Consider the following 56,154-nt stretch of genomic DNA (forward strand, 5'->3'; position numbering starts at 1 on the left):
TCCTTGACATTCTGCCCGATGCGCAACGGCGCCACGGATTGCAGGTTCGGATGGCCTTCAAGGAAGATGATGCGGGCCACGAGCCGGTCGGCATGGTGCATCTCCTCGATCGATTCCGCGCGTTCCTTCTTTGCCAGCTTGGCGTACCCCCAGTCCTCCAGCAGACGGAAATGCACCCAATACTGGTTGACGGCGCCGAGCTCCAGAAAAAGAGCCTCGTTAAGCCGCTCGATGATCTGCTTTTCGCCTTTCATGGGTTCTGCTCCCGTATTGGACGCGCAGGCCTCTGACGCGATCCAGGTGTGAAACGATATCCACGTCGCTCGCCTCCGAGCGGGCGTGGTAATTTTCGGTGACCCGAATGATCGTTTCGACCACATTTGGGAAACAGCCGCAACAGCGACCGCGCTTTTGCATGGCGTGATAAACCTTCGCCGGCACGATCAGTTGCCAGGGGTCCTGGTCCAGCAGCCCGATGATCGTCTGCTCGATTTCCCTCTCGGTGATGATGTTGCAATGGCAGATCAGCATTACATGGCTCGGATGGCTGACGGCGCCTCCCGCGCCGTGTGGCTTGATTTCTTACCGGAGCCTATTCCGAAGCCGATTGTCCGGCTCCGGATCAGGCCCCAGGCCTTCGACGTTACTTGAACACCTTGTCCGGCGCGTCGAGGCTGTCGGAGCCTTCGAAGGCGATGGCGTTGAGCTTCAGGGTGCCGACGGCGCGTTCGATCGACTTGGTCTGGTCGATCAGCGCGTCGATCGCCGCCTGCACGGTGGCGTTGCCTTCCGTGTTGCCCTCGGCGATCTGCTGGTCATAGGCCTCGCCGGCCAGTGCCCGCGCCTTGATCGCCTCCATCTTGGCAACCGTGACATCGAGCTTGCCCGACAGTTCCTTGTCGATCGCCGGATCGGCGGCCTTCACCAGATCGGCCACCGAAGGCCCCGAGACGACGCTGCCGTCGAGTCTGGTGTAGCTGGCATGATAGGCGGCGCGAATACCGATGGCGTCGTAGAGATGGGAATTGAAGGTGTTGTCGGAGAAGCAGTCATGCTCCTCTTCCGGATCGTGCAGCAGCAGGCCGAGCTTCATGCGTTCGCCGGCGAGTTCGCCATAGGACAACGAGCCCATGCCGGTGAAGATGATCGAAATAGCGGTGTTCGGCTCGCCGTCGACGAGGTTCTTGCGCGCGGCGCCATCTTCCTTCCAGTTGCCGACCATCTCCTGAAGGTCGGAAACCAGAAGGTCGCTGGCTGACTTCAGATACTGAGCGCGGCGGTCGCAATTGCCGCCGGTGCAGTTCTTGAGGTCGTAGTCGGTATAGGGGCGCTCGCCGGCGCCTGGGCCGGTGCCATGCAGGTCCTGGCCCCACAGCAGGAACTCGATGGCGTGATAGCCGGTGGCGACATTGGCCTCGATGCCGCCGGCTTCCTGCAGCGTGCCGGAGAGGAATTCCGGCGTCAGGCTGGTGGCATCGACCTTCTTGCCGTTGATCTCGATGTCCTTGTTGGCGATCACATTGGCCGTATAGAGCGAATTCGCATCCGATTCGGTGCCATAGCTCTTGGCGACGTAGTCGATCAGCCCTTCGTCGAGCGGCCAGGAGTTCACCTTGCCTTCCCAATCGTCGACGATCTTGTTGCCGAAACGGTAGACTTCGGTCTGCTGGTAGGGGACACGCGATGCCCTCCAGGCGTCGCGGGCGGCGTTGAGGGTTTCCGCCGACGGGTTGGCGAGCAGGGCGTCGACCGCCTTGTCGAGCGCCTGCGCCGTGGTCAGCGAATCCTCATATTTGGCGAGCCCGATATCGGCATAGGTCTTGATGACCGCTTTTGCATCGGTTTCCGCCTTGGCCGGCAGCACGAACACCGCCGCCGTCAGCAGGGCCGTGGCACCGATCGCGGCGAGCCTGCCGCCATACCGTGCCGTTATCATCGCTCTCATGACTGTCATCTCCTCAGGAATTCACTGAAATAGGGGCGCGGCAACGAGCGGCCTGCACCAAGTCAGGCAGGCAACGCCATCCGGCAAAAAAATGGCCACGACAAGACGTGGTCTGCGGAAGAAAGACACCGAAATGCCTCCAATCGAAAGGGTTCAAGGCCCAGACATCAAAGGGATGCGCCAACGCGCGAGCCTCCATAAAGCTTCGACACCGCCGGAAGTCAATGGAGATCGGCAAGAAAAATCAATTGAAACAACAGTTTAGAATTATTCTAAACTGCGACTGTCAACTTTATGCATCGGCCTGCACCGGACTTGCCACTGAACTGTGCGATTGACAGCCGCCATTCCGGGTGCGACCCGCAAAAGCTCTCTCGCGGCGGCGCCAGACAATTGCAACTTGGCGAGACGTCCTAGAATCGAGTCGGGATTAGAATGCCATGAAGAACGGTGTGGTCATTGTCGGCGCGGGTCATGCGGGCGTGCAAGCGGCCGCAAGCTTGCGCGAGGAGGGCTATGACGGACCGGTGATCCTCATCAGTGACGAGAACGAACTGCCCTACCACAAGCCGCCGCTGTCGAAGACCTTCATCAAGGATGCCGAGGCCAAACCGCAACCGCTGCGCGGTGAAGCCTTCTACACTGGCAACGTCATCGACTACCGGCCGGGCGTGAAGATCGAGCGTATCGATGCCGGCCGTCGCAGCCTGGACATCGCCGGTGGCGGCGCTCTTGCCTTCGATCACCTGATTCTGGCGACCGGCTCGCGCCCACGCACCCTGCCGCTGCCCGGCTCGGATCTGTCCGGCGTGCTGTCGCTGCGTTCGCTGGCCGACGCGCGGCTGATCCGCGAGTTGAGCACACAGAGCGACGATGTCGTCATCCTCGGCGGCGGCTTCATCGGGCTGGAAATTGCCGCGACGCTGCGGGCGGCCGGCCGCACGGTAACGGTGGTCGAAGCGCTCGACCGGCTGCTGGGCCGCGCCGTGGCGCCTGTCATGGCGAGCCATGTCCGCCAAAGGCTGGAAGCTATCGGTGTGCGCATCCTTACCGGCACCAGCATTGCCCGGCTCGAAGGCGAAAACGGCCATGTCGTGGTCGCGATCACCTCCGCCGGCGAAAGGCTGCCGGCGCGCATGGTCATCGTCGGCATCGGCGCCGTGCCGAATGTCGAACTGGCGCAGGAAGCAGACCTGGCTGTCGCCAACGGCATCCGCGTCGATCACCAGATGCGTAGCTCGGTGCCTGAGATTCTCGCCATTGGCGACGCCGCTTCCTACCGGCATTGGTTCACCGGCGGCGACGTGCGGCTGGAATCGGTGCAGAACGCCACCGACCAGGCGCGGCTCGCCGCACGCACCATTACCGGCCATGCCGACGCCTATTCGGCGGTGCCGTGGTTCTGGTCCGACATCGGCGACATGAAGCTGCAGATGGTCGGCCTGACCGCCGGCGGCGACAGCCATGTCGTACTGGGCGACCTGCCCGACAACAAATTCTCGATCTATCACTATGCCGGAGACCGGCTGCTCGGCATCGAATCCGTCAACCGCCCAGGCGACCACATGCTTGGTCGCAAGATGCTCGGCGCAGGCTTCTCGCCATCGCCGCAGACGATTTCGACTGGTCCCGAAGGCCTGAAAGCGGCGCTGGCCGCTTTCCTTGAGAACGTGCCCGCCAGAGCGGCTGGGTAACGCTGCGCCCTCCAGGCCGGCGCCCCGCCGATCAGGCGGCGCAGACTTCGCGGATCGAGCTTTCCAGAATGTCGAGCGCCTCGTTCATGACGCCGTCCTGGATGGTGATTGGCGCGAGGAAGCGGATGACGTTGCCATAGACGCCGCAGGTCAAGAGGATCAGGCCCTTGTCGAGTGCCTTCAGCCTGATCGCATTGGCGATCTCGGCCGACGGCAGGCCTTTCTTGACGTCGTTGAACTCGACGGCGTTCATGAAACCGAGGCCTCTGATATCGACGATCTCGGGCACGTCGTCACGGATCGACTGCAGCCGCTGCTTCAGCCTTGCACCCAGCGTGTTGGCGCGGTCGCACAGCTTCTCCTCTTCGATCACATCGAGCACGGCATGCGCGGCGGCGACACCGATCGGGCTGCCGCCATAGGTGCCGCCGAGGCCGCCGGGGCCCGGCGCATCCATGATCTCGGCACGGCCGGTGACCGCGGCCAGCGGGAAGCCGCCGGCCAGGCTTTTCGCCATGGTGGTGATGTCGGCCGCCACCTCATGGTGATCCATGGCAAACATCTTGCCGGTGCGGGCAAAGCCGGTCTGCACTTCGTCGGCAATCAAAAGCATGCCGTGCTGGTCACAGAGCTTGCGCAGCGCGGTCAGGAACTCACGCGGCGCGTCGTAGAAGCCACCCTCGCCCTGCACCGGCTCGATAATGATGGCGGCAACCCGGGCCGGGTCGACATCGGCCTTGAACAGCCGGTCGAGTGCGGCCAGCGAATCGGCGACCGACACACCGTGCAGCGGCACCGGGAACGGCGCATGGTAGACGTCGCCCGGCATGGCGCCGAAGCCGACCTTGTAGGGCACGACCTTGCCGGTCAGCGCCATGCCCATGAAGGTGCGGCCGTGGAAGCCGCCGGCGAAGGCGATGACCGCCGGGCGGCCGGTGGCGTTGCGGGCGATCTTGATGGCGTTCTCGACCGCCTCGGCGCCGGTGGTGACGAAGATCGTCTTCTTCTCGAATTTGCCGGGCAGCATGCCGTTCAGCCGTTCGGCCAGCCGCACATAGCTCTCATAGGGCACCACCTGGTGGCAGGTGTGGGTGAAGCGGTCGAGCTGCGCCTTGACCGCTTCGATCACCTTCGGATGGCGATGACCGGTGTTGACGACGGCGATGCCCGACGAGAAGTCGATGTAGCGGCGGCCTTCGACATCCCAGATCTCCGAGTTTTCAGCCCGGTCCGCGTAGATTTGCGTGGTCATGCCGACGCCGCGCGAGATCGACTGGTTCTTGCGCTCGGAAATGGCTGAATTCTTCATGGGATTCCTCATCGGGCCGGCGCCCGTTCTTGTTTGATGTCGCTGACACGTCTTCTGACCTTATTTCACGTTTTCCTCAAGTCGGCACCGTCAACTGGCGATTGGGCTTGTCGCCCGGAGCCGCCTTAACCAGTCGACCGGTACGCGTACGAGAGAGGTTCCCTTTTCATCGGGATCGATTATCTTTGGACGGCCCACGAGGCTCCGCAGGGGGAGCGTCCTACGCAGGCAGGGGAAGCCATGAGCAGGAACGCGAAATCGTCCGCCTTGCAACCATTGCTCCCCAGCCATTTGCCGTACCGAAACGCCTCGATCCTTGCCTGGGCGATGGCGAGTCTGCTGCTTGCCGGCTGCCAGAAGCAGGAGGCAGCTGAACAGAGGCTGCCGGTGATGGTGCGCACCGAGACAGTCGCGATCGCAGACTTTTCGCCAAGGACCTCGCTGACCGGCGTGATCGCGGCGCGCACGCTGAACAATCTGTCGTTCCGGGTCGGTGGCCGCGTCGCCGAGCGCCTGGTCGATGTCGGCCAGCATGTCGATCAAGGTGCCGTGCTCGCCCGCATCGATCCGCAGGAGCAGGAATCCGATTTGCGCTCGGCACAGGCCGATCTTGACGCCGCGCAGGCACAGCTGACCCAGTCCGCCGCGGCCTTCGAGCGGCAGAAGACGCTGCTTGCCCAGGGTTTTACCACCAGGCGCGACTATGACGCCGCCGACCAGGCGCTGAAGGTGGCGCAAGGTAGTGTCGATGCCGCGCAGAGCGCACTAACCAACGCCCAGCAGAACCTGTCCTTCACCGAGCTCAAGGCGGGTGCCGCCGGCGTCATCACCGCCCGCCAGGTCGAAACTGGACAGGTGGTGCAGGCGGCGCAGACCGTCTTCACCGTCGCCGAGGACGGCGATCGAGACGCGGTGTTCAATGTCCAGGAAACATTGGTCGCCAAAACGGCGCCATCGCCGACGGTGACGATCACGCTGTTGTCGGACCCGCAGGTGAAGGCCGTGGGCAAGGTGCGCGAAGTATCGCCAGCGGTGGATCCGGCTTCGGGCTCGATCCGGGTCAAGGTCGCCATTCCCGACACGCCCGCCGGCATGCCACTGGGAGCGGCTGTCATCGGCTCGGTCAGCGCCAGGCCGGCGAAGGCTATCCTGTTGCCCTGGCAGGCGCTCACCTCCACTGCCGGCAAACCGGCTGTCTGGATCGTCGACCCCTCGACCAAGGCGGTTGCGACGGCGCCGATCGAGGTGCTGGCATTCGAATCGGGCACGGTCGTCATCGCCAGCGGCCTGAACGAAGGCCAAAGCGTCGTTACGGCAGGCGGGCAGTTGCTCAGTCCCGGGCAAACGGTCGAGATATCGGGAGCGGGCCAATGAGAAGGCTGCCGCACCTTGTGCTTGGCCTGTTTGCACTTGGCACGCTCGTGTCCTGCTCGAAGTCCGAGGAAAAGCCGCCCGAGATCATCCGGCCGGTGCTGTCGGTGGTCATCGAGCCGCGCACCACCCAGACCTTCGGCTTTGCCGGCTCGGTCGAGCCGCAGGTCAGTGCCGACCTCGCCTTCCGCCTGCTTGGCCGGGTTGTGTCGCGCGACGTCAATGTCGGCGACATCGTCAGCAAGGGCACGACGATCGCCGCGCTCGACCCGACCGCACTGGAGCTGGCCGTCCAGGCCGCCAAGGCAGAACTCTCCAATGCCGAGGCGCAATTCGCCAACGCCGCAGCCAGCGAAGAACGCCAGCGCCAACTGCTTGCCGCCGCCAACACCACGCAGGCGGTCTTCGATGCCGCGCAGCAGGCGAGGAAAGCGGCGGAGGCCGGCGTCGAACGGGCCAAGGCCTCGCTTGCCAAATCGCAGGAGCAGCTTGGCTACGCCCGGCTGTTCTCGGATTTCGACGGCGTCGTCACCGCCACCGGCGCCGAGGTCGGCCAGACGATCTCGCCTGGCCAGACGGTCGTCACGGTGGCGCGCTCGGACCTGCGCGAGGCGGTGGTCGACATTCCCGACCAGTTGATCGGTGACCTCACGGCCGGCACGCCATTCCAGGTCATCCTGCAATCGCTGCCGACGATCCAGACCGAGGCCAAGCTGCGCGAGATCGCGCCGCAGGCCGAAGGCTCGACCCGCACGCGGCGCGTGCGGCTGACGCTCACCGATCCGCCGCAAGCCTTCCGACTCGGCTCGACAGTGACGGCGACCCGCGTGACCAAGGTTGCGCCGACGATAGAATTGCCCCTGTCGGCACTGCTTGAAAAGGACGGCGTCGACAAGGTGTGGATCGTCGATCCGCAGACATCGAGCGTTAACGCCAAAGATATCAAGGTCGCCGCCAAGGGCGCCGCTACCTTCACCGTCGCCGGAGGGCTGGAAGCCGGTATGCGCGTCGTCACCGCCGGCGTCCACAGCCTGAGCGAAGGCCAAAAGGTCAAAGTGCCGGAGGGCGGCGTCTGATGAAGGGCTTCAATCTCTCCGACTGGGCGCTCAGCCACCGCTCCATGGTCTGGTACTTCATGCTGGTCTTCGTGGTGGCCGGCATCTTCTCCTACCTCAATCTCGGTCGTGAGGAAGACCCCAACTTCACCATCAAGACGATGATCATCCAGGCAAATTGGCCGGGCGCGTCGGTCAAGGAGACCGGGCAGCAGGTGACCGACCGCATAGAGAAGAAGCTCGAGGAACTCGACAGCCTCGACTTCACCAGATCCGTCACCACCGCCGGCCAGACCGTCATCTTCGTCAACCTGAAGGACACCACCAAGGCGCGCGATGTCGTGCCGAACTGGATTCAGGTGCGCAACATGGTCAACGACATCCGGACGCAGTTTCCGCAAGGCGTGCAGGGACCGTTCTTCAACGACCGCTTCGGCGATGTCTTCGGCAACATCTATGCCTTCACGTCGGACGGGCTGACGCCGCGCCAGCTGCGCGACTATGTCGAGGACGTCCGCACCAAAATCCTGACCGTGCCGAATGCTGGCAAGGTCGATCTCGTCGGCGCGCAGGACGAGGCGATCTATCTCGAATTCTCGACCCGCCAGATCGCCGCCCTTGGCCTCAACCAGCAAGCGATCGTTGCCAGCCTGCAAGCGCAAAACGCGATCACGCCGTCCGGTGTCATCGAGTCCGGGCCGGAGCGCATCAGCGTGCGCGTCGGTGGCCAGTTCACTTCCGAAGAGAGTCTGCGTGCCATCAATCTGCGCGTCAACGACCGCTTCTTCCGGCTGAGCGACGTGGCGACGATCACGCGCGGCTATGTCGATCCGCCGACCGCGCTGTTCCGCTTCAATGGCCAGGATGCCATCGCGCTCGCCATCGGCATGAAGCCCAACGCCAATCTGCTGCAGTTCGGCGAGGCGCTGCACACGGAGATGAACAAGGTGCTGGCCGACCTGCCGGTAGGCGTCGGTGTGCATCTGGTCGCGGACCAGCCCGTCATCGTCGAGGAGGCCGTCTCGGGCTTCACGCGCGCGCTGTTCGAGGCGGTCGCCATCGTGCTCGCGGTGTCCTTCATCAGCCTAGGCATGCGCGCCGGCTTCGTCGTGGCGCTGTCGATCCCGCTGGTGCTGGCCATCACCTTCACGGTCATGGCCTATCTCGGCATCTCGCTGCAGCGCATCTCGCTGGGGGCGCTGATCATTGCGCTCGGTCTCCTGGTCGACGACGCGATGATCGCGGTCGAGATGATGGTGGCGCGGCTTGAGGTCGGCGACAATCTGCGCAAAGCAGCGACTTACGTCTACACATCGACTGCCTTCCCAATGCTGACCGGCACGCTGGTGACGGTCGCCGGCTTTATCCCGATCGGCCTCAACAACAGCGCCGCCGGCGAATACACCTTCACACTGTTCGTCGTCATCGCCGTATCGCTTCTGGTATCATGGATCGTGGCAGTGCTGTTTGCGCCGCTACTCGGCGTCACAATTCTTCCGGCGACGATGAAGACAAAGCACCACGACCAGCCGGGCCGCTTCACGTCACTGTTCCGGCGCGTGCTACTCGGCTCTGTGCGGCATCACTGGCTGACCATCATCGCCACCGTGCTGTTGTTTGCCGGCTCGATAGCCGGCTTCGGCCTCGTCCAGCAGCAGTTCTTTCCGCCTTCTGACCGGCCGGAGCTGATCGTCGACTGGAACCTGCCGCAAAACTCATCGATCACCGAGACGCGGGACCAGATCGAGCGTTTCGAAGGGCGCGCGCTGGCCAGCAACCCCGACATCGACCATTTCAGCTCCTATATCGGCCAGGGCGCGGTGCGTTTCCTGCTCGCCTTCGACGTGCAACCGGCCAATCCGTATTTCGGCCAGACGGTCATCGTCACCAAGAGCATCGAGGCGCGCAACCGGCTGAAGCCGCAACTGGAGAAGCTGCTGCGCGAGGAGTTCGTCGGTACCGATGCCTTCGTCAAGCCGCTCGAGCTCGGGCCACCGGTCGGCCGCCCGGTGCAGTACCGCGTCGGCGGACCCGACATCCAGACGGTGCGCGGCCTGGCGCAGCAATTCGCCGGCCTCATCTCGACCAATCCGAAGCTTGCCGCGCCAACCTTCGACTGGAACGAGCCGCAGCGTGTGCTGAGGGTCGACGTGCTGCAGGACAAGGCGCGCCAGCTCGGCATCACCTCCTCCGATATCGCCAGCGCGCTGAACAGCACGGTCGGCGGCGCCACCATCACCCAGGTGCGCGACGCCACCTATCTGATCAACGTCGTGGCGCGCTCACGCGATGCCGAACGCGGCTCGATCAGGACACTGCAGAACATGCAGCTGCCGACCAGCACCGGCGAGGCGATCCCGCTCGCGGCGGTGGCCAACTTCCGCTACGAGCTGGAGCAGCCGACGGTGTGGCGGCGTAACCGCATTCCGACGATCACCGTGCGCGCCGGATTGGTCGGCGACACGCTGCCAGCGACCGTGGTCAATGAACTGAAGCCAGCCGTCGATGCCTTCATCGCCAAAATGCCGCCGGGCTATTCGGTTGAGACCGCAGGCTCGGTCGAGGAAAGCGCTAAAAGCCAGGGACCGATCGCCGCCGTCGTGCCGCTGATGCTGTTCGTCATGGCGACCATCCTGATGGTGCAGCTGCAGAGCTTCCAGCGCCTGTTCCTGGTCGTTGCTGTGGCGCCGCTCGGCCTGATCGGCGTGGTGGCCGCACTGGTGCCTAGCGGCGCGCCGCTCGGCTTCGTCGCCATCCTCGGTGTGCTGGCGCTGATCGGCATCCTGATCCGCAACTCGGTCATCCTGATCGTGCAGATCGAGGACCTCGTCACCGAAGGCAAGGACCGCTGGGCGGCGGTGATCGAGGCGACCGAGCACCGCATGCGGCCGATTGCGCTGACGGCAGCAGCCGCGAGCCTCGCGCTGATCCCGATCGCGCGGGAGGTGTTCTGGGGACCGATGGCCTATGCCATGATGGGCGGCATCATCGCCGGCACCGCAATCACACTGCTGTTCCTGCCGGCGCTTTATGTGGCGTGGTTTCGGATCAAGGAGCCGAAGCAGAGGCAGGAAAGCGAAGGCGCGCACGGGGAAACAGTGGCGGAAGGTGGGGCAGCCTGAGACGGAAATCTCGAGTTACGCCGCGATCCGTCACACCCCCTCTGGCCTGCCGGCCATCTCCCCCGCAAGGGGGGATGGGCAGCTTCGGCACCCCGCTTACCCCCGCAATTGCGGCGATTGGCGAAGGCGGCTGAGCGCTCAATCTCCCCCTTGCGGGGGAGATGTCCGGCAGGACAGAGGGGGGTGGGAAGGAACGCAAAGTAAGCGATAGAAATTACGCCCTTACAAACCCATCGCTCGCCCTGAGCAGATTGCGCGTATAATCCTTCGTCACGCGGCGCTCGACAAGGTCGGCCGCCGCAAGATTCTCCACCGCCTCGCCGCTTTGCATCACCATCAGCCGCTCGCACATGTGGGTGATGATGGCGAGGTCGTGGCTGACCATCAGGAAGGTCAGCTTGCGCCGTCGGCGGACCTCTTCCAAAAGGTTGAGCACTTCCGCCTGCACCGAGGCGTCGAGCGCCGAGGTCGGCTCGTCGAGCAGCAGGATCGACGGTTCGAGGATCAGGGCGCGCGCGATCGCCACGCGCTGGCGCTGGCCGCCCGACAATTGATGCGAGTAGCGGAAGCGAAAGCCGTTGCCGAGGCCAACCTCGTCGAGCGCCCGCTGGATGCGCTTTTCGCCGTCGGCAAAGCCATGAATGGCAAGCGGCTCCTGCAAGAGACGGTCGACGGTCTGGCGCGGGTGCAGCGAGCCGTACGGATCCTGGAAGACCATCTGCACCTCACGGTAAAAGGCCTTGTCACGGCGTGCGCCAAGCTTCTTGCCATTGACGGTGATGCTGCCCGAAGCGACCGGCGCAAGGCCGGCGATGGCTCGCAGCAGCGTCGATTTGCCGGAGCCGGATTCGCCGACCAGACCGAAGGATTCGCCCGGCTGCACGTCGAGGCTGACGCCCTTCAGCGCGCGAAAGCGGTCGAAGATCACTTCCAGCCTGTCGACGGCAATCGCTGCTGTCATGCCGCCCACTCCGGCTTGCGGTCGAGCACCGGCAGCGGGTGACGGTGGGCGCCGATCTTGGGCATGCAGTTGAGCAGGCCGCGCGTATAGGGATGCTGGGCACGGCCGAGTTCGGACGCCTTGAGCTGCTCGACCACCTTGCCGGCATACATGACGATGACACGGTCGCAGAAGGACGAAACCAGACGCAGATCGTGCGAGATGAAGATCAGCCCCATGCCGCGCTCGCTGACCAGCCGGTCGAGAATGCCGAGCACGTCGAGCTGCACGGTGACGTCGAGCGCCGAGGTCGGCTCGTCGGCGATCATCATTTCCGGTCCGGCGATCAGCATCATGGCGATCATGGCACGCTGGCCCATGCCGCCGGACACTTCATGCGGGTGCAGGTCGAAGACACGGCCCGGGTCGCGTATCTGCACCGCCTCCAGCATTGCCAGCGCGCGGTCGCGCGCCTCGGCCTTGCCGACCTTTTCATGCGTGCGCAGCGTCTCGACGATCTGGCGGCCGATGCTCATAACCGGGTCGAGCGAATATTTCGGGTCCTGCAGGATCATGGCGATGCGTTTTCCGCGCAGCGCGCGGCGTTCGCGTGGCGAGACGCTGAGCAGGTCGATGCCGTCGAAGGCAAGCTTGTTCGCCGATATCCGAGCCTGCGGCGGCGTCAGCCCCATGATGGCGCGGCCGGTCTGCGATTTGCCCGAACCGGATTCACCGACAATGCCAAGCCGTTCGCGGCCGAGCGAAAAAGACACGCCGCGCACCGCCTCGATCAGCCCAGTGCGGGTCGGGAAGGTGACGCGCAGGTCCTCGACGTCGAGAAGCGTGCTCATTGGTCACCGCTCCTGGGATCAAGCGCGTCGCGAAGGCCGTCGCCGAGCAGGTTGAAGCCAAGGCTGACGATCAGGATGGCGAAGCCCGGCGCACCGGCCACCCACCATTGATCGAGCACGAAGCGGCGTCCGGACGCGATCATCGTGCCCCATTCCGGCAGCGGCGGCTGCGCGCCGAGGCCGAGGAAGCCGAGACCGGCGGCAGTCAGGATGATGCCGGCCATATCGAGCGTCACCCTGACGATCAGCGAGGAGATGCAGAGCGGCATGATGTGGCGCAGCACGATGCGGAAGGGCGAAGCGCCCATCAGTTGCACCGCCTTGATGTAATCGGAATTGCGCACGGTCAGAGTTTCGGCACGCGCGATACGCGCATAGGGCGGCCACGAGGTGATGGCGATCGCCAGCACCGCATTCTCGATGCCGGGGCCCAAGGCCGCGACAAAGGCCAGCGCCAGGATCAGCTTAGGGAAAGCGAGGAAGATGTCGGTGATGCGCATCAGGATCGCATCGGTCCAGCCGCCGGCATAGCCGGCGACGGTGCCGACCAGCAGGCCGATCGGTGCGGCGATGATGGCAACCAGGATGACCACGTAGAGCGTCCAGCGCGAGCCGTAGAGAATGCGCGAGAGGATATCGCGGCCAAGGTCATCGGTGCCGAACCAGTGCTCGGCGCTCGGCGCCAGCAGGCGCGAGCCCTTGAGGTCGCCGAATGTCGGCGAATAGGGCGCCAGCACGCCGGCAAGGGCGGCAACGACCAGCAGGGCAATGATGATCAGCAGGCCGAGAAACGCCAGCCGGTTGGCGGAAAAACGCCGCCACGCCACATAGGCGCGGCCAAGCCTCGCCTGCATGCGCGACGCTGGCCGCTCGCTGAGCAGCCAGTCGCGACGGCTCTGGATGGCGTCGGCGCTCATGCAGACTTCGTCCTCGGATCGAGCACCCGGTAGAGAAGGTCGGAGAGAAGGTTGATGGCGATGAACACCGAGCCGATGACGATGGTGCCGCCGAGCACGGCGTTCATGTCGGCATTCTGCAGCGAGTTGGTGATGTAGAGGCCGATGCCCGGCCAGGAAAACACGGTCTCGGTCAGCACCGAGCCTTCGAGCAGCCCGGCGTAGGAAAGCGCAATCACCGTCACCATCGGCACCGCGGCGTTGCGCAGGGCGTGGCCCCAGATGATGCGGGTTTCCGACAGGCCCTTGGCGCGCGCCGCGACGATGTATTCCTGCGCCAGCTCGTTGAGCATGAACGAGCGCGTCATGCGGCTGATATAGGCGAGCGAAAAATAGCCGAGCAGCGAGGCCGGCAAGATGATGTGGCGGAAGGCATCATAGAAAACATCCCACTGCCCCTGCCACAGGGAATCCAGCAGATAGAAGCCGGTGATCGGCGTGAAAGTGTATTCGTAGACGACGTCGAGCCGTGCCGGGAAGGCGACCCATTGCAGCTTGGCGTAGAACAGCACCAGCGCCAGCAGCCCGAGCCAGAAGATCGGCACGGAATAACCGATCAGGCCGATGATGCGCACGATCTGGTCGATGAGACTGCCGCGCCTGACCGCGGCCAGCACGCCGAGCGGCACGCCGAACAGCGCACCGATCAGTGTTCCCAGCGTCGCCAGTTCCGTCGTTGCCGGAAGGGCGCGGCGAATATCGGTCATGACAGGATTGGTGGTCAGCACGGAGGTGCCGAAATCACCGTGCAGTGCACTTTTCACATAGATGTAGAACTGCTCGACCAGTGGCAGGTCGAGGCCCATCTCGCGGCGCGTGCGTTCGACGACATCGGCCGGCGCCCGATCGCCGAGCACCGCCAGCACGGGGTCGATCGGGATGACACGGCCGATGAAGAAGGTGACCGCGAGCAGACCAAGATAGGTCGTGATCGCGATGACCAGGAAACGGCCGAGCGATGATGCAAGGGCGGCGGCGCGGGCGCTGCCGCGCCCGCCCTCGTTTTCAATCGCGCTCATGCTGCGCGTCCGTCGGCGTTATTCCTTGGAAACCGGCCCGACGAAGTTGCTGTCGAAGCTCGGGCCGAGTGCAAAGCCCTTGAGGTTCTTGCGCAGGCCGGCCACTTCCAGCTGCTGGTGGATGATGACGAAGGGGCTGGTGTCGAGGATCTTCTTCTCGAGATCCTTGTACATATCGGCGCGCTTGCCTGCATCCTTCTCGAGCAGAGCCGCTTCCGTCTCCTTGGTCAGGTCCGGAATGTCCCAGGAGTTGCGCCAGGCAAGCGTATGGGACTTGCCGGCGTCCGAATTGTCGGGATTCGAGGCGAAGGTCTGGGCATTGGAGTTCGGATCGAAGTAATCCTGGCCCCACTGGCCGATATAGATGTCGTGATTGCGGGCGCGGTATTTGGTCAGCGTCTGTTTGCCATCGCCGGGGATGATCTCCAGTTTGATGCCGGCCTGACCGAGCGTCTGCTGGATCGATTCGGCCATGCCTGTCTCCGGCTGTTTGCTGCGCACGTCCATGGTTACGCTGAAGCCGTCCGGCATACCGGCCTTGGCCAACAGTTCCTTGGCCTTGGCGACGTCGAGCTTGAAGGGATTCTCGTCGAGTTCACCGAGCACGCCCTTCGGCAGGAAGGTCTGGTGGATCTCGCCGATGCCCTTGAGGATGGTCGAGCCCAAGGCATCATAGTCGACCAGGTATTTGAAGGCCTGGCGCACTTCGGGCTTGGCGAGGTTCGGGTTCTTCTGGTTGAGGCTGATGTAATAGACCGTACCCTTCGGCGCGCTGGTGGTGGTCAAATCGGCATTCTTGGCGATGGCGTCGAGGTCGTTCGGCTCGAGATTGCGGGCAACGTCGATGTCGCCGGCTTCAAGCGCCAGGCGCTGTGCCGAGCTTTCCTTCATGTTGCGATAGATGATGCGGGCCAGCTTAGCCTTTTCGCCGTAGTAATTGTCGTTGCGCTCCATGACGACGGCTTCGTTGGCGCGCCATTCGCGCAGCTTGTAGACGCCGGAGCCGGCATAGCCGGTCTTCAGCCAGGCATTGCCGAAGTCGTTGTCCCATTTGTAGTCGGCGCTGGGTGTGACTGCAGCGACATGTTCCTTGACCAGCTTGGCGTCGACCACCGAAGCGACGGTTGCCGACAGACAGTTCAAGACGAAGCTCGGCGCATAGCCCTTGTCGACGGTGAACTGGAAGGTGGTGTCGTCGACGGCCCTGGCCTTTTCGGTGACGTTGTCGCCGCTGATGCCGAACTGGCCGATGATGAAGGCCGGGCTCTTGTCCAGCTTGACGGCGCGTTCGAAGGAATAGGCGACGTCGGCCGCGGTGATCGGATTGCCCGAGGCAAATTTCAGGCCGGGCTTGAGCTTGAAGGTATAGGTGAAGCCATCATCGGAGACGGTCCAGCTTTCGGCGAGGTCGCCCTTGACCTTGGAGGTGTCGCTGAGGTCGAGACGGACAAGCAGATCGTAGGTGTTGCCGGTGACCTCGGCGGTCGACAGTTCGAACGCCTCGCCCGGATCCATGGAGATGATGTCGTCGATTGCGAAACCTTCGACCAGCGTGTCGGCGGGGGTGACCGCGCCCGCTGGCGCGCCAGCCAGAAGCAGCGCGGACATGGCGGCACCCGCGAGCAAGGTGCGCGAGCGTAGAGCAAACTTTTCCATCATCATAGTGACTGTTCCCTGTTTTGTTGACCTGAGTTCCCGGCTCAGAATTGCACTATTCTTTTCGGGGCCGACAATGGCCCTCTGCCCACTTACCGTCGTGGTTTTTGTCCAGTTGGTCAACACCATATCCGGCGGCTTTCAAGCCGGCAACGAGCATTTGCAAGACAGCTTATTGGACCAGAATGGGCTGGGGCTAGTCGACGCACGCGCCGGCTAATTGATGCCGCCAATCGGGAAAAATCTGCCAATATCGGAGCTACTTCAGCACTGCGACCAGCCCGGCATCAGGAAAGCAGGTAGCGGCCTGACCATTCTTGGCCTGCCATTTGCCGATCGAGCGGCGGGTCTTGAAGCCGGGCAGGCCGTCGGCGCTGCCGACATCATAGCCCTTGGCCTCCAGCGCCCGCTGCAAAGCGGCGATGTCCGACCGGTAAAGCCCGCCGACCGCGCCCCAACTGCCGGCAAAATTGCTGTCGCCATAGGCGATGCGATCGGCGCCATGGCCGATGAACAGCGCGTAGAGGTCACTGGTGTTGTATTCTTTCAGCACGTAGAAATTGGGTGTGGCGATGAAGGCGGGCCCGCTGCGCCCGGCCGGCATCAAGAGGAAGCCTTCGGCTTTCAGCTCGCTCGCCGGAAACGGCTTTCCGCCAACGCGCTTGATGCCCATTGCCGTCCACTCAGAAATCTTCTTGCCCTGGTCCGGGCCTTCGAGCGAACAGGAGACCGTCTCCGGCACGGTCACCTCGAAACCCCAGCCTCGGCCCCTCACCCAGCCATAGTGGACGAGATAGTTGGCGATCGAGGCCAGCACGTCCGGCGTCGAGTTCCAGATGTCGACGCGGCCGTCGCCGTCGAAATCGACGGCATGTTTCAGGAACGAGGTCGGCATGAATTGCGGCTGGCCGAGCGCACCGGCCCAGGATGATTTCATTGCGCCGACCGGGGCCAGCCCGCGCTCGACGATTTCCAGCGCGGCCAAAAGCTCCGTGCGGAAGAAGTCCTTCTTGGTCGACATGAACGCCTTGGTGCCCAGCACCTCGAAGGCATCGTAGGGCATTTTTGCCGCGCCAAAGCCGGTCTCGCGGCCCCAGATCGCCAGCAGCACTTCGCCCGGCACGCCATAGCGCTTTTCGATGGCGGCAATAGTCCTGGCATTGGCCACCTCGCGCGCCCGGCCGCCGGCCGTCACGGCACCAATCGTCTTCTCGGCGAAATAGGCGCCGGGCGAGCCGAATTCGGCCTGGTGCTGTTTTTGCGGCGTGGTCGCCTTCTCGCCCGGCTTCACCAGGTCAGGCAGCTTCAGATTGGGCTTGATGCCATCGAAAGCGGCATCGAATGTTTTCTTGGAAATGCCTTTCACCTTGGCTTCGGGCCACAGGTCGTTTTGCAGCCAGGAGCGGAATTGGTCGTCGATCTTTGCGGCTGAGGCGGAGGCTGAAGCGCCCAAGGCCATAAGGATTGCGAGGAAAATCGCAATGGCCAGTTCATAGAGGGGGGAGCGAAGGAATGCAGTCATCTCAGGAGCAATCCTTCTCCGCCAATTGCGTCAAAACGCCGTCCGCGAGCGCAGTGCGGCGGCCAGCGTGCCTTCATCGAGATAGTCGAGCTCGCCACCGACCGGCACGCCATGCGCAAGGCGTGTCACCTTGATGTCGAAGCCGGATAGCTGATCGGTGAGGTAATGGGCGGTGGTCTGGCCCTCGACCGTCGCGTTGACGGCGAGGATGATCTCCCTGACCTCGCCGCCGGCGACGCGGTCGATCAGCGAGCGGATGTTGAGCTGGTCGGGACCTATGCCGTCGAGCGGTGACAGCGTGCCGCCGAGCACGTGATAGCGCACATTCATCGCCGCCGCCCGCTCCAGCGCCCACAGGTCGGAGACGTCCTCGACGACGATGATGGTGCCGGCGTCACGGCGCGGATCGGTGCAGATCATGCAAGGGTCCGCCGTATCGACATTGCCGCAGGTCGAGCAGATGCGCACCTTGTCGGCCGCCTCGGCCATGGCGGCCGCGAGCGGCGACAACAGCTGCTCCTTCTTCTTGATCAGATGCAGTGCGGCGCGCCTTGCCGAACGGGGACCCAGCCCCGGCACCTTGGCCAGGAGCTGGATCAGGCGTTCGATCTCGGGACCGGCGATTCGCTTGGACATCGCTCTGATCTAGGATTTTTCAGAGCGCTTTGGAACATCCCGCGTCCGCATGACCCGCCACATTGTCATGGCGGACCCATGGAATACAGATCAGTTGGTTTCGAGCGGCCGGCTCTGGCTGGCGATCATCGCGCCGATGGCATCGGTGTTCTCAGGCGTCGACTGGAACCCCATCGCCGCCTCTTGCGGCGCGTTCGGAACCGAGGAGATGACCGGCTTGGCCAGAGTTCCGCCAAAACGGGCGGCATCCGGTTCTTCCATCGGCTCCTGCATCGCCACCACCGTCGGCTCCGCCGAGGCGCGTATGGATTTCGCGGTCGGCACCGCCGCGGCGGTCACATAGGTTTGTTGGACAGGCGCGGACCGAGCGGTTGCCGGCTTGGCCGGACGCACTGGCTCGGCGGAAGCGACAAGCGTCACCGGTGCGGCTGGCGTCACCGGTGCGGCTGGCTTCTCGGGCGCCGCCGAGGCAATGGCGACCTGCGGCTCGTCCGGCAGCGGCTGCCAGTTGCGGCCACGCTTCTCGTAGAAGGCGTTGCCGCCGGCAACCATGGTGTAATGCATGTTCTTGTAGGGGAAACGCAGCCCGGCGGTGTGGAAATACATCGTGTTCTTCAGCTTGGCCTTGCGCTCGCCCTTGAGCACGGCGTCGGCGGCCGCTTCGACATCGGGCATCGCCCGCGAATTCATCCGCCGGGTCATGACGCCGGGCGCGAACTGCCCAGGCTCGCCCACCACCTCGCAGATGGTGCTGCCGTGGTTGCCGGAGCGCAGTCGGTTCATCACCACCGTGCCGACCGCGATCATGCCGTCACGACTCGACCGGTTGGACTCGAAGAACATCGCCCGTTCCAGGCATTCCTTGTCCTTTGGCGTGTGGCTGTAAGACCGGGAGCTCAGGAAACTCGGCGTGATGGCGTCGGTCAGGCTGGCGACGGACATGCCGTGCGAAGTGGTCTGGCTGCAGGCAGCCAAAAACAAGGGTGAAATGACGGCGCCGAGCAACAGCGGCGTCTTCCATCGCGTGACAATCAACAGGTAACCCTCATTTCGATGCCCGCCCCCAGGCTGCGGCAAGAATGAGACACTTTCAGGCAAAATGATGGCTAAAACGTTATTGGTAAGGCGCTGTTGCCAAATTGGCACAGTTGCGTGGCTTATTCAGGCTATCGCCCGGCCGCCATCGCGGCCGGCTGGCCAGGTTCAACCTCTTCGACTTTCTCCGAAAACAGGCCGCGCCTGAGGAACAGCGCCAGCGCGTCCCTGGCCGTCGGCGCGATCTTTCCCGGCCAGTCGCTTTCGATGAATTCGGCCTTGGTGAAGTCCGGATTTGTCTCGCAGGCCGCCTCCAGAAATTCGGCGATCTCCAGCACGATCACGCGCTCGTCCTTCGACAGCGCCGACGTGCCGGCCTCGATCGACGGGCGATGCACGTAATCCTCGAACAGGTCGAAGTAGCCCTTGATGCCGACAAGATCGACGCCGGCATCGCAATCGGCCAGAATTTCCAGGATCTCGTAGATCCTGCTGCGGACACGCTGCTCGATCAGTCTTTCGGAGGGCTCTTCGATCATGGGCGTAGTGCCATCGAATGCTAGAAGGGCAGTTTCATTCCTGGCGGGATCGGCAGGCCGGCGGTCAGCGCCTTGGTCTTTTCCTGCATGATCTGCTCGACCTTGGTCTTGGCGTCATTGTGCGCGGCCAGCACCAGGTCCTCCAGGATCTCGACATCCTCTTCCTTGAACAGGGACGGATCGATCTTCAGCGACTTCATCTCGAATTTTCCAGTCAGCGTCACGTTGACCAGGCCGCCGCCGGCCTGGCCGGACGCTTCCAGCGTGGCGATCTCGTCCTGCATCGCCTGGAATTTGGCCTGCATTTCCTTCGCCTTGCCCATCAAGCCGAGAAGATCTTTCATGGTCGGGTCCTTTGCGGATTCGTGCTGTGGTCAGGTTTCGTCGTCGTCCGCCGGCGGCTCGACCGGCACTTCGGCCTCGGTCGAATCGGCTTCCGGCACGTCGGGAATGCGCACGTCAATGATCTTGGCGCCGGGGAAACGCGCCAGAATGGCGGCTACGGTGGGATCGCTCTTGGCATCGAGGAAGGCGGTCTCGCGCTTGGTCGATTCCATTTCGGCGAGCGTCTGGCCACCCTCTTCCTTCGACAGCGAGACCAGCCAGCTGCGGCCGGTCCAGGCGCGCAGTTTCGTCGTCAGGTCGTTGAGCAGCATCTTGGGCGCATCGGCGGTCAGACCGACGTCGATGCGGCCGGGCTCGATGCGCACAAGACGGATACAGCTCTTGACCAGCACCTTGAAGGCGATGTCACGCTGGGCGTCGGCAAGGGCAACGATGTCGGCGAGCGATTTCAGCGGTACTTGCTGCGTCTCCGCCACCGGTTGCGGGGGCGCGACGAAAGCAGCGGGCGCAGGCGTAGCCTCGACCAGCCGCATGGTCTGTGCGCCGCCTGGTCCGGATGGCATGCGGGTCTGTGCAACCGCGCTGGTGCCGCCACCATTGCCGGAACCCGTGGGCGCGCCGTTGGGGCGCGACGCGCTATTTTGAACCGGCGCTGTACCCTCAAGCGATCTCAACGCCTCGTCCAGCGTCGGCAGGTCGGCGGCGTGCGCCAGCCGGATCAGCACCATCTCGGCGGCGCTCACCGGCCGGTTGGAGGACTGCACCTCGGGGATGCCCTTAAGCAGCATCTGCCATGTCCGCGACAGCACCCTGACCGACAGCGTCCTGGCGAAATCCGCGCCGCGTTGCCGCTCGTCCTGCGACAGCGCAGCGTCGTCGACAGCCGACGGCACGAAGCGCAGCCGGGTGACGAGGTGGTTGAACTCGGCAAGATCGGTCAGCACGGCAGCCGGATCCGCGCCAGTGTCGTACTGGGCGCGGAATTCCCCAAGAGCGGCGGCCACATCGCCCTTCATCACATGTTCGAACAGGTCGACGATGCGGGCGCGGTCGGCCAGCCCCAGCATCGCCCGCACCGCGTCGGCGCTCACGGAGCCCGCGCCATGGGCGATCGCCTGGTCGAGGATGGAGAGCGAATCACGGGCCGAGCCTTCGGCGGCGCGGGCGATCATCGCCAGCGCGTCGTCGTCGACCGAAATGCCTTCCTTGGCCGAGATCGAGGAGAGATGCGCGACCAGCGCGCTGGCGTCGATGCGCCTGAGGTCGAAGCGCTGGCAGCGCGACAGGACGGTGATCGGAACCTTGCGGATTTCGGTTGTGGCGAAGATGAACTTGACGTGCGGCGGCGGCTCTTCCAGCGTCTTCAGCAGGCCGTTGAAGGCCTGTGTGGAAAGCATGTGCACTTCGTCGATGATATAGACCTTGTAGCGGGCCGAGACCGGTGCGTAGCGCACGCGCTCGATGATATCCCTGATGTCGTCGATGCCGGTGTGCGAGGCGGCATCCATCTCGATGACGTCGACGTGACGGCCTTCCATGATCGCCTGGCAATGCTCGCCGAGCACGGCAAGGTCGACCGACGGCTGATCAACGGTCGGGGTTTTATAGTTCAGGGCCCGCGCGAGTATGCGCGCCGTCGTGGTCTTGCCGACGCCGCGCACGCCGGTCAGCATCCAGGCCTGGGCAATGCGGCCGGTGGCAAAGGCGTTGGTGAGGGTGCGCACCATCGGCTCCTGGCCGACCAACTCGGAGAAGTTCGAAGGACGGTACTTGCGGGCCAGCACGCGATAGGCGGCGGCCTTTTCCGTTCCCGAATTTCCGGCTTCGCTCATTCGCCCGTAAAGCTCCAAAGGGCCGCGCCCGAAGGCGGCCTATTTCTGCGCATAGTCTCGCCCGCGCAGCAATGCGTCGTCAATGTCGCGAGAGGAGCCGATGAGGTGGGAGGCTGGAACAATGACCCGTTCCGGGCTCGTTAGGGCTGCTTCCTTCCGGACCTGACCCGGTTGGCGAGTGGATCGTCCACCACCAACCTCCCACCGTCCATATCGGCAATTCGGCGATGAAATGCAAGTGCGCAGGCGAATCGGCATCACGAACCGTGGCGGATCAATGATTCGCTTGCAGCGCTGTTGCTGCCGCTTTAGCGTTCATGAGTTTGAGGAAACCAAGAAAAGCAAGGGAAACGCCGATGCTGCCGGGCCTGAAGGCCGGATTCACGCTGGACGCCCGGCTGGAGGCGGACAGCGAGCAATTGATGTGGCTTGGGCTGTGCGAATTGCGGGTGATGAACGACCGGCGCTGGCCATGGCTGCTGCTGGTGCCGCAGCGGCCGGGCGCGGAGGAAATCCACGACATGACGCCGCTCGACCAGGCAATGCTGACCTTCGAGACCAATATGGTGGCGCAGGCGCTGAAGAAAGCGACCGGTTGCGCCAAGATCAACACCGGTGCCCTCGGCAACATCGTGCGCCAATTGCACATCCATGTCATCGCGCGTTCGGAGGGCGATCCAGGCTGGCCGGGCCCGGTGTGGGGACATGGCCTGCGTGAGCCCTATCAGCGTTCCGACCTGCGCCGGTTTGCCGAAACGATAAGGGCGGCGCTATAAGCCTTCCCCGTGTCCATCCCAAAGCATCAGAGTCCGCATGAGCTTCCGCCTGTTTGACGCGCCGCTGCGCGAGCCGAGCCAGTTCGTCGGCTTTGCCGGCAACACCATCGACCGGCAATCCGAAAACCGCGCCGACGATTCCGTCGACAAGGCGCTGGCCGATCCGACGACGCGGCTGCTGTTGATGAATGGCGGCCGGCTCTATCTGAAGCTCGGCGATGGTGGCGGTCTCGACCCCTGGTTCGGCGCCGCCGAGAGCGAGCCCTTCAAGGTTTCCTTCGCGCATGGCGTCCTGCTCGGCTTTTCCGAACAAGGACCCGTGCTGGCGATACCAGCCGGCGTCGACGCCGAACATTTGCCCGAGACCATCAAGGCGATCGACTACCGCTCGGTCTACATGCAAGGGCTGATCGATGAGGTGGCCGCCGGCGCGATGGCGCAAGGTGCTGCCCTGCTCGCCTGGCATGCAAGCCATCGTTTCTGCAGCAAATGCGGCGCCGAATCACAGATGCGGGCCGGCGGCTACAAGCGGCATTGCCCAAATTGCGGCACCGAGCATTTTCCGCGCACCGACCCGGTGGCGATCATGCTGACGGCGACGCGGGACAAATGCCTGCTCGGGCGCGGCCGGCATTTCGGGCCGGGTATGTACTCGGCCCTTGCCGGTTTCATCGAGCCGGGCGAGACGATCGAAGCCGCGGTGCGCCGCGAGACGCTGGAGGAGGCCGGCATCAGGCTTGGCCGCGTCGTCTACCACGCCAGCCAGCCCTGGCCGTTTCCCTATTCGCTGATGATCGGCTGCTTCGGCGAGCCGCTCAACGACGACATCCAGGCCGACCTCAACGAGCTTGAAGACTGCCGCTGGTTTGCCCGTGACGAGGTTCGTTTGATGCTGACCCGGGAACATCCCGGCAATCTGGTCACGCCACCGAAAGGCGCCATTGCACATCACCTCATCCGCGCCTGGGTCGACAGCGAATGATGGCAGCCAACACTGAAAGACATTGCAGGAGCAGAAAATGATCCGTCATACCGTCGTGTTCACGCTGAAGCATTCGCCACATTCGCTGGAGGAAAAGAGGTTCCTGGTCGACGCCAAGAAAATCCTGTCGGCGATCAGGGGTGTCACACATTTCGAACAGCTGCGGCAGATCAGCCCCAAGAACGATTATCGCTTCGGCTTCTCGATGGAGTTCGCCGACCAGGCCGCCTACAACAGATACAACGACCATCCCGACCACGTCGCCTTCGTGCGCGACCGCTGGGTGCCGGAAGTCGAGGGGTTCATGGAGATCGACTACGTGCCGCTGGGCGCGGTGATTTAGGGTGTGTTGAGATTCAGGTAATGCCGGCCTGCAAACGGCGGGTTCCTGCGCTTCCGGTGCTCACGTACGAAAAGTACGCTCCGCTCCGGTTCTCAGATCCCACCGTTTTCGGCTCGGCCTGACCTGAATCTCAACACACCCTAGTCAGCCACCTTCCACTGCTCGCGCGACTCGCTGGCCGGATAGACACCCAGGATTCGCACTTCGCGGGAGAAGAAACGAAGCTCGTCCAGTGCCAGCTTGACCAGCGGATCGTCGGGATGGCCCTCGATGTCGGCATAAAACAGCGTCGCCGTGAAGGCGCCGAGCTGGTAGCTCTCCAGCTTGGTCATGTTGATGCCGTTGGTGGCGAAGCCGCCCATGGCCTTGTAAAGCGCGGCCGGCACGTTGCGGACGCGGAAGATGAAGGTCGTCATCATCTTGGTGTCGGCTGACGGGCGTTCGGCCCATTGCTTGTTCTTGGTCAGAACGACAAAGCGGGTGACGTTGGAATCGGTGTCCTCGACATTTTCCTCGATGATGTCGAGCCCATAGAGCGTCGCGGCCAGCGCCGGTGCCAGCGCCGCCATTGTGCGATCCTTGATCTCGGAGACCAGCTTGGCCGCACCCGCCGTATCGCCAGCGACCACCGCCTTCCAGCCGTTCTTGCGGATGTATTTGCGGCACTGGCCAAGCGCGTGGATGTGGCTGTGCACGGTCTTGATCTCGTCGCGCTTGACGCCGGGCAGCACCATCAGCTGGAAGTGGATCGGCAGGAAATATTCGCCGACGATGTGCAGCTTCGATTCCGGCAACAAATGATGGATGTCTGCGACGCGCCCGGCGATGGTGTTCTCGATCGGGATCATGGCGAGATCGGCCTTGCCCGTCTCGACCGCGTTGAACGCATCCTCGAAGGTCGGGCACGGCAACGGCTCCATCGAGGGATAGACGTTGCGGCTGGCGGTGTCGGAATTGGCGCCCGGCTCGCCCTGGAAGGATATTCTGTTGGTCTTTTCAGGCATGCCCAAGTCTCGATTCAAAGTGTCTCTGTTCGAAGGGATTCTTCAGTGTGAAAGGATGGTTCTGGCGCGTTCGAGGTCTTCGGGCGTGTCGACGCCAAGCGGCAGCGAGCGCACGATCTCGGCGTCGATGCGCATGCCGGCTTCCAGCGCCCGCAGCTGTTCCAGCCTTTCGCGCCGTTCGAGCGGCGACGGCTTCAGCGCGACGAAGCGCTCGAGTGCGGCGCGGCGATAGGCATAGAGGCCGACATGGTGATAAAGCGCGCCCTCGCCCCACGGCGCGGTGGCGCGGGTGAAATAGAGCGCCCTCAGCCTGGTGCCGGAGAGCGGCGAACCGACGATCTTGACGACGTTGGGATTGGTCTTTTCCTCGTCGCGGACGATCTCGACGCCGAGCGTGGCGATATCCACCGCACTGTCCTCGAACGGCCTGAGCGACGCGGCGATGATTTCCGGGTCGATTGTCGGCAAATCGCCTTGCACATTGACGATCGTTTCGACCTTGCGCCTGGGATCAAGCGCAACCAAAGCCTCGTGGATGCGATCGGAGCCGGATTCGTGGTCCACGCGCGTCATCACGGCCTCGAACCCATACGCGCGCACCGCTTCCGCCACGCTTTGCGTGTCGGTCGCCACCACCACCCGGCCGAGGCCGGCCTCGGCGGCGCGGCGGGCGACATGGACGATCATCGGCGCGCCGGCGATGTCGGCCAGCGGCTTGCCCGGCAGGCGGGTCGAGGCCATGCGGGCCGGGATCAGGATCAGCGTGGACATGCGCGTTGCAAGGCGTCTCAAAAGGGGAAGGGAAAAGTGGCAAAAGGTCTCACTGGAAGCGCCCTTATAGGTGTTGCAACGCCCGAGCAAAAGACCTAGTTTCCGCCCGATTTGACCGCCTTCGCAGGGTGGTCACGATACCGACGGACGGAGTGGACGGTTCGGTCCGCCGGAAAAGGGAGCAAGGGGCGTATGGATTCCAACGAAGTCAACAAGCTGCTCGCCGGATTGCTGGGAACCGTTTTCGTGGTCTTCTCGGTCGGTCTTGTGTCCGATGCGCTGTTTGCCTCGCCGGCCCCGGAAAAACCCGGTTTCGCCATCGAAGCCACCGAGCCCGCCGAAGGCGGCCCGGCCGCTCCGGCTGCCGCAGCCAAGCCGATCGCCGACCTGCTGGCAACCGCCAATGTCGAAGCGGGCGCTGCCGTGTTCAAGAAATGCCAGGCCTGCCATTCCGGCGAAAAGGGCGGCCCCAACAAGGTCGGCCCCGATCTGTGGGACCTGATCGACCGCCCGGTCGCAGAGCATGAAGGCTTTGCCTATTCGGCCGGCATGAAGGAATTCTCCAAGGGCGGCACCGAGAAGTGGACCTACGACAACATCAACCACTTCATCACCTCGCCGAAGAAATTCGTGAAGGGCACGGCCATGGGCTTCGCCGGCCTGCCCAAGGACGAGGACCGCGCCAACGTCATCGCCTATCTGCGCACGCTGTCTGACAATCCCAAGCCGCTGCCGGCGCCAGGGGCTGCCGCCGATGCGACCGCACCGGCCAAGCCTGCCGATGCAGCTGCCCCGGCGAAGCCGGCTGAGGCTGCTGCTCCCGCCAAGCCGGCGGCACCCGCGGCTCCGGCTGCGCCAGCTCCGGCCGCACCAGCACCGGCGCCTGCCCAATAAACAAATTGTCACCTCGACGATCTTGAAAAAGCCGGGTTCAGCCCGGCTTTTTTGTTAGGAAAGGCGCATATGCAGCGACAAAGCCGCGCATTGCGGTTTTCACCGCCGCCAAATGATCTAGATTGCCTTGCTGGATTGATCTGGGACACGCAGCGCGAAGAGGATAGTGCATGACGGTTGGCCGAATGCTTCTCAAGTTGTTGCTGGCGGCGGCCCTGCTGGCGGCGGGATTGCAAGCGACCCAGGCCGACGAATGGCGTACCACCTCATCGCTGATCGGCGAGTCCAAATACGGCTACAATTTTCAGCACTATGACTACGTCAACCCGAACGCGCCCAAGGGCGGCACGCTGAATTCGGTGGTGCTCGGCACTTATGACAGCTTCAACCCCTATATCGTCCAGGGATCGCCGGCCGCCGGCCTGCTCGGCTTCGGCGGCGGCCTGCTCTACGACACACTGATGGAGCAGGCGACCGACGAAGGCAGCACCAGCCATCCGCTGATCGCCGACGCCTACAAATATCCGACCGACTACTCCTCGGCGACCTACCGGCTCGACCCGCGTGCCAAATGGCACGACGGCCAGCCGATTACTGTCGATGACGTCATCTGGTCGTTCCAGGTGCTGAAGGCCAACAGCCCGATGTACAGCCGCTATTTCGAGAACGTCACCGATGCCGTGGCGATTTCGGACCGCGAGGTCGAGTTCCATTTCAACCAGAAGGGCAACCGGGAACTGCCGAAGATCATCGGCGACCTTGCCGTACTGCCGAAACACTGGTGGGAAGGCACCGATGCGAACGGCAACAAGCGCGACGTGACCAAGCCGACGCTGGAAATTCCGCTCGGTTCGGCCGCCTACAAGATCGCCAGTTTCAAGCCGGGCTCGGAAATCATCTGGCAGCGCGTGCCGGATTACTGGGCGGCCAAGCTGCCGGTGAAGATCGGCCGCGAGAATTTCGACACGCAGCGCTTCACCTATATTCTGGACGACAATGCTGCCTGGCTCGCCTTTACCAAGGGCGGATTGGATGACGTGAAGCCGGAAAACAGTTCGAGGCGCTGGAAAACGGCCTATGATTTTCCGGCAGTCAAAACCGGCGACGTTATCAAGCAGGAATTCAAGACCACCTCGCCTGAGCCGATGCAGGCTTTCATGCTCAACCAGAGGCGTCCGCTGTTCCAGGATCGCCTTGTTCGCGAGGCACTGACCTACCCGTTCGACTTCGAGACCATGAACCGAACCCTGTTCTTCGGTTTCAACACCCGCACATCAAGCTATTTCCAGGGCACCGAACTGGCGTCGAGCGGATTGCCGCAAGGCAAGGAACTGGAGATACTGGAAAAGTATCGCGACAAGCTGCCGCCCGAACTGTTCACCCAGGAATTCAAGCTGCCGGTTTACGATTCCCCGCAAGCAGAACGGAAGTACCTGAAGCAGGCCGTCGATCTCTTCGCCAAGGCAGGCTGGGTGATCAAGGGCGGCAAGATGGTCAATGCCAAGACCGGCGAGCCGTTCAAGTTCGAGATCCTTGGCTGGAACGACACCGACCAGGTGATCTCCAGCCCCTATATCGCCAATCTGCGCAAGATCGGCGTCGATGCGACTCTGCGCCTGATCGACCAGACCCAGTACGTGAATCGCGTCAACAATTTCGATTTCGACGTCATAATATCGCAGCTTGGTCAGTCTGAATCACCGGGAAATGAGCAACGGGATTTTTGGAGTTCGAAGGCCGCCGATCGGCCCGGCTCGCGCAATTACGCCGGCATCAAGAATCCGGTCGTCGACGATCTGGTCGACCGCATCATCTTCGCTACCGACCGCGATGATCTGGTTGCCGCCACCCATGCGCTCGACCGGGTGCTGTTGTGGAACTACTACGTCGTGCCACAGTATTATCGAGCCGTGGTCTGGTTGGCTTACTGGAACAAATTCGGCATTCCCGAGAAGCAGCCAGCCTATGTCGGCGCCGACCAGAATTCCTGGTGGATCGACCCCGACAAGGAAAAAGCGCTGGCCGCCAAATACAGGGGCAGCAATTGATGGCGGTTCTGCCCCGCCGCGATTTCCTTGCTTTGGGCAGTGCTGCCGCGGCCGCCGCCTTGCTGCCCGGCAAGGCTTTCGCCACCATCCCGACTGGCGTAAAACTGCACGGCCTGTCGGCCTTCGGCGACCTGAAATACAAGCCGGACTTCGCGCATTTCGACTATGTCAATCCGGACGCTCCCAAGGGCGGCCAGATGAATTTCGCACCGCCGAACGCCACCCTCAATCAGAGCTTCCTGACTTTCAACACCTTGAATTCCCTGGTGTTGAAAGGAGATTCGCCGCCGCGCACGGAACTCTGTTTCGACGCCCTGATGGCAAGCGCACTCGATGAGCCGGATGCGGTCTATGGCCTGCTTGCCGAGTCCGTTACCTTATCGCAAGACCGCAATGGCTTCCGCTTCAGCCTTCGACCGCAGGCACGGTTCAATGACGGCTCGCCGCTGACCGCTGAAGACGTTGCCTTCGCCTTGAAACTCTACAAAGACCAGGGCCATCCGAACCTTTCCAAGGCGTTGCGCTACATGACGGAAGCGGTCGCGACCGATCCCGTCACCCTCGATCTCACCTTCAACGGCGAACAGTCCGCGCAAAACATCCTTGCGATCGTATCCATGCCGATCGTGTCCAAGGCCTTTTACACGGCCAATGATTTCGATGCCTCGACGATGACGCCGCCGCTCGGCTCGGGACCGTACAAAGTCGGGCGAGTGGTAGCCGGACAGACCGTGGAATATGAACGCGTCGCCGACTATTGGGGCCGCGATCTCGCCGTGAACCGCGGCCTTTACAATTTCGACCGCATCCGTATCGACTTCTATCTTGATCGGCAGGCCGCATTTGAAGCCTTCAAGAAAGGTGACACGCATTTTCGCGAGGAATTTACCGCGCGGGTATGGGCGACCGGTTACGACTTTCCGGCGCTGAAGGACGGCAAGGTCGTCAAACGGGAATTTCCTGGCGAGAAGACGCCAGACATGCAGGGTGTCGCGCTGAATCAGCGTCGTCCGCAATTCCGCGACGAGCGGGTGCGTCGGGCGATCGCCAGATGCTTCGATTTCGAATGGATGAAGCGGGCGCTGTTTTACGGCTCTTACGAGCGCTCGCAATCGAACTTCGAACGGTCGGACTATAAGGCCGAAGGTCTACCCTCATCTGGGGAATTGGCCCTGCTGGAGCCGTTCCGGGCCGAGTTGCCGCCGGAGGTCTTTGGCGAAGCCGTGGCGCAGCCTCTGTCCGACGGTTCGGGCCATGACCGCAAGCTGCTGGGCGAGGCTTCGAGATTGCTCGCGCAAGCCGGCTGGAAGCGCGCCGGCAGTTTCGTCGTCAACGACAAGGGTGAGCGGCTGCAGGTCGAAATGCTGGCAGAGGATGACGGCATCGTTCGCATCTTCACCCCATGGTCCGAGAATATGAAGGCGATCGGGATCGACGCCTCGATCCGGCAAGTCGATTCGGCACAGTATGAACAGCGGCACAGCGATTTCGACTTCGATCTTACCGTGCTGCATTGGTCGATCGGGGCGACGCCAACTGTTGACGGCCTGGAGATGCTCTATGATTCCCGAATGGCGAAAACGCCTGGGCAGCGCAATTATCCCGGGACGGAGAGCAAAGCCATCGACGCGCTGATCGTGGCAGCCGGCAAGGCGCAAAGCCGAAGCGAACTCGTCACCGCGCTCAGAGCGCTCGACCGGGTCTTGCGTGCGCGGCTAGACTGGATTCCAACATACTATCTGGCGAATCACCGCGTCGCCTATTGGGACATGTTCGGCTTTCTCGAGCAGAAGCCCGATTTCGGCTTTCCGGTCGAGACGCTGTGGTGGTTCGATAAGGGCAAGGCGGCAAAAATTGGCAAAGGCTGAGATGTTCGCTCAAGCAGGGCAAAAGACCTGATGGGCGCCTATATCCTGCGCCGCATCCTGTTGATGATCCCGACCCTGTTCGGCATCATGGCGATATCCTTCGCCGTAATCCAGTTCGCCCCCGGCGGGCCGGTCGAACAGGTCATCGCCAGGCTGACCAACCAGGGCGGCAGCGATCGCCTCGGCGGCGGCGGCGGTGGCGACGCGGTTGGTGGCAACCTCGATGTTGCCGGCGATGTCAGCTCGAAATATCGCGGCGCGCAGGGCCTCGATCCGGAATTCATCAAGAAGCTGGAGAAGCAGTTCGGCTTCGACAAGCCGCCGCTCGAGCGGTTCGGCATGATGCTGTGGAACTATGCCCGCTTCGATTTCGGCGACAGCTATTTCCGCGATATTTCGGTGCTCGACCTGATCCTGGAAAAAATGCCGGTGTCGATCTCGATCGGGCTGTGGATCACGCTTCTGTCCTATCTGATCTCGATCCCGCTCGGCATCCGCAAGGCGGTCAAGGACGGCACGCCTTTCGACGTCTGGACGAGCGGCGTCGTCATTGTCGGCTATGCCATTCCAGGCTTCCTGTTCGGCATCATGCTGATGGTGCTGTTTGCCGGCGGATCGTTCTGGGACTGGTTTCCGCTGCGCGGCCTCACCTCCGACAATTGGGACCAGCTGTCCTGGTCGGGCAAGATCATCGACTATTTCTGGCACATGACCCTGCCGCTGACCGCTCTGGTGCTGTCGGCCTTCGCCACCACGACGCTGTTGACCAAGAACTCGTTCCTGGAGGAGATCCGCAAGCAGTATGTGGTGACGGCGCGCGCCAAGGGCCTGTCAGAACGGCAGGTGCTCTACGGCCACGTCTTCCGCAACGCCATGCTGATCGTGATCGCCGGTTTTCCGGGCGCCTTCATCTCGGCCTTCTTCACCGGCTCGCTGCTGATCGAGAACATCTTTTCGCTCGATGGCCTCGGCCTGCTCGGCTTCAGGTCGGTGGTCGAGCGCGACTATCCGGTGGTGTTCGCCAATCTCTACATCTTCTCGCTGCTCGGGCTGTTCATCGGATTGCTGTCCGACCTGCTCTATACCTGGGTCGATCCGCGCATCGATTTCGAGCGGAGAGACGTTTGATGTCGGAGGCCACCGCGACCACGCAGGCGGTACCGGAGCGGATCGCGCGGCCGTGGCTGTCGCCGCTCAACAAGCGCCGCCTGCAGAATTTCAAAGCCAACCGGCGCGGCTTCTGGTCGCTGTGGATCTTCCTCGTCCTGTTCGTGCTGTCGCTGTTTGCCGAGTTCATCGCCAACGACAAGCCGATCATCGCCTCGTACAAGGGCGAGATCCTGTTTCCGGTGCTGGTCGCCTACCCCGAGGAAAAGTTTGGCGGCTTCTACGCCGTTACCGACTATCGCGACCCGGTCATCCAGGACGAGATCAACGCCAATGGCTGGATGATCTGGCCGCCGGTGCGCTACTCCTATCAGACCGTCAACAACGCCATCCCGGAAGCCGCTCCGGCCAAGCCGTCCTGGGAGTATGACGCCAAGGCGCGCTGCAGCCAGTATCCGCAAGGGGCGGCCGACCCGGCCTGCATCGTCGGCAACTGGAACTGGCTCGGCACAGACGACCAGGCGCGCGACGTGCTGGCGCGCGTCATCTACGGCTTCCGCATTTCGGTGCTGTTCGGCCTGATCCTGACCGCCGGCTCGGCACTGATCGGCGTCGCGGCCGGCGCCGTGCAAGGCTATTTCGGTGGCTGGACCGATCTCCTGTTCCAACGCTTCATCGAAATCTGGTCGGCGATCCCGGTGCTTTATCTGCTGCTCATCGTCGCCGCCATCCTGCCGCCGGGCTTTTTCATCCTGCTTGGGCTGATGCTTTTGTTCTCCTGGGTGGCGCTGGTCGGCGTGGTGCGGGCCGAGTTCCTGCGCGCCCGCAACTTCGAATATGTCAACGCGGCCCGAGCGCTGGGCGTGCCCAACCGCACCATCATGTTCCGGCACCTGTTGCCCAACGCCATGGTGGCGACGTTGACCTTCCTGCCCTTCCTGCTCAGCGGCTCGATCTCGACGCTGACCTCGCTCGACTATCTCGGCTTCGGCCTGCCGCCCGGCTCCGCCTCGCTCGGCGAACTGTTGAAGCAGGCGCAGCGCAATCTCAACGCGCCGTGGCTCGGCATTTCCGGCTTCATCGTCATCTCGCTGATGCTGTCGCTGCTGGTCTTCGTCGGCGAGGCGACGCGCGACGCCTTCGATCCGCGCAAGACATTCAGATGAGCGGCGCCCCCCTGCTCAGCGTACAAGACCTCAGCGTCGCCTTTGCGCAGGGCGGACAGCAGTCGCTGGCCGTCGACCACATCTCGTTCGATATCGCCAAGGGCGAGACGGTGGCGCTGGTCGGCGAATCCGGCTCCGGCAAATCGGTGTCGGCGCTGTCGGTGCTGAAGCTGCTGCCCTATCCCAGCGCCAGCCACCCCTCGGGAAAGATCCTGTTCCAGGGCGCCGACCTGCTTGCCATGAGCGAGAAGCAGTTGCGGCAGGTGCGCGGCAACAAGATCACCATGATCTTCCAGGAGCCGATGACCTCGCTCAATCCGCTGCACACGATCGAGCAGCAGATCGTCGAGATCCTGAAGCTGCATCAGGGCATGGCCGACCGCCCGGCCAAGGAGCGCACGTTGGCCTTGCTCAACGAGGTTGGCATCCGCGACCCGCAAAAGCGCCTCGATGCCTATCCGCACCAGCTGTCAGGCGGCCAGCGCCAGCGCGTGATGATCGCCATGGCGCTGGCCAACGAACCCGAACTGCTGATCGCCGACGAGCCGACGACGGCGCTCGACGTCACCGTGCAGGCGCAGATCCTTGAGCTGCTGGCGGAGTTGAAGAGCCGCAAGGGCATGTCGATGCTGTTCATCACCCATGATCTCGGCATCGTGCGCAAGATCGCCGACCGGGTCTGCGTGATGACCAAGGGCAAGATCGTCGAGACCGGCCCGACCAAGGACATCTTCGCCAACCCGCAGCACGCCTATACGCGCCATCTGCTGGCCGCCGAGCCGAAAGGCAAGCCGCCGGCCGCCAACGCGGCAGCCAAGCCTGTCATGACCGGCAAGGACATCAAGGTGTGGTTTCCGATCAAGCAGGGCTTCTTTCGCCGCACCATCGACAATGTGAAAGCGGTCGATGGCATCGATGTCACCGTGCGCGCCGGCCAGACGCTCGGCGTGGTCGGCGAATCCGGCTCGGGCAAGACGACGCTTGGCCTGGCGCTGGCGCGGATGATCTCGTCGACCGGGGCCATCCAGTTCAACGGGCGCGATATCAACCAGCTCTCCTTCAACGCCATGCGGCCGTTGCGGCGCGAATTGCAGATCGTCTTCCAGGACCCGTTCGGCTCGCTCAGCCCGCGCATGTCGATCGCCGAGATCATCGAGGAAGGCCTGAAGATCCACGAGCCGAAGCTGTCGCCCGACCAGCGCGACGCACGCGTCGCCGACGTGCTGAAGGAAGTGGGGCTAGACCCTGCGACACGCAACCGCTACCCGCACGAGTTTTCCGGCGGCCAGCGCCAGCGTGTCGCCATTGCGCGCGCCATGGTGCTCAACCCGCGTTTTGTCATGCTCGACGAGCCCACATCGGCGCTCGACATGAGCGTGCAGGCGCAGGTCGTCGACCTTTTGCGCAGCCTGCAGGCCAAGCACGACCTTGCCTATCTGTTCATCAGCCACGACCTCAAGGTCATCCGGGCGCTGGCCAACGACGTCATCGTCATGCGCAACGGCAGGATCGTCGAAGCCGGGCCTTCCGAGCAGATTTTTGAAAATCCGCAAACGGACTATACTCGGGCGCTGATCTCGGCCGCCTTCAAGATCGAGACGGCGCCGGTCGGCATCGTCAGCGAGTGATTTGCGTAAAAAGGGACTAGAAGACCACGATGGAAAAGGGCCGCATCCTGCTTGCCGTCACCGGCTTTCATCCGCAGCGCTGGCGCGACCTTTTGTCGGCCGAGCGCGAGGTGGTGCTGGAACCGGACGGCGCCAGCGACCCGTCGATCACCTATGCGGTGGTGTGGAAGCAGAAGCCGAACATTCTGGCGTCGCTGCCCAATCTGCGCGCCATTTTCTCGATCGGCGCCGGCGTTGACCATATCTTCGCCGATCCCGGCCTGCCCGATGTGCCTATCGTCAAGGTCGTCGCCGACAACCTCACCCAGTACATGACCGAATATGTCGTCTGGCGGGTGCTCGACCATCACCGCCAGGGCCTGCTCTACCGGTCGCAGCAGCCGAAGAAGATCTGGCACGAACCACAGCAACGGCCAGCCAGTGATATTTCGGTCGGCATTATGGGGCTCGGCAATCTCGGCCGCGCTGCGGCCTCGGTGCTTTTGTCGCTCGGCTTTGCTGTCAATGGCTGGTCACGCAGCGAGCGGCCGATGAAAGGCGTGGCGACCTACTCCGGCGAGGCCGGACTGATCCCCTTCCTCAAAGCGACCGATATTCTGGTGGTGCTTTTGCCGCTGACGCCAGAGACGCATGGCATCATCAATTACGGCGTGCTGAAGGAGCTGAGGAAGCGCAACGGTCTCGGCGGCTCGGTGCTGATCAATGCCGGACGTGGCCGCCTGCAGAAGGACGCCGACATCGTGCGGGCACTGGATGACGGCACGCTGAAGGAGGCGAGCCTCGACGTGTTCGAAGTCGAACCGCTGCCGAAGACCAGTCCGCTGTGGGGGCATCCAAAAGTGTTCGTGACGCCGCACGCGGCGGCGACCTCCGACCCCGTCCACCTGGTGCCGATCATGCTGCGCCAGATGGACGCTTTCGAGCGCGGCGAAAAGCTCGACAATCTGGTGGACCGCAAGGCCGGATATTAGAGCGGTTCATCGTTTCACGGAAACCCAGAACCGCTCTATCTCTTTGTTTCGGCGCAATTCCCTAAGGGAAAGCGCTATGCGCTTTTCCCGGGAAAACCGCTTCACACTTTTCCTGGAATTGCTCCAGCGCGCCCCGCGTCCTTCTGGATTGAAGCCGATGCACCTTGATCGCCTCCAGACTTAACCAGGTAGCGCCAATTTCTTCTTCTGCTCGTCTGGCTTGCCGCAGTCGCGGCGATCAATCGACCGGTTCATGGCATCCATCTCGCCGGTCGCCTTGTCGGTGTCTTGCTTGGCCTTGGAGCGCATATCCGGCATGAACGGGCCAAAGCCCATCGCCGGATTGGAGAAGGCCGGCTTGGCCTTCGTCGACAAATTATATTGCTGTGCCAGCCGGTTGCGCTGCGCCAGCAGCTGGCCGCAGGGCACGCTGTCATACTGCAGGGAGGACTGGATGTCGGCGTCCTGCCTCTCGGCCATCGAACTGCCCGCGCAGCCGGCGGTCACCAGGCAAGATGCCAAGACAATCATGTTCCAGCGCATCGACTATGCTCCTCCTGATATCCCGCCTTGATGCGACCAGATCGCAAATATCAGTCGCGCATGCAAATCAGACTTTTTCGCAGCACAGATTATCTGCAGGCGCGACCAGAGGAGATTGCAGCCTCAGCCCGGTAGCTTGCCTGCCACAACGACCAACCCGTTGACGGGTTCCCGGCGATCCTGCCGGATCACGGTTGTTTCCAGCGACAGGATCGAAAACCCGTTGGCAGCCAGGATTTCACGCACATAATGTTCCGAATGCGCGTAACGGCGCGATGGCTGCAACACAAAATCGCCATTGCCGGCCAGGCTCTCGACGGAAAAGGCGAACAGGCCATCCCCGGCAAGCAAGCCCGCAACCGTCTTCACCATGCCGTCGAGCGCGCCGACGTAGATGAAGACATCGGCGACCGTCACCAGATCGGCTTTCGGGCCGGCATAGGAAAAATCCCGCAGATCGGCCTTGCCGAGGAAATCGTAGGCGCCTTTGGCCCGCGCCTGCTTCAGCATCCTGGCCGAAATGTCATATCCCTCCAGCCGATCGGCAATCCGCCGCAGCCTCTGCCCCATCAGCCCGGTGCCGCAGCCGAGATCAAGCGCCAGCGGGAAGCGGCCCGGCCTTGCCGCCCGAATGGCCTGATCGAGCAACTCGGGCAGCCGGTACCCCAGCCTGTCGACCAGTGATTCGTCGAAGCTGTCGGCATAGTGGTCGAACAGTGTCTCGACGAAGGCGCTGGGCAGCGCGTCGGGTTCTGGCGCCTTGCCGATCAATTGCAGGTTCAGTGCGGCACCTTGACGATCCGTCGGATCGAGTTGCAGCGACATGGTCCATGCCTGTGCAGCCAGGTCCGGTGCACCCGCCGCCTGCTGCATTTCGCCGAGGCGAAACCAGCCCATCGCCCATTGCGGCGTCAATTCCAGCGCACCGAGCAGCAATTCCGCCGCCGCCGCATGGTCGCCATCCGCATGAAGCATCTCGGCATAGTCGGCACGGCGATCGGCGTTCAAGTCGCCGGACGAGGCCTGAAGCAGTTTCATGGCGATGGGTCCTGTCGGCGGGGGCCGGCGGTGCTGTATGCGGGAGTCAGCAGTCACTTACAACAGACTTCCCGCGCCGGAATTATATCCTATCTTGGGGATCATGCGCGCCTCAGACCTGCTCCATCCCCGGCCCGAGGGCCTTTATTGCCCGCCAGGCGATTTCTTCATCGACCCGGTGCGGCCGGTGAACCGGGCGCTGATCACACATGGCCATTCCGATCATGCGCGTTCCGGCCACCGCTCGGTGCTGGCGACACAGCAGACACTCGACATCATGGGCCTGCGCTATGGCGAGAATTTTGCCGACACGACGCAAGCAGCACAGCTCGGCGAGACGATTGTCCTCGACGGCGTCAGCATCAGCTTCCATCCAGCCGGCCATGTGCTGGGCTCGGCGCAGATCGCCGTCGAGCACCAGGGCACGCGCATTGTCGCCTCCGGCGACTACAAGCGGCAGAAAGACGCGACCTGCGCGCCATTCGAGCCGATCCAGTGCGATGTGTTCATCACCGAAGCGACTTTCGGCCTGCCGGTGTTTCGCCATCCACCCGACACGGAAGAGATCGCCCGCTTGCTGAAATCGGCGGCGCAGTTTCCCGAACGCTCGCATCTGGTCGGCGCCTATGCGCTCGGCAAGGCGCAGCGGGTGATGCGGCTGTTACGCGACGCCGGCTACGACAGGCCGATCTACATCCATGGCGCGCTGGCGAGGCTCAGCGAATATTACCAGAGCCAGGGCATCGACCTCGGGACGCTCGAACCGGCAACGGTGGAGGGCGGCAAGCAAGATTTCGCGGGCGCCATCGTGGTCGGCCCGCCTTCGGCCTTCGCCGACCGCTGGGCGCGGCGCTTTCCCGATCCGATCTCGTGCTTTGCCTCGGGCTGGATGCGCATTCGCCAACGCGCCAAGCAAGGCGGCGTCGAACTGCCGCTGATCATCTCGGACCACGCCGACTGGGACGAACTGACCGCCACCATCAAGGAGACCGGAGCCGAGGAAATCTGGGTGACGCATGGCCGCGAGGAAGCGCTGGTGCGCTGGTGCGAGCTCGAAGGCATCGCGGCGCGGCCGCTGCATCTGGTGGGGTATGAGGACGAGGGCGATTGATGGCATGAACCGCTTCGCCGAACTTCTCGACCGCCTGGTGCTGACGCCGTCGCGCAACGGCAAGCTGACCTTGCTGACCGACTATTTCCGCAGCGTGGGGGATCCCGACCGTGGCCTGGCGCTGGCTGCCATCACCGGCGATCTCAACATAGCCGCGGTCAAGCCGGCGATGCTGCGCACCCTGGTCACCGAGCGCATGGACCCGGTGCTGTTCGGCTATTCCTACGACTATGTCGGCGATCTCGCCGAAACAGTGTCGCTGGTCTGGCCGCAAACGCCCGGAAACATCCCGAACCGTGAGCCGACGCTTGGCGAGGTCGTCGCCAAGCTGCAGGCGGCAAGCCGCTCCGACGGGCCGAAGGTGCTGGCGTGGCTGCTCGACAGCGCCGGCATCTCGGCGCGCTTTGCCATCATCAAGCTGGTCACCGGCGGCCTGCGCATCGGCGTGTCGGCGCGGCTGGCCAAACAGGCGCTGGCGGATTTCGGCAAGGTCGATGTCACCGAGATCGAGGAGCTTTGGCATGGGCTGTCGCCGCCTTACACGGCGCTGTTCGCCTGGCTGGAAGGCAAGGCCGAAAAGCCTAAGAATACAGCGATGGCCTTGTTTCGCCCGGTCATGCTGTCGAACCCGGTCGGCGACGGCGATCTCGAAAAGCTCGACCCCGCGGACTATGCAGCCGAGTGGAAATGGGACGGCATCCGTGTCCAGGCGGTCGCCGAAGGCGGTATCCGCCGGCTCTATTCGCGCACCGGCGACGATGTCTCCGGCGCCTTTCCTGACCTCGCCGGTGCCATGGATTTTTCCGCAACGCTGGATGGCGAACTGCTGGTCGGTGATCCCCGGCAGGCGACGGGCACCTTCTCGGACCTGCAGCAAAGGCTGAACCGCAAGACGGTGACGCCGAAGCTGCAGCAGCAATATCCAGCCTTCATGCGCTGCTACGACGTGCTGCAGATCGGCGACGAGGATTTGCGCGCGCTGCCGTTTCGCGAGCGGCGCGGCCGTCTGGAAACCCTTGTCGGAACGCTCGACCCGAGCCGTTTCGATCTTTCGCCATTCGTCGACTTCGCCGACTGGCAGGCGCTGGAGGAACTGCGCCGGGCGCCGCCACATCCGATCATCGAGGGTGTCATGCTGAAGCGCTGGGATTCACCCTATGTCGCCGGCCGGCCGAAAGGCCCTTGGTTCAAATGGAAGCGCGATCCGCACACGGTGGATGCCGTGCTGATGTATGCCCAACGCGGCCATGGCAAGCGCTCGAGCTTCTACTCGGACTATACGTTCGGCGTCTGGTCCGGCGGGGAAGGCGAAGAGGAACTGGTGCCGGTCGGCAAGGCCTATTTCGGCTTCACCGACGAAGAGCTGAAGCAGATCGACAAATATGTCCGCGACAACACGGTCGAGCGTTTCGGACCGGTGCGCTCGGTGCGGGCCGATCGCGACAACGGCCTGGTGCTGGAAGTCGCCTTCGAAGGGCTCAACCGCTCGACCCGGCACAAATCCGGCGTCGCCATGCGCTTTCCCCGCGTTTCACGGCTGCGCTGGGACAAGCCGGCCAACGAGGCCGACCGCATCGAGACGCTGCAGGCGCTGCTCGATCGCTAATTCACTCTTTTCGATGCCAGATGCGCTTACGGCTCGACCGAGACACGTATCTCGTAGATGTCCGCAGCCTTGCCTTGCTTGTCGAAGTCGGAGTTGATGGCGATCGTGCCGGCCGAGCCCGGGTGCTTGTTGGGAAACGGCACGTCGAACAGATATTCGTTCTGCTGCTGGCCGACCGCGTAGCGCTTGCGGCCGCAGTCGCCCAGTTCGCCGAAATTGCAGTCGACGGAAATCTGTGTCTCCTTGCCTTCCTCGGAGCGGGCAATGATATCGAACACCGCATGTTTGCCGGCGAGCTTCTCCAGCACGCCTTGCCCGACATCGAAGCTGATCGCCGAACCGGAGGCGCCGGAACGGATGCGCAGGAACGAACCGGTGTCGTCCTTCATCACCTCGGCCTTGGCATCCGACGGGGCGCTGACATGCGACGCGTCGGTCGGCGAAAACACGTTGATCCAGTCGCGCGACTGGTCCGCGGCACCGGGCTTTGCCGGGCCGGTGTCGCCTTCGGCCGGTGTGAAATCGTCGCCTTCGACGGTCGGAGGCGCTTCGGGCGGAGCGGTATCGAGCTGTGCCTGCGTCTTGAACACGCCGGTTTGCACGGCGAAGAACAGGCCGATGCCGACAGCGGCAAGCAGTGTCACGGTCAGGAAGATGGCGGTCAACGGCAGGCGACGCCCCCTTATGCGCCGTTCATCGCGATCGGGCGCCACTTCCGTTGCAGCGCCGGCCGAGGCGGGAGCCGACATGTCGATGGCCGGCGCGTCGGGAAGACCAGCGTCCGGCATGATGTCGGGAACGATCGGCAGCACACGCGAGCGCGGCGCATCGGAGGCGGATTGCACGGGCGCGTCGACGACGACGGCAGGTGATGACACCGGTTGGCCGGTCTCAACCGGTGGCGCAGTGTCGGCCCCAAGCTCGACCGCCGGTGCATCGCCCTGCGGGCCGACATCCGGCACCGCCGGCAGGTACTCGGATTCGATTTCGGTGATTTTCGCCTGTATCGCCTTGCGGCGCTTGATGGCGACTTCCACGGTCACGTCGGGATTGGCCTGGAGCGCGCGGTCGAGCGCGGCAAAAGCCGATCGATAGACCCTCTCGCGGAACGCGCGGTCCTCGGCATTGCCTTTCTCGAAGGCGTTCCGGATCGCTTTTTCGATCGCGTCCAAGCGGGTCCCTCTGCACGTTTGCCCAACCTTGCCATGATCGTTAGCCGCAGGCGACCAATCAATCAACGGGCGAGCGGCGCATTCTGCCTCGTCAGGGTGTGCAAAGTCCATTCCGGCGCTGTTCCGGCAACGAAATCAGCATGTTTCGTCGATTTTCATGCGCAGGGAGGATGCGAGCCGTGCGAGCGTGACTTCGCAACCGATTGGCGAGCAACGCGGCGGACGGCTTTCGACGGCCGCATAGCACCCTCGCATGAATTGCCAAGTCGCATCTTGAATTCGCCGCCGGTTGAGTCTATCACCCCCGCATCTTGGAGGCCCTGGCCTCCTGGGCCGCTTTAGCTCAGTTGGTAGAGCACCGCATTCGTAATGCGGGGGTCGCGTGTTCGAGTCACGCAAGCGGCACCATTTCCCCCAAGGAACAATCAATGGCGCCGTCAATGGACGGCCTCTCCGCTTCCTTGTCGACGATCTCCGCTGAGTGCCTTGTCGGACAGGTAGCTGAGGATGGAGGCCTCGCCTCGAGATCGAACCGAGGCTTCAGAGATTTGCAGTCTCCAGCGTAGCCGCTCCGCCACGAGGCCATCGCTGTCCAAGTAGCGGCCAAATATTTACGGAAAGGTTTAGGGCTGAGGCGATTGATCGGACCGCCGCGAACCATGCCAATCAAAGGATTGCGATGCCGGCCGAAGCATATCTGCCATTGTCGAGACCCTGGTTTGGTGTGAAACTCGGAGCCTCAGAATGGGAGGTCGAAAATGCCCAACAATTTCAAGACCGGAGACGTCGTCATGCTGAAGTCCGGAGGCCCGAAGATGACAATAAGCGACGGCGCGGCGTCAGGCATATTTATGTGCCATTGGTTCAACCGTGAGGGTGACATCTGGACCCCGCAACATGCCGGCTTCAAGCCGGACCAGTTGGTCGCGGCTGACCAATCAGCCTAGGTCCCTGCCGATGCGGTTTCGCTTCAGCCGGCGACAAATTTGCGCGGTTCACGTCCAGCGGTGAGGCGCCGGGTTTGGCACGTCATTGCTGCCGCTGACGGAACCCTTGCGCCCAAGAAATACGTCCAGCCACACGCGAAACGGATTCGCGTGACCGACGGATTTCTGTCGTCGCGGCGTTTAACGGTCGAAGCGTAACCTCGGCACAAGCCGTGGCCCACGCGCCAACCGGAGACGCCATAGCATGATACGCCGTTCGATACTTGCCGCTGCCTTGAGCCTGCTGGCCGTTGCGGCTCTCGCCCAGACAGCGACGCAGCCCCCTTCCGCGACGCCGCCGATTGCCGCGCCAGCCACACCAAAGGCCAGGTCCGACATCACGCTGGCCAAATTCCAGAAGCGGCGCGAGAAGGCGATCATGGCTGCCGACACGGACGGCGACGGCAAGATAAGCCTGCTGGAATGGGAAGCCTTTCAGGCCAAGCGCAACGTCAAGGGCGACCCCGCCAAATCCTTCGCGCGTATCGATTCCAACCATGACGGGTTCATCGACCGCGCCGAACTCGATGCCTTCTTTGCCAAGCGCTTCGCCAGGCTGGACAAGAATGCCGACGGCGTCCTGACGGCCGACGAACTGCCGAGCCACAAAACCGCTCCCAAGCAGGAGCAATGACCAAGAGGCAATGACGCGCGATGAACATCGGGAGTGCGCCGGCTGATGAGCGCCGATCCGGACGAGGAGCTGGTTCGCCGCGTCGGCGCCGGCGATCCGGCAGCCGTGCAGACGCTCGTCGCGCGCAAACTGCCGCGCATCCTGGCGCTTGCCGTGCGCATGCTCGGCGATGCGGCGGAGGCCGAGGATGTCGCGCAGGAGGCCTTCTTGCGGATCTGGCGCCATGCCTCGCGCTGGCGGCGCGGCAATGCGCGCTTCGACAGCTGGATCCACCGGGTGACGCTGAACCTCTGCTACGACCGGCTGCGCCGCAAGCGCGAATGGGTGACCGACGACCTGCCGGAAATGGTCGACCCTGCGGCACTTCCCGATGCCCACCCGCAAGAGGACGCGGTTCGGGTCGAACGGGCGCTGCAAGGCATAGCGCCGCGCCAGCGCGAAGCGATCATTTGGTCTACTACCAGGAGATGTCCAACATCGATGCGGCAGCGACTCTGGAGATCAGCATCGACGCCCTGGAGAGCCTGCTTTCGCGCGGCCGGCGATCGCTGCAGGCGATCCTGGCCAGGGATGGCGCCGATGAGTGAGAACCGGGCAAGCAGCACCGATGGGCAAGGGGAAGACCATGGCTGAAGGGTCCAGGAACGAACCGGCAATGGATGCCAAGCGCTTTGCGGCGCTGGCAGCGGCCTATGGCGGTGACTTGCGGCGATGGCCGGAGGCCGAACGGATGGCCGGCGCGATCTTTGCGCCGAGCGAGACTGGCCAGGCCATTTTGCGGCATGCCGGCACACTTGACGCCCGGCTGGACAGCTATCGCGTCGACGCCCCTGACAAGGCCCTGCATGGAAGTATCCTGCAGGCCGCCGGCCGGCACTTCGTCCAACGCCGGCGTCAACGGTTCTGGTGGCTGGGACTGGGGCTTGCCGGCATTGGTCTGGCCGGCGCTGTCGCCGGATTGGCCCTGGTGAGCATCGTCACGCCCGAGGTCCAGCCGGACCACTATGTGCTGGATGCCAATGCGACGGCGTTCGGCGACGCCAGCCCGGACCGCGACACGATCGGGGAAGACCTATGAACATGAGCCGAAACCTTGTCATCGCGTCGGTGGTGCTCAACGTCTTCCTGGCCGGAGCGCTTGCCGGCGGGGCCGTCTGGATAAGAAGCGGAAAAAGCCAAGGCTACTCGCTGGAGGCGGCCGGTGGCCGGCTTCCCGAGCAGGACCGCACGGTGTTCCGCAAGGCGTTGCACGACGTTCGCCGTGAATCCCGTCAGGTCATTCTCGACGGCCAGCAAGCCAGGCGTGAGGCAGCAGATTTGCTACAACAGCCGGTTCTGGACACGACGGCCCTGTCGGCGGCGCTGGAGCGGGCTCGCAATGCCGACGTCACCGTGCGCATGCGGCTGGAGCAGCGCATCGTCGAGTTCGCGGCGGCAAGCTCCGCCGAGGGTCGCAGCGTGCTGGCGGAAGGACTCACAAGACGCGCCGGGCAGCAACCGTCGGTGGTGCCAAAAAAATCGCCGTGACGACCGACGGAAACCGCCGACGACGCCGTTTAACAGGAGAAGGGCAGGACCTGCCGGACCATGTAGTGCGAACAGGTTTTCAACATCGGAAACTTCGGAGTATGGCCATGAATCTTCTGACAAAATACGCGCTCACCGCTGCTCTCGCCGTGACCGGAACAGTTGCGACGGCTGCGGCATCCTCGGCGATGCCAATGGCGCCGCTTGATCGAGCAGCCGCGCCGGTGCTGGTCGAACATGTCGCCTGGGGCTGCGGTCCGGGCTGGCATCCCAATCCCTGGGGACGCTGCGTGCCCAACCGCGTGGTGGTCTACCCCCGTTACACCTATCGGCATGGCCCAGCCTTCTATGCCTGGCATCGGCACCATGTCTGGCACCGCTGGCATCACTGGTAGGAATGCGCTGGGGGCCGGCCACTCCGTGCCGGCCTCCTCTCCCGGTTGACTATGCACGAAACGGCTCGAACGAGCCTCATGCGCCAGGCGCATGAGGCTCAAGCAATGGAGAGCTGACTTGGCTGTCCCGGCCTCCAATTCCCTACCGCCAGATCCGGTACTCGTCGCGTTCAACCGCTTTGGGCTTGGTGCAAGGCCCGGCGACCGCGAGATGCTGGCCGGCGACCCGCGCGGCTATCTCAGGGCGGAACTGCGGGAAGCCGACATCGCGATGATCTCGCTCGACGATCCGGCCTATGCCGGCTTGCTGGGCAGCACGCCTGCCATCCAGGCCAGCATGGCGGCAAATTTCCAGCGCAAGCTCGAGCGCGAGCGCATGGCCGCCGCGGCAGCGCAGCCAGCGACGGCGAGCGCCCAAGCTGTGCCCGCCCAGATCACGCCAGTCCAACCGATGCCAGCCCACCCCGCGCCCGCGCCTGCGCCTGCCGACAAATCCGCCGTGCCGCCGGTCGAGGCGACGTTGTTCCGGGCGGAAGCACAGGCGCGCTTCGACAAGGCCATTCGGGCGAAGGCCGGCTTCGTCGAGCGGCTTGTCTGGTTCTGGTCGAACCATTTCTGTGTTTCGATGGCGAAGGACATCGTCATTCAGGCCAGCGCTGGCGCCTTCGAGCGGGAGGCCATCCGCCCTTTCGTGCTCGGCCGCTTTGCCGACATGCTGCTGGCGGTGGCGCATCATCCGGCGATGCTGTTCAATCTCGACAACCAGCAGTCGGTCGGCCCCGACTCGTGTGCGGGCAGGAACCGCAAGCGCGGGCTCAATGAAAACCTCGCCCGTGAAATCCTGGAATTGCACACGCTCGGCGTCGGCGGCGGCTACAGCCAGGCCGATGTCACCAGCTTCGCGCGCATCCTCACCGGCTGGACGATGGCCGGCCGCGATGGCCGGCAGGGAGAGCCCGGCAATTTTGTCTTCAACGCCAACGCACATGAGCCGGGTGATGCGGTGCTGCTCGGCAAGACCTATCCTGCCGGCGGCATGGGACAGGCCGAGGCCGCGCTCAACGATATCGCCCGCCAGCCGGCAACGGCCCTGCATATCGCCACCAAGCTGGCCCGCCATTTCATCGCCGACACGCCGCCGCCGTCTGCAATCGCCCGCCTCGCCAAGGTCTTCGCCAAGACCGACGGCAATCTGCGGGCGCTGGCCGCCGCCCTCATCGCCATGCCGGAGGCGTGGTCGACGCCGTTGGCGAAGATGCGCTCGCCTTTCGACTATATCGCCGCGATCCGAAGGGCGGCGGGGCCTGGCCCGGCGAACGATCCCGGCCAGTCGCTTGGCTGGCTCAACGCGCTGGGCGAGCCGCTGTGGCAACCGCCGGGACCGAACGGCTTTCCCGACGGGGCCGACGGCTGGGCGTCGGCGGAGGGCATGAAGGTCCGCCTCGACATCGCCTGGCAGGCAGCACGGCAGGTCAGGGATATCGGCAATCCCAACGACATGCTCGACGCGCTGATCGGCCCTGCCGCCTCAGCGGAGACGAGGCAAGCGATCGCCCGGGCCGAATCCAAGCAGCAAGGGCTGGCGCTGTTGCTGATGGCTCCGGAATTCCAGCGAAGATAATTCCAGCGCAGATAATCCAGCGAAGATCGCTCCCGTGGAGACGACATCATGAGCCTGCTGTGCGAAATTCCCAATCCCTCCCGCCGCGCTGTATTGATGACCGGCGGCGCGCTGTTTGCCTGGGCCTACATGCCCCGCTTTGCCCGCGCCGCCGACAATCGCGATCCGCGCCTGATCGTCATCGTGCTGCGCGGCGCGCTTGACGGGCTCTCGGCGGTCGGTCCGGTCGGCGATCCCGACTATGCCGGCCTGCATGGCGACATCGCCTTGTCGCTGGCCGGTCCGCATGCGGCGCTGCCGCTCGACGGCTTCTTCGCACTCAATCCGGCGATGCCGGTGTTTGCGCGGCTGTTCAAGAGCAACCAGGCGGCGGTCGTGCATGCGGCCGCGACCGGCTATCGCGAACGCTCGCATTTCGATGGCCAGGATGTGCTGGAAAGCGGCTTTGCCGGTCCCGGCCATGTCACGACCGGCTGGCTCAATCGGGCACTGGAAAGCCTGCCAGCGGGCGACCGCGTGGCAACGCTTGGCGGGCTGGCGGTCGGACCGTCGACGCCGCTGGTGATCCGTGGTGCAGCGCCGGTGCTTGGCTGGGCGCCGCAATCGCTGCCGGAGCCCGGCGACGGGCTCGCGGCGCGCGTTCTCGATCTCTATCAGCACCGCGACCCGGTTCTCGCGGTGGCGCTGCAAAAGGGGCTCGACGCCGACCGGATGGCCGTGGACGACAAGATGGGCAAGACAATGAAGCCGAAGGGCGGCCTCGACAGTGCGGCGGGGATGCGGCAAGCGGCAAAGGGCGCCGCCAGGCTGATCGCGGCCGATGACGGGCCGCGCGTTGCAGCCCTGGCCTTCGATGGCTGGGACACGCATGTCAATGAAGGCGGTGCGACCGGCCGGCTCGCCACCTTGCTCGGCGGCCTCGACGGCGCCTTCGAGGAATTCGAGAAGGGCCTGGGCGAGCGCTGGAAGGACACGGCGATCGTCACCATCACCGAGTTCGGACGCACGGCGCAGGTCAACGGCACCGTCGGCACCGATCATGGCACCGGCACCGTGGTGTTGCTGGCTGGCGGCGCGATCAAGGGTGGTCGCGTCATCGCCGACTGGCCGGGATTGAAGCCGGCTCAGCTCTACGAACAACGCGACCTGGCGCCGACCAGCGATGTCAGGGCAGTGCTGAAGGGGCTGCTCGCCGATCAGTTCGGCCTTTCGGCCGCGGCCCTCGGCGACAAGGTGTTTCCCGATTCCGCCACGGTGAGACCGATGCGGGGGCTCGTCGCCTGAAGTACAGTTGCGCGCCGGGCAATCCTGCAGACCAGTCCGCACATGCAGGGCCGCACCACCGCTCCAATCCGCGGACGCCGCCAGCTAGGTATCTCAGGTGATTGGATCCGGCCCCAGCGTCGCCACGGTCTTCAGCGCGCCGTCGAGCATGTCGCCCTTCTCGTCCTTTAGCGCCATCTCGCGCAGACGACGGATCCAGTCGGCGGCATCCGTGCGGCCCTTGACCAATTCGAGCGCCGACAGCACCCGGTCGAATTTCGACTGGGCGCGGAGATGGGTGTCGCTGTAGCCCTTGATCAGCCGGCGGCAATTGAGGATTTCGACGGCCAACGCGTAGTCGGCAGGCACGTAGCCAAGCGCCAATGCGTACCAGCGCTCAAGATGCGCGACCTCGACCTTGTGGCGCAGCAGGCCGCGGCGCCAGCGGCGCAAGCCGCCGATGAACCACAGCGCGGCAAAGCCGGCGAAACTGTCGGTGCGGATGCGCCGGCCATGGTTGATGCGGCGGTCGAGAAAGGCGGCAAGCTTCGGCCGGTTCTCGATGTAGCTGCCAAGCCTTGCCGGCAAAGTGCCGCAGAATTCCTCGATGCGCGGATGGAAATATTCGGTCACCTGCAGGATCGAGCCGTCCTTGACGCCGGCCTCGCGGCGCACCCGCCTGTCGCGGGTCGAGCGCGTCTTCAGATCGGCGACGCGGATCATGTCGTCATAGCACATGGCGTTGGCCAGATGCTTTGCGGCGGCGATGGACAAGCCATATCCGCGATCCGGCCCGTCCAGCGCGATGGCCTTGTCCAGCCGGTCGAGATATTCGCGCCCGTAGGCGATGTCCTGATAGTCGACCACCTTTCTCAGGCCCCTGAGCGCCATGTCGCGCACGGCCATAGGCATCTCATCGATACGGGCGGCCAAGGCCCGCCAGCCTTGCAGCAGATTTTGCGGCCCACTCACATGGCCTGCGCCACCCAGGGCAGGTCCGACAATCGCTGGCTCTGCAATCTTTGGCGCCGGGGCCGCCGTGCCGTGCGCGCGATCAAACGCAGCGCCAAAGGCGCCGAGGCTGGCCTTGACGCCGCGGCCACCGGCGCCGATCGCCTGTTCGTAGCTTTCGCGGGTGAACGGCAGCGCGTCGGACCCGGCCAGCGCGCCGAGCAGGCTGGCCGAGATCATCGAGCCGTTGTCGGCGGCGATCTTCTCCATGTCGAAAGCGATGAAACGCTTCGATGCGGCTTCCGCCGTCGCATGCACTTTCGAGGAGGACGCGCGGCCGTCGCCCGGTTCGATCTTCTCCGACACCGCGGCGATGCGGTGCGAGGAGGCGATCAGCGTGGTGCGCTCGGGCGTGACGAAGCCGCGGATGATGGCGCGGCCGGCCTCCATCAATTCCGCCGCGATCAGGATATCGACGTCGCCTTGCGAGGGCGACAGCGCGAAGACCGGCAGCCGGCCGGTGTCGCGGGCCATCTCGACATAATAGATGGTGGCGCCGGTGCGCTGGGCGACGCCGGCGACCGAGGTCGATTGCGCAACGTAGCCATTGCGCTCGGCGACGTCGGTGATCCAGTCGGCCAGCACGCCGCCGCCCTGGCCACCGACCGCCAGCACGGCGAGCTTGATGACGCGCTCGTCGTCGTGAGCGCCGGCCCGGGGGCGAAATGGCGGGACAGCGTCAAGCATCGGCGAAGGTCAGGCGCCGGCTTTCGCGGCGGCGCTGCAACAGGCTGATGGTGGCACGGCGGGCGGCTTCGAGGAAGCGGTCCCAGCGGCTCGGATTGTGCACGACGTCAGCGCGGTAGAAGGACGGGCACAGCACTGCCGCATCGGCGACCTCGCCGCAATTGCCGCAGCCGACGCAGCTCTGGTCGATATGCGCCACCGGGTCATCGCGCAGCGGATCGTCAAGCGACTTGACCGACAGCGAGGGGCAACCTGACAGCCGCATGCAGGCATGGTCGCCGGTGCAGATGTCCTCGTCGACGCCGAACTTCGGCTTCACCACCCGCTCGCCGCCCTTGATCGCCTTGTCAACCAGCGGCTTTTCGCGGCGCTGCCGGTTGAGCATACATTCGGACGAGGCGACGATCACCTTCGGCCCCTTCTCGTCGGTGGTCAGCGCCTCGCGCAGCGTGTCCCGCATCTTGGTCACGTCATAGGTGCGGTCGATGTGGCGCAGCCATTTGACACCCATGCCTTTCACCGCCTCGGTGATCGGATGCTTCGTCGACTTGGTCTTGTTGCCGGCGCGCGACGAGAGGATGTCCTGGCCGCCGGTGGCGGCCGAGTAAAAATTGTCGACGATGACGATGACGCCGTCGTTCTTGTTGAACACCGCATTGCCGATCGAGGAGGTCAGGCCGTTGTGCCAGAAACCGCCATCACCGACGAAGGAGATCGACCGGCGCTTGGCATCGGGCGAATTGAAGGCCGAGGCAGACGCGGGTCCCAGCCCATAGCCCATGGTGGTGGCGCCGAGTTCGAAAGGCGGCATGATCGAAAACAGGTGGCAGCCGATGTCGGACGCGATGTGGTGCTTGCCGAGCTCCTGCTCGACCAGCTTGGTGGCGGCAAAGATCGGCCGCTCGGGACAACCAATACAGAAGCCCGGCGGACGGCCCGGCACGACGTTGATCAGATCGGCGGTATCGACGCCGTCGCCGACCTTGTTGGGCGCGCGCACCTCGCCTGGCAGCAAATGCGGTGCCTCGGCGCGCAGGAAGGCGCCGATGCCGTCAAGCATGACCTGGCCGGTGTATTCACCGGCCATCGGCAGATGCTCCTTGCCGACCAGCCTGGTGCCGCGCCCCGCCTTGTGCAGCATCGCCGCAAAGGCCTGCTCGATGTAGTTGGGCTGGCCTTCCTCGACGACGAGGACAGCCTGTTTGCCCTCGCAGAAGGACAGGAACTCGTCATCGATCAGCGGATAGACGGCATTGAGCACGTAGAGCGGCACATCGGTATCGCCATAGGTGTCGGCAAGGCCGAGTCGCTGCAGCGCGCGGATGACCGAATTGTACATGCCGCCCTGCATGACGATGCCGACCGAGCCGTGGTCCGATCCGAAGAACTCGTTGATCTTGTTCTTGCGGATGAAATCCACCGCCGCCGGCCAGCGCTTCTGCACCTTCTCCTTCTCGTGTAGGAAGGAGGCGGGCGGCAGCACGATGCGGCCGGTGTCGCGGCGTGGCGCGTCGAGCGCATCGGCCACCGTCATCGGCGGGCGCTTGTTGTCCTTGGCGATGAAATGACCGTGGACATGGCAGCAGCGGATGCGGACCTGCAGCATGATCGGCGTGTTGGAAATCTCGGACAGCTCGAAGCCGTCCTCCACCGCCTTGACGATCGACGGCAAATTGGGGCGCGGGTCAAGCAGCCAGACCTGGCTCTTCATGGCAAAGGCATGGCTGCGCTCCTGCATGATCGAGGAGCCCTCGCCGTAATCCTCGCCGACGATGATCAGCGCACCGCCGGTGACGCCGCCCGAAGCCAGGTTGGCGAGCGCATCGGAGGCGACATTGGTGCCGACGGTCGACTTGAAGGTCGCCGCACCGCGGATCGGGTAATGCACCGATGCGGCTAGCATGGCTGTGGCAGTCGCTTCCGAAGCGCTCGCTTCGAAATGCACACCGAGCTCGCCCAGAATGTCCTGCGCGTCGGCCAGCACGTCCATCAGATGGCTGATCGGCGCGCCCTGATAGCCGCCGACATAGCCGACGCCACATTGCAGCAGCGCCTTGGTGATGGCGAGAATGCCTTCGCCGGCAAATTCCTCGCCGGCGCCGAGCCGCAGCTTTTCGACTTCCTTGGCAAAAGACCGTTCGGCCATTTTTTGTCTCCTTCCGTTGCCGCCCGGCGCTGGCGGCGCGTAGGTCTAGATGTCGTGCTTGCGAATGTTCTTCAGCATTTTCAAAAGCGTGGCGATGAGCGCGGAATATTCGGCGTCGTCGATATCGTCGAACATCGCCTCGAAGGCGTCATGCATGGCCGGCCAGGCGCGGGTGAACTCGGCGCGGCCATCGTCGGTCAGGAAGACATGACGGATGCGGCTGTCGGTGACCCCCTGCTCGCGCCGCACGAGGCCCTGGCCCTCCAGCGTGTCGAGCGTCCGGCTCAAGGTCGACTGCTCGATCACCGTATAGACCGAGAGGTCGTTGACGGTGATGCCATCGGTGACCGACAGCACGGCGAGCGTCCGCACCTGCGGAATGGTCAGCCCTTGCTTGCGGAAATCGTCGCGCAAGGTGGCGTTGTAGCGGCCCATGATGCGGTTCATCAGATAGGGTGCGAATTGCTGTAGGCCGATCTGCCCCAAGGTCGAAATGCGCTGGCGCTTTTCCGCGACCTTCTGTTCCATCACAGCCTCCCCGCCAGGAGAAAGCCGGAGCCACCACCAAGGCCAGCACCTGGATGGGTCGAGGCGCCGATATGGTAGAGGTTTTTGATGCCGGTCTGGTGGTTGCGGCTGGTCTTGAACGGCCGCCACAGGAATGACTGGTCGATGGTCGACGAGCCGCCATAGGGATCGCCGCCAACCAGATTGATGTTCATCGCTTCGAGATCGGCCGGCGAGTAGGCGCGGCGGGCGATGACGCTGTCCTTGAAGCCGTCGATATGGCTGGCGAGGATGGCCTCGACGCGGTCGGCATAGGCTTCACGTAGCGCCTCGGTCCATTGTCCGTCCGCCGGTGTCTCCAGCTTGCCGGCTGCGTCGCCCTTGATATGCCGGGGCGCCTCGGGCAGTTGCAGCCACAGGATGGCCTTGCCCTGCGGGCAGCGCGAGGGATCGAGCGCATGCGGCTGGCCGACGCAGATGGTCGGCACTTCAGGCAGCATGCCGCGCGCCGCCTCGTTGCAGGCTTTGGACACGCCATCCAGCCCCGGCGTCAGGTGCAGCAACGCGACCTTGTCGAGGCCTTCGCCGCGCCATGCCGGCGGCTTGTCCAGGGCGTAGTGGATCTGAAAATTGCCTTTGCCGTAGCGGTATTTCTGCGTCGCCTCGACATCGGTTTTGAGAGCATCAGCGCCGAGCAGCCGGCCATATAGTTGCGTCGGCGTGACCGAGCAGATGACGCTCTTCTTCGCATTGACGGTTTCGCCCGAGGCCAGCCGCACGCCGGTGGCGCGGCCCCCGGTCAGGATGATGGAGGCAACGTCCGCTTCGGTGGAGATGACGCCGCGGCGCTCGGTGATGAGCGCCTCGAAGGCGGAGAGCAGGTTCTTCGCCCCGCCCTTGACGATCGGTGCGCCGGCTGCCTCCAGCGCAAAGGCGATGACCTTGGCGATCTGGCCGGAGAAGGCATCCTCGGGTCCGAGGCCGGCATGCAGCACCCAGGGCGCCCACAGCGCGCGGATGGTTTCGGACTGGTAGGTGCTTTCCAGCCAGCCGCGCGCCGGCACCAGCGCTTCGCCGAGGAAGGCGGCAAGGCCGCGCGGGCCGCGCCGCCAGGCATCGCCCGCCAGCAGCTTCGCCGTCGGATAGGACCACAGGCTGCCGCCGAGCAGGCCGAACAGCAGGCCGGCATTGCGTTCGATGCCGCCGACATCATCTGCATGCCGGTCGCCGTCGCCGGCCGCGATGGCGTTCAGGGAGGTAACATTGGCGGCGCGGTCGGTGCTGAGCACGGCATGGCTGCCATCCGGCCGCAGCACCCCGGTCGGCGTGCCGGTGTGGCAGAACTCCAGCCCATGCCGGGCGAGGTCGGCGCCCAGTGCCGCAAAGGCCGGCGAGGTGATGAACAGCACGAAGGTCGTCGCCATCACATCATGGATGAAGCCGGGCGCGGTGATCTCCTCGGTGCGCATGCAGCCGCCAATGCGGTCGTTGCGCTCGAGCACGAGCACCTTCGCGCCCTTGCCGCCGAGCATCGCCGCGCAGACCAGCGCGTTGATGCCGCTGCCGACGATGATGTGATCGGGCGCGTTCATCGACACTTGCTCTCCGCCGGCAGGAGATGAGATTCAATCGCGCAGGGTTGCGTTCCTTCGCGCCCCCCTTGGCAGGACAGAGGGGGGCGCCGTAGAGCGCCACCACTGCACGGTTGCCGTACCATCACTCCAGTTTCGCCTGCGCGCATGATCTTCTCCTGAAGACCAACCTCATCCTATTGCTTCGACACCAGCGCCAGCGCGCGGATCGGGCTGCCGGTGCCGTGCTCGATCTTGAGCGGTGCGGCGATCAGGATGGCACCTTTCGGTGGCAGCTGGTCGAGATTGCAGAGGCTGGCAAGACCATAGCGGTTGGCCTTGTGCATCAGCGTGTGCGCCGGGAATGGTGGTTCCATTCCACCGGCCTTGCCGGCATCGGTGCCGATCGTCTCGCTGCCCCAGCCCTTGATGTCCTTGCTGATCAGGAACTGGATGGCTTCAGCTGTCGGTCCGGGCGTGTGCGGGCCGGTCTCATTGGCGTTGAGGAACTCGGCTTCGGAGCCATTGCGCTTGTACCAGTCGGTGCGCATCACCACCCACTCGCCGGCATTGATCGCGCCATGCTTGGCTTCCCACGCCTTGATGTGATCGACGGTGAGCAGGAAATCGTGGTCGGCGGCGGCCTCCTTCGAGCAGTCGATGACATTGACCGGGCCGACGAAGTTCTGCGCCGGAATGGTGTCGGTGGCGCCGTCCGGATAATCCTTGCCGGTGATCCAGTGCTGCGGCGCATCGAAATGCGTGCCCGAATGCTCGCCGAGCTTCAGCCAGTTCCACGCCCACCACGGGCCGTTCTTGTCATAGCGGGAGATGCTGTGGATCTCGACCTTCGGCGTGTCGACGGCAAGTTCCGGCGGCAGCTTGATCAACGGCGTGTCGGGACCGAGCGGCGCCGACAGGTCGACCACCTTGATGGCGCCTGAGAGAAGCTGGCCGGCGACTTCGCCGAGGAGTTTTTGGGTGTCCATGGTCTCTGTTCCCTCTTTCGTGATGATGATCAAGGCTCGTCTCGGCCCTTAATATCCTACTAGACGAAAACATATGCATCTGCAATTATCTTTAAGCATAAAGGAAATGGGAACGGGGCGTGAGCGAGTTCGACGCCATCTTTGTCGGGGCGGGCCACAACAGTCTGGCATGCGCCGCGCATTTTGCGCTCAAAGGCTGGAAAACCGGGATTTTCGAGCGCAGTGCAACAATCGGCGGCGCCGTCCAGACCCGCGAATTCACCCTTCCGGGCTTCCGCCATGATTTCGGCGCGATGAATTTGAGCTTGTTTGCCGGCTCGGCCTTCCACCGGAAATATGCAAATGAATTGAAAGCTCGGGGGTTGGAGTTCGCGCCGGTCGCCGACTGTTTCGCCAGCGCCTTTCCGGACGGACGCTGGTTCGGCGTCAGCAACGACCTGGAAAAGACCGCTGGACGCATGGCTGCCTTTTCAGCCGCCGATGCCGCAACATGGCGCAGGCTGGTCGCCGCCTTTCCAGCTGAGGCCGAACATCTGTTTCGGCTGCTGGGATCGCCGATGAGCGCCCGCGCGCTTGCCGGCACGGCATGGAACCTGTGGCGCAAGAAGGGTATGTCCGGCGCGCTCGACACCGGCCGGCTGCTGCTGTCGTCGCCGCGCGCCTGGCTGGAGGAAAATTTCGAGTCGCCTTATGTGCGGGCGACGCTCGCCACCTGGGGCATGCATCTCGATTTCGCCCCCGACATCGCCGGCGGTGCCGTGTTCCCCTATCTGGAATCGATGGCCAACCAGAGTTTTGGCATGGTGCTGGGCAAGGGCGGCGCGGATACCATCATTCGCGCTCTGTCGGGCATGGTGACGTCTGCCGGCGGTACAATCGTCACCGGCGCCGAGGTGGCAGAGATCACGGTTTCCGGTGGCAAGGCGACCGGCGTACGGCTCGCTTCCGGTGAGATGCATATCGCCACCAAGGCCGTCATCGCCGGCGTCGCGCCCAAGGCGCTGACCGGCAAGCTGCTTCCCAACGGTTCGGGCGACGCCGGCTTCGATAGCGCAATGCAAAAATTCCGCCACGCACCGGGCACGATGATGATCCATCTGGCGCTCGACGACCTGCCTGACTGGCGCGCCGGCGCCGAGTTGCGGCAGTTTGCCTATGTGCATCTGTCGCCGTCGCTCGACGCCATGTCGCGTACCTATCAGCAGGCGATGGCGGGCCTGCTGCCGGACGAACCTGTGCTGGTCGTCGGCCAGCCGACAGCGATCGATCCGACGCGAGCGCCCGAAGGCAAACACGTGCTGTGGGTGCAAGTGCGCATGCTGCCGGCGGAAATCCTTGGCGACGCGGCGGGCCGGATCGCACCCGCGCATTGGGACAAGGTCAAGGACAACTATGCCGAGCGCGTTCTCGACATCATCGAGAGCTACGCGCCCGGCCTGCGAAACAATATCCTCGGCCGGGCGGTGTTTTCGCCGATCGACCTCGAGCGTGAGAACCCGAACCTCGTCGGCGGCGACCAGGTCTGCGGCAGCCACCATCTGGCGCAGAATTTCCTGTTTCGCCCAGTGCGCGGCTTTGCCGGCTGGAACACCCCTGTCGGCAATCTGCATCTCACGGGCGCCGCGACGTGGCCGGGCGCCGGCACCGGTGCCGCCTCGGGCTACATGCTCGCCCAACAGCTTGGCGGGAGGTAGGAGCCGAAAACGCATTTGGGGTGAAGGAAGGGCAAGGCGCGATTGCCCAAGGAGACCGAACCCACAGATCAGACTGTGACGCCGCGCTGAGAAAACAGAAAGCAACAAGGGGAACGACCATGACAATCAACAGACGCGAATTGCTCGGATACAGTGCCGCGGCACTCGGGTCGGCCGCCATCGGCCTGCCGCAGATCGCCAAGGCCGCCGCCGGCGAGCTGACGATCGCCTACAACGTCAACCTGCCGTCCTGGGATCCGACGACCGG

Annotated in this window: 50 protein-coding genes, 2 tRNA genes, 1 other RNA gene and 1 pseudogene (2 of these 54 cut by a window edge); 27 read left to right on the plus strand and 27 right to left on the minus strand. The window is 63.8% G+C overall.

Going from position 1 to position 56,154, the window contains the following annotated elements:
• The 3 genes from bfr to ACFFNA_RS04360 form a co-directional block, all read right to left on the minus strand.
• Positions 1-254 carry the 5' portion of a bacterioferritin gene (bfr, locus tag ACFFNA_RS04350; RefSeq protein WP_111544702.1) on the minus strand. 232 nt of this gene lie to the left of the window's left edge, so the window shows 254 of its 486 coding nt (coding positions 1-254); the start codon lies at positions 252-254; its stop codon lies off the left edge, out of view.
• Positions 220-531 (minus strand): (2Fe-2S)-binding protein, encoded by a 312-nt coding sequence (locus ACFFNA_RS04355; protein ID WP_378915880.1) that lies wholly within the window; start codon positions 529-531, stop codon positions 220-222. The genes bfr and ACFFNA_RS04355 overlap by 35 nt, the downstream gene beginning before the upstream one ends.
• Before the next feature lie 112 nt (positions 532-643).
• Positions 644-1,936, minus strand: coding sequence for an imelysin family protein (locus ACFFNA_RS04360; protein WP_378916386.1), 1,293 nt, complete (start codon positions 1,934-1,936; stop codon positions 644-646).
• Positions 1,937-2,385: 449 nt separating this feature from the next.
• On the opposite strand from ACFFNA_RS04360, the gene ACFFNA_RS04365 reads away from it, so the two are divergent.
• Positions 2,386-3,639 carry an NAD(P)/FAD-dependent oxidoreductase gene (locus ACFFNA_RS04365; RefSeq protein ID WP_378915882.1) on the plus strand — a complete coding sequence of 418 codons (1,254 nt, stop codon included), beginning with the start codon at positions 2,386-2,388 and terminating at the stop codon, positions 3,637-3,639.
• 31 nt (positions 3,640-3,670) lie between these two features.
• On the opposite strand, the gene ACFFNA_RS04370 is transcribed toward ACFFNA_RS04365, so the two are convergent.
• Positions 3,671-4,948, minus strand: a complete 1,278-nt coding sequence (locus ACFFNA_RS04370) for a 4-aminobutyrate--2-oxoglutarate transaminase (protein WP_378915884.1) — start codon at positions 4,946-4,948, stop codon at positions 3,671-3,673.
• Between the two features lie 240 nt (positions 4,949-5,188).
• On the opposite strand from ACFFNA_RS04370, the gene ACFFNA_RS04375 reads away from it, so the two are divergent.
• From ACFFNA_RS04375 to ACFFNA_RS04385, 3 genes are read left to right on the plus strand one after another with little or no spacing between them, the layout of a single operon-like run.
• Positions 5,189-6,322, plus strand: coding sequence for an efflux RND transporter periplasmic adaptor subunit (locus ACFFNA_RS04375; RefSeq protein WP_378915886.1), 1,134 nt, complete (start codon positions 5,189-5,191; stop codon positions 6,320-6,322).
• On the plus strand, positions 6,319-7,395 hold the full coding sequence (locus tag ACFFNA_RS04380) for an efflux RND transporter periplasmic adaptor subunit (RefSeq protein WP_378915888.1): 1,077 nt from the start codon (positions 6,319-6,321) through the stop codon (positions 7,393-7,395). Before ACFFNA_RS04375 ends, ACFFNA_RS04380 begins: the two co-directional genes overlap by 4 nt.
• On the plus strand, positions 7,395-10,496 hold the full coding sequence (locus ACFFNA_RS04385; RefSeq protein WP_378915890.1) for an efflux RND transporter permease subunit: 3,102 nt from the start codon (positions 7,395-7,397) through the stop codon (positions 10,494-10,496). Before ACFFNA_RS04380 ends, ACFFNA_RS04385 begins: the two co-directional genes overlap by 1 nt.
• A 214-nt stretch (positions 10,497-10,710) precedes the next feature.
• Here the strand turns inward: ACFFNA_RS04385 and ACFFNA_RS04390 are convergent, their stop codons facing one another.
• The 12 genes from ACFFNA_RS04390 to ffs all read right to left on the minus strand — a co-directional run bounded on the left by ACFFNA_RS04390 (position 10,711) and on the right by ffs (position 22,029).
• The gene (locus ACFFNA_RS04390) at positions 10,711-11,457 is read right to left on the minus strand and encodes an ABC transporter ATP-binding protein (protein WP_111545385.1); all 747 of its coding nucleotides are present in this window, start codon (positions 11,455-11,457) and stop codon (positions 10,711-10,713) included.
• Positions 11,454-12,287, minus strand: a complete 834-nt coding sequence (locus ACFFNA_RS04395) for an ABC transporter ATP-binding protein (RefSeq protein ID WP_378915893.1) — start codon at positions 12,285-12,287, stop codon at positions 11,454-11,456. Before ACFFNA_RS04395 ends, ACFFNA_RS04390 begins: the two co-directional genes overlap by 4 nt.
• The gene (gene nikC / locus ACFFNA_RS04400; protein WP_111544709.1) at positions 12,284-13,204 is read right to left on the minus strand and encodes a nickel transporter permease; all 921 of its coding nucleotides are present in this window, start codon (positions 13,202-13,204) and stop codon (positions 12,284-12,286) included. The genes ACFFNA_RS04395 and nikC overlap by 4 nt, the downstream gene beginning before the upstream one ends.
• Positions 13,201-14,262: an ABC transporter permease gene (locus tag ACFFNA_RS04405; protein WP_111544710.1), complete on the minus strand. Its 1,062-nt coding sequence runs from the start codon at positions 14,260-14,262 to the stop codon at positions 13,201-13,203. Before ACFFNA_RS04405 ends, nikC begins: the two co-directional genes overlap by 4 nt.
• An 18-nt stretch (positions 14,263-14,280) precedes the next feature.
• Entirely contained in the window at positions 14,281-15,924 is a 1,644-nt protein-coding gene (locus tag ACFFNA_RS04410) for an ABC transporter substrate-binding protein (protein WP_378915895.1), read from the minus strand.
• Positions 15,925-16,177: 253 nt separating this feature from the next.
• A complete protein-coding gene (locus ACFFNA_RS04415) occupies positions 16,178-17,440 on the minus strand; it encodes a lytic murein transglycosylase (protein ID WP_378915897.1) in 1,263 nt (420 codons plus the stop codon).
• Positions 17,441-17,470: 30 nt separating this feature from the next.
• On the minus strand, positions 17,471-18,076 hold the full coding sequence (gene recR / locus ACFFNA_RS04420; protein ID WP_378915900.1) for a recombination mediator RecR: 606 nt from the start codon (positions 18,074-18,076) through the stop codon (positions 17,471-17,473).
• Positions 18,077-18,166: 90 nt separating this feature from the next.
• Positions 18,167-19,111, minus strand: coding sequence for a cell wall hydrolase (locus ACFFNA_RS04425; RefSeq protein ID WP_378915902.1), 945 nt, complete (start codon positions 19,109-19,111; stop codon positions 18,167-18,169).
• A gap of 131 nt (positions 19,112-19,242) precedes the next feature.
• Positions 19,243-19,650 (minus strand): hypothetical protein, encoded by a 408-nt coding sequence (locus ACFFNA_RS04430; RefSeq protein ID WP_111544715.1) that lies wholly within the window; start codon positions 19,648-19,650, stop codon positions 19,243-19,245.
• Between the two features lie 20 nt (positions 19,651-19,670).
• On the minus strand, positions 19,671-19,994 hold the full coding sequence (locus ACFFNA_RS04435; RefSeq protein WP_111544716.1) for a YbaB/EbfC family nucleoid-associated protein: 324 nt from the start codon (positions 19,992-19,994) through the stop codon (positions 19,671-19,673).
• Positions 19,995-20,024: 30 nt separating this feature from the next.
• On the minus strand, positions 20,025-21,827 hold the full coding sequence (locus tag ACFFNA_RS04440; protein WP_378915905.1) for a DNA polymerase III subunit gamma/tau: 1,803 nt from the start codon (positions 21,825-21,827) through the stop codon (positions 20,025-20,027).
• A gap of 105 nt (positions 21,828-21,932) precedes the next feature.
• Positions 21,933-22,029, minus strand: an RNA gene (gene ffs / locus ACFFNA_RS04445) — signal recognition particle sRNA small type.
• 154 nt (positions 22,030-22,183) lie between these two features.
• Between ffs and ACFFNA_RS04450 the strand changes: the two genes are divergently transcribed.
• From ACFFNA_RS04450 to ACFFNA_RS04460, 3 genes are read left to right on the plus strand one after another with little or no spacing between them, the layout of a single operon-like run.
• Positions 22,184-22,603 (plus strand): HIT domain-containing protein, encoded by a 420-nt coding sequence (locus ACFFNA_RS04450; RefSeq protein WP_378915908.1) that lies wholly within the window; start codon positions 22,184-22,186, stop codon positions 22,601-22,603.
• 37 nt (positions 22,604-22,640) lie between these two features.
• Entirely contained in the window at positions 22,641-23,585 is a 945-nt protein-coding gene (nudC, locus tag ACFFNA_RS04455; RefSeq protein WP_378915911.1) for an NAD(+) diphosphatase, read from the plus strand.
• Positions 23,586-23,622: 37 nt separating this feature from the next.
• On the plus strand, positions 23,623-23,928 hold the full coding sequence (locus ACFFNA_RS04460; RefSeq protein WP_378915913.1) for a Dabb family protein: 306 nt from the start codon (positions 23,623-23,625) through the stop codon (positions 23,926-23,928).
• 140 nt (positions 23,929-24,068) lie between these two features.
• On the opposite strand, the gene ACFFNA_RS04465 is transcribed toward ACFFNA_RS04460, so the two are convergent.
• Complete coding sequence (locus ACFFNA_RS04465) at positions 24,069-24,932, minus strand: prephenate dehydratase (protein WP_258591584.1); 864 nt, start codon at positions 24,930-24,932, stop codon at positions 24,069-24,071.
• 42 nt (positions 24,933-24,974) lie between these two features.
• Positions 24,975-25,703, minus strand: a complete 729-nt coding sequence (locus tag ACFFNA_RS04470; RefSeq protein WP_378915916.1) for a 3-deoxy-manno-octulosonate cytidylyltransferase — start codon at positions 25,701-25,703, stop codon at positions 24,975-24,977.
• A 192-nt stretch (positions 25,704-25,895) separates the two neighbouring features.
• On the opposite strand from ACFFNA_RS04470, the gene ACFFNA_RS04475 reads away from it, so the two are divergent.
• The 7 genes from ACFFNA_RS04475 to ACFFNA_RS04505 all read left to right on the plus strand — a co-directional run bounded on the left by ACFFNA_RS04475 (position 25,896) and on the right by ACFFNA_RS04505 (position 35,385).
• Positions 25,896-26,597 (plus strand): c-type cytochrome, encoded by a 702-nt coding sequence (locus ACFFNA_RS04475; protein WP_378915917.1) that lies wholly within the window; start codon positions 25,896-25,898, stop codon positions 26,595-26,597.
• Positions 26,598-26,767: 170 nt separating this feature from the next.
• Positions 26,768-28,645, plus strand: coding sequence for an extracellular solute-binding protein (locus tag ACFFNA_RS04480; RefSeq protein WP_378915918.1), 1,878 nt, complete (start codon positions 26,768-26,770; stop codon positions 28,643-28,645).
• Entirely contained in the window at positions 28,645-30,513 is a 1,869-nt protein-coding gene (locus ACFFNA_RS04485) for an extracellular solute-binding protein (protein WP_378915920.1), read from the plus strand. Before ACFFNA_RS04480 ends, ACFFNA_RS04485 begins: the two co-directional genes overlap by 1 nt.
• Before the next feature lie 30 nt (positions 30,514-30,543).
• Positions 30,544-31,641 carry a microcin C ABC transporter permease YejB gene (locus ACFFNA_RS04490; RefSeq protein ID WP_111544726.1) on the plus strand — a complete coding sequence of 366 codons (1,098 nt, stop codon included), beginning with the start codon at positions 30,544-30,546 and terminating at the stop codon, positions 31,639-31,641.
• Positions 31,641-32,786, plus strand: a complete 1,146-nt coding sequence (locus ACFFNA_RS04495) for an ABC transporter permease (protein WP_378915922.1) — start codon at positions 31,641-31,643, stop codon at positions 32,784-32,786. The genes ACFFNA_RS04490 and ACFFNA_RS04495 overlap by 1 nt, the downstream gene beginning before the upstream one ends.
• Entirely contained in the window at positions 32,783-34,414 is a 1,632-nt protein-coding gene (locus ACFFNA_RS04500; protein WP_378915924.1) for an ABC transporter ATP-binding protein, read from the plus strand. Before ACFFNA_RS04495 ends, ACFFNA_RS04500 begins: the two co-directional genes overlap by 4 nt.
• Positions 34,415-34,443: 29 nt before the next feature.
• Positions 34,444-35,385, plus strand: coding sequence for a 2-hydroxyacid dehydrogenase (locus ACFFNA_RS04505; RefSeq protein WP_378915927.1), 942 nt, complete (start codon positions 34,444-34,446; stop codon positions 35,383-35,385).
• 180 nt (positions 35,386-35,565) lie between these two features.
• Here the strand turns inward: ACFFNA_RS04505 and ACFFNA_RS04510 are convergent, their stop codons facing one another.
• Positions 35,566-35,928 carry a hypothetical protein gene (locus ACFFNA_RS04510; RefSeq protein ID WP_378915930.1) on the minus strand — a complete coding sequence of 121 codons (363 nt, stop codon included), beginning with the start codon at positions 35,926-35,928 and terminating at the stop codon, positions 35,566-35,568.
• Between the two features lie 123 nt (positions 35,929-36,051).
• Entirely contained in the window at positions 36,052-36,966 is a 915-nt protein-coding gene (locus ACFFNA_RS04515; protein ID WP_378915932.1) for a class I SAM-dependent DNA methyltransferase, read from the minus strand.
• 103 nt (positions 36,967-37,069) lie between these two features.
• Between ACFFNA_RS04515 and ACFFNA_RS04520 the strand changes: the two genes are divergently transcribed.
• The gene (locus ACFFNA_RS04520) at positions 37,070-38,077 is read left to right on the plus strand and encodes a ligase-associated DNA damage response exonuclease (RefSeq protein ID WP_378915934.1); all 1,008 of its coding nucleotides are present in this window, start codon (positions 37,070-37,072) and stop codon (positions 38,075-38,077) included.
• A gap of 4 nt (positions 38,078-38,081) precedes the next feature.
• Entirely contained in the window at positions 38,082-39,683 is a 1,602-nt protein-coding gene (locus ACFFNA_RS04525; RefSeq protein WP_378915936.1) for a cisplatin damage response ATP-dependent DNA ligase, read from the plus strand.
• Positions 39,684-39,709: 26 nt separating this feature from the next.
• Here the strand turns inward: ACFFNA_RS04525 and ACFFNA_RS04530 are convergent, their stop codons facing one another.
• On the minus strand, positions 39,710-40,855 hold the full coding sequence (locus ACFFNA_RS04530; RefSeq protein WP_378915938.1) for a hypothetical protein: 1,146 nt from the start codon (positions 40,853-40,855) through the stop codon (positions 39,710-39,712).
• A 332-nt stretch (positions 40,856-41,187) separates the two neighbouring features.
• Here ACFFNA_RS04530 and ACFFNA_RS04535 point away from each other — a divergent pair.
• Positions 41,188-41,263: transfer RNA gene (locus tag ACFFNA_RS04535), tRNA-Thr, on the plus strand.
• Between the two features lie 100 nt (positions 41,264-41,363).
• Here the strand turns inward: ACFFNA_RS04535 and ACFFNA_RS04540 are convergent.
• Positions 41,364-41,439, minus strand: a tRNA-Cys gene (locus ACFFNA_RS04540).
• Between the two features lie 174 nt (positions 41,440-41,613).
• Between ACFFNA_RS04540 and ACFFNA_RS04545 the strand changes: the two genes are divergently transcribed.
• The 8 genes and pseudogenes from ACFFNA_RS04545 (at position 41,614) to ACFFNA_RS04580 (ending at position 47,302) form a co-directional block, all read left to right on the plus strand.
• The gene (locus ACFFNA_RS04545) at positions 41,614-41,802 is read left to right on the plus strand and encodes a YodC family protein (RefSeq protein ID WP_111544735.1); all 189 of its coding nucleotides are present in this window, start codon (positions 41,614-41,616) and stop codon (positions 41,800-41,802) included.
• A gap of 244 nt (positions 41,803-42,046) precedes the next feature.
• Complete coding sequence (locus ACFFNA_RS04550; protein WP_111544736.1) at positions 42,047-42,475, plus strand: EF-hand domain-containing protein; 429 nt, start codon at positions 42,047-42,049, stop codon at positions 42,473-42,475.
• A gap of 45 nt (positions 42,476-42,520) precedes the next feature.
• Positions 42,521-43,062, plus strand: a pseudogene (locus ACFFNA_RS04555) (RNA polymerase sigma factor).
• 38 nt (positions 43,063-43,100) lie between these two features.
• The gene (locus ACFFNA_RS04560; RefSeq protein WP_378915941.1) at positions 43,101-43,553 is read left to right on the plus strand and encodes a hypothetical protein; all 453 of its coding nucleotides are present in this window, start codon (positions 43,101-43,103) and stop codon (positions 43,551-43,553) included.
• 2 nt (positions 43,554-43,555) lie between these two features.
• Positions 43,556-44,002 carry a periplasmic heavy metal sensor gene (locus ACFFNA_RS04565; RefSeq protein WP_245445912.1) on the plus strand — a complete coding sequence of 149 codons (447 nt, stop codon included), beginning with the start codon at positions 43,556-43,558 and terminating at the stop codon, positions 44,000-44,002.
• Between the two features lie 107 nt (positions 44,003-44,109).
• Positions 44,110-44,397, plus strand: coding sequence for a GCG_CRPN prefix-to-repeats domain-containing protein (locus tag ACFFNA_RS04570; protein WP_111545387.1), 288 nt, complete (start codon positions 44,110-44,112; stop codon positions 44,395-44,397).
• 91 nt (positions 44,398-44,488) lie between these two features.
• Positions 44,489-46,018, plus strand: a complete 1,530-nt coding sequence (locus ACFFNA_RS04575; protein WP_378915944.1) for a DUF1800 domain-containing protein — start codon at positions 44,489-44,491, stop codon at positions 46,016-46,018.
• Positions 46,019-46,066: 48 nt separating this feature from the next.
• Complete coding sequence (locus ACFFNA_RS04580; RefSeq protein ID WP_378915946.1) at positions 46,067-47,302, plus strand: DUF1501 domain-containing protein; 1,236 nt, start codon at positions 46,067-46,069, stop codon at positions 47,300-47,302.
• Positions 47,303-47,395: 93 nt separating this feature from the next.
• On the opposite strand, the gene ACFFNA_RS04585 is transcribed toward ACFFNA_RS04580, so the two are convergent.
• From ACFFNA_RS04585 to ACFFNA_RS04605, 5 genes are all read right to left on the minus strand, one after another.
• Entirely contained in the window at positions 47,396-48,979 is a 1,584-nt protein-coding gene (locus ACFFNA_RS04585) for an indolepyruvate oxidoreductase subunit beta family protein (protein ID WP_378915948.1), read from the minus strand.
• Entirely contained in the window at positions 48,972-51,125 is a 2,154-nt protein-coding gene (locus tag ACFFNA_RS04590) for a thiamine pyrophosphate-dependent enzyme (protein WP_378915950.1), read from the minus strand. The genes ACFFNA_RS04585 and ACFFNA_RS04590 overlap by 8 nt, the downstream gene beginning before the upstream one ends.
• 45 nt (positions 51,126-51,170) lie before the next feature.
• Positions 51,171-51,653 carry a MarR family winged helix-turn-helix transcriptional regulator gene (locus ACFFNA_RS04595; RefSeq protein WP_111544741.1) on the minus strand — a complete coding sequence of 161 codons (483 nt, stop codon included), beginning with the start codon at positions 51,651-51,653 and terminating at the stop codon, positions 51,171-51,173.
• A complete protein-coding gene (locus ACFFNA_RS04600) occupies positions 51,653-53,224 on the minus strand; it encodes a phytoene desaturase family protein (protein WP_378915954.1) in 1,572 nt (523 codons plus the stop codon). The genes ACFFNA_RS04595 and ACFFNA_RS04600 overlap by 1 nt, the downstream gene beginning before the upstream one ends.
• Positions 53,225-53,400: 176 nt before the next feature.
• Positions 53,401-54,192 (minus strand): cyclase family protein, encoded by a 792-nt coding sequence (locus tag ACFFNA_RS04605; protein WP_378915956.1) that lies wholly within the window; start codon positions 54,190-54,192, stop codon positions 53,401-53,403.
• A gap of 119 nt (positions 54,193-54,311) precedes the next feature.
• Between ACFFNA_RS04605 and ACFFNA_RS04610 the strand changes: the two genes are divergently transcribed.
• Entirely contained in the window at positions 54,312-55,886 is a 1,575-nt protein-coding gene (locus tag ACFFNA_RS04610; protein WP_378915959.1) for a phytoene desaturase family protein, read from the plus strand.
• A 119-nt stretch (positions 55,887-56,005) separates the two neighbouring features.
• Positions 56,006-56,154, plus strand: the start of a protein-coding gene (locus ACFFNA_RS04615; RefSeq protein ID WP_378915962.1) for an ABC transporter substrate-binding protein. It continues 1,381 nt past the right edge of the window; only the first 149 of its 1,530 coding nucleotides appear in the window; its start codon is at positions 56,006-56,008; the stop codon falls past the right edge of the window.

Origin of the sequence: Mesorhizobium kowhaii (genome assembly GCF_042431665.1) — a bacterium.
Lineage (GTDB): Bacteria > Pseudomonadota > Alphaproteobacteria > Rhizobiales > Rhizobiaceae > Mesorhizobium > Mesorhizobium kowhaii.

What these genes read in the sequence shown, in the direction of transcription:
- ACFFNA_RS04415 (WP_378915897.1), bottom strand. Translation starts at nt 17,440, where the DNA reads ATGACTGCATTCCTTCGCTCCCCCCTCTATGAACTGGCCATTGCGATT.
- ACFFNA_RS04500 (WP_378915924.1), top strand. Translation starts at nt 32,783, where the DNA reads ATGAGCGGCGCCCCCCTGCTCAGCGTACAAGACCTCAGCGTCGCCTTT.
- ACFFNA_RS04435 (WP_111544716.1), bottom strand. Translation starts at nt 19,994, where the DNA reads ATGAAAGATCTTCTCGGCTTGATGGGCAAGGCGAAGGAAATGCAGGCC.
- ACFFNA_RS04525 (WP_378915936.1), top strand. Translation starts at nt 38,082, where the DNA reads ATGAACCGCTTCGCCGAACTTCTCGACCGCCTGGTGCTGACGCCGTCG.
- ACFFNA_RS04520 (WP_378915934.1), top strand. Translation starts at nt 37,070, where the DNA reads ATGCGCGCCTCAGACCTGCTCCATCCCCGGCCCGAGGGCCTTTATTGC.
- ACFFNA_RS04585 (WP_378915948.1), bottom strand. Translation starts at nt 48,979, where the DNA reads ATGCTTGACGCTGTCCCGCCATTTCGCCCCCGGGCCGGCGCTCACGAC.
- nikC (WP_111544709.1), bottom strand. Translation starts at nt 13,204, where the DNA reads ATGAGCGCCGACGCCATCCAGAGCCGTCGCGACTGGCTGCTCAGCGAG.
- ACFFNA_RS04370 (WP_378915884.1), bottom strand. Translation starts at nt 4,948, where the DNA reads ATGAAGAATTCAGCCATTTCCGAGCGCAAGAACCAGTCGATCTCGCGC.
- ACFFNA_RS04360 (WP_378916386.1), bottom strand. Translation starts at nt 1,936, where the DNA reads ATGATAACGGCACGGTATGGCGGCAGGCTCGCCGCGATCGGTGCCACG.
- ACFFNA_RS04380 (WP_378915888.1), top strand. Translation starts at nt 6,319, where the DNA reads ATGAGAAGGCTGCCGCACCTTGTGCTTGGCCTGTTTGCACTTGGCACG.
- ACFFNA_RS04465 (WP_258591584.1), bottom strand. Translation starts at nt 24,932, where the DNA reads ATGCCTGAAAAGACCAACAGAATATCCTTCCAGGGCGAGCCGGGCGCC.
- ACFFNA_RS04470 (WP_378915916.1), bottom strand. Translation starts at nt 25,703, where the DNA reads ATGTCCACGCTGATCCTGATCCCGGCCCGCATGGCCTCGACCCGCCTG.
- ACFFNA_RS04580 (WP_378915946.1), top strand. Translation starts at nt 46,067, where the DNA reads ATGAGCCTGCTGTGCGAAATTCCCAATCCCTCCCGCCGCGCTGTATTG.
- ACFFNA_RS04490 (WP_111544726.1), top strand. Translation starts at nt 30,544, where the DNA reads ATGGGCGCCTATATCCTGCGCCGCATCCTGTTGATGATCCCGACCCTG.
- ACFFNA_RS04565 (WP_245445912.1), top strand. Translation starts at nt 43,556, where the DNA reads ATGAGCCGAAACCTTGTCATCGCGTCGGTGGTGCTCAACGTCTTCCTG.
- ACFFNA_RS04590 (WP_378915950.1), bottom strand. Translation starts at nt 51,125, where the DNA reads ATGGCCGAACGGTCTTTTGCCAAGGAAGTCGAAAAGCTGCGGCTCGGC.
- ACFFNA_RS04390 (WP_111545385.1), bottom strand. Translation starts at nt 11,457, where the DNA reads ATGACAGCAGCGATTGCCGTCGACAGGCTGGAAGTGATCTTCGACCGC.
- ACFFNA_RS04405 (WP_111544710.1), bottom strand. Translation starts at nt 14,262, where the DNA reads ATGAGCGCGATTGAAAACGAGGGCGGGCGCGGCAGCGCCCGCGCCGCC.
- ACFFNA_RS04570 (WP_111545387.1), top strand. Translation starts at nt 44,110, where the DNA reads ATGAATCTTCTGACAAAATACGCGCTCACCGCTGCTCTCGCCGTGACC.
- ACFFNA_RS04355 (WP_378915880.1), bottom strand. Translation starts at nt 531, where the DNA reads ATGCTGATCTGCCATTGCAACATCATCACCGAGAGGGAAATCGAGCAG.
- ACFFNA_RS04505 (WP_378915927.1), top strand. Translation starts at nt 34,444, where the DNA reads ATGGAAAAGGGCCGCATCCTGCTTGCCGTCACCGGCTTTCATCCGCAG.
- ACFFNA_RS04450 (WP_378915908.1), top strand. Translation starts at nt 22,184, where the DNA reads ATGCTGCCGGGCCTGAAGGCCGGATTCACGCTGGACGCCCGGCTGGAG.
- nudC (WP_378915911.1), top strand. Translation starts at nt 22,641, where the DNA reads ATGAGCTTCCGCCTGTTTGACGCGCCGCTGCGCGAGCCGAGCCAGTTC.
- ACFFNA_RS04600 (WP_378915954.1), bottom strand. Translation starts at nt 53,224, where the DNA reads ATGAACGCGCCCGATCACATCATCGTCGGCAGCGGCATCAACGCGCTG.
- ACFFNA_RS04495 (WP_378915922.1), top strand. Translation starts at nt 31,641, where the DNA reads ATGTCGGAGGCCACCGCGACCACGCAGGCGGTACCGGAGCGGATCGCG.
- ACFFNA_RS04560 (WP_378915941.1), top strand. Translation starts at nt 43,101, where the DNA reads ATGGCTGAAGGGTCCAGGAACGAACCGGCAATGGATGCCAAGCGCTTT.
- ACFFNA_RS04515 (WP_378915932.1), bottom strand. Translation starts at nt 36,966, where the DNA reads ATGAAACTGCTTCAGGCCTCGTCCGGCGACTTGAACGCCGATCGCCGT.
- ACFFNA_RS04430 (WP_111544715.1), bottom strand. Translation starts at nt 19,650, where the DNA reads ATGATCGAAGAGCCCTCCGAAAGACTGATCGAGCAGCGTGTCCGCAGC.
- ACFFNA_RS04365 (WP_378915882.1), top strand. Translation starts at nt 2,386, where the DNA reads ATGAAGAACGGTGTGGTCATTGTCGGCGCGGGTCATGCGGGCGTGCAA.
- ACFFNA_RS04595 (WP_111544741.1), bottom strand. Translation starts at nt 51,653, where the DNA reads ATGGAACAGAAGGTCGCGGAAAAGCGCCAGCGCATTTCGACCTTGGGG.
- ACFFNA_RS04545 (WP_111544735.1), top strand. Translation starts at nt 41,614, where the DNA reads ATGCCCAACAATTTCAAGACCGGAGACGTCGTCATGCTGAAGTCCGGA.
- ACFFNA_RS04480 (WP_378915918.1), top strand. Translation starts at nt 26,768, where the DNA reads ATGACGGTTGGCCGAATGCTTCTCAAGTTGTTGCTGGCGGCGGCCCTG.
- ACFFNA_RS04485 (WP_378915920.1), top strand. Translation starts at nt 28,645, where the DNA reads ATGGCGGTTCTGCCCCGCCGCGATTTCCTTGCTTTGGGCAGTGCTGCC.
- ACFFNA_RS04575 (WP_378915944.1), top strand. Translation starts at nt 44,489, where the DNA reads ATGAGGCTCAAGCAATGGAGAGCTGACTTGGCTGTCCCGGCCTCCAAT.
- ACFFNA_RS04460 (WP_378915913.1), top strand. Translation starts at nt 23,623, where the DNA reads ATGATCCGTCATACCGTCGTGTTCACGCTGAAGCATTCGCCACATTCG.
- ACFFNA_RS04395 (WP_378915893.1), bottom strand. Translation starts at nt 12,287, where the DNA reads ATGAGCACGCTTCTCGACGTCGAGGACCTGCGCGTCACCTTCCCGACC.
- ACFFNA_RS04475 (WP_378915917.1), top strand. Translation starts at nt 25,896, where the DNA reads ATGGATTCCAACGAAGTCAACAAGCTGCTCGCCGGATTGCTGGGAACC.
- ACFFNA_RS04510 (WP_378915930.1), bottom strand. Translation starts at nt 35,928, where the DNA reads ATGCGCTGGAACATGATTGTCTTGGCATCTTGCCTGGTGACCGCCGGC.
- ACFFNA_RS04410 (WP_378915895.1), bottom strand. Translation starts at nt 15,924, where the DNA reads ATGATGATGGAAAAGTTTGCTCTACGCTCGCGCACCTTGCTCGCGGGT.
- ACFFNA_RS04440 (WP_378915905.1), bottom strand. Translation starts at nt 21,827, where the DNA reads ATGAGCGAAGCCGGAAATTCGGGAACGGAAAAGGCCGCCGCCTATCGC.
- ACFFNA_RS04375 (WP_378915886.1), top strand. Translation starts at nt 5,189, where the DNA reads ATGAGCAGGAACGCGAAATCGTCCGCCTTGCAACCATTGCTCCCCAGC.
- ACFFNA_RS04605 (WP_378915956.1), bottom strand. Translation starts at nt 54,192, where the DNA reads ATGGACACCCAAAAACTCCTCGGCGAAGTCGCCGGCCAGCTTCTCTCA.
- ACFFNA_RS04385 (WP_378915890.1), top strand. Translation starts at nt 7,395, where the DNA reads ATGAAGGGCTTCAATCTCTCCGACTGGGCGCTCAGCCACCGCTCCATG.
- ACFFNA_RS04550 (WP_111544736.1), top strand. Translation starts at nt 42,047, where the DNA reads ATGATACGCCGTTCGATACTTGCCGCTGCCTTGAGCCTGCTGGCCGTT.
- recR (WP_378915900.1), bottom strand. Translation starts at nt 18,076, where the DNA reads ATGTCCAAGCGAATCGCCGGTCCCGAGATCGAACGCCTGATCCAGCTC.